The 57,671-nt window shown below is 38.6% G+C and carries 43 protein-coding genes and 1 tRNA gene (1 of these 44 only partly in view); 19 read left to right on the forward strand and 25 right to left on the reverse strand.

Annotated elements, in window-relative coordinates:
- Positions 1-98: 98 nt before the first annotated feature.
- The 3 genes from LC115_10675 to LC115_10685 all read right to left on the reverse strand — a co-directional run bounded on the left by LC115_10675 (position 99) and on the right by LC115_10685 (position 3,054).
- Complete coding sequence (locus tag LC115_10675; GenBank protein MCZ2357127.1) at positions 99-1,208, reverse strand: IS5 family transposase; 1,110 nt, start codon at positions 1,206-1,208, stop codon at positions 99-101.
- A 510-nt stretch (positions 1,209-1,718) separates the two neighbouring features.
- A complete protein-coding gene (locus tag LC115_10680; protein MCZ2357128.1) occupies positions 1,719-2,186 on the reverse strand; it encodes a hypothetical protein in 468 nt (155 codons plus the stop codon).
- A gap of 82 nt (positions 2,187-2,268) precedes the next feature.
- The gene (locus LC115_10685; GenBank protein ID MCZ2357129.1) at positions 2,269-3,054 is read right to left on the reverse strand and encodes a hypothetical protein; all 786 of its coding nucleotides are present in this window, start codon (positions 3,052-3,054) and stop codon (positions 2,269-2,271) included.
- Between the two features lie 257 nt (positions 3,055-3,311).
- Between LC115_10685 and purE the strand changes: the two genes are divergently transcribed.
- The 6 genes from purE (at position 3,312) to LC115_10715 (ending at position 8,268) form a co-directional block, all read left to right on the forward strand.
- Positions 3,312-3,815 carry a 5-(carboxyamino)imidazole ribonucleotide mutase gene (gene purE / locus LC115_10690; GenBank protein ID MCZ2357130.1) on the forward strand — a complete coding sequence of 168 codons (504 nt, stop codon included), beginning with the start codon at positions 3,312-3,314 and terminating at the stop codon, positions 3,813-3,815.
- 38 nt (positions 3,816-3,853) lie between these two features.
- Positions 3,854-4,168: a 50S ribosomal protein L21 gene (rplU, locus tag LC115_10695; protein ID MCZ2357131.1), complete on the forward strand. Its 315-nt coding sequence runs from the start codon at positions 3,854-3,856 to the stop codon at positions 4,166-4,168.
- Positions 4,169-4,171: 3 nt separating this feature from the next.
- Complete coding sequence (gene rpmA, locus LC115_10700) at positions 4,172-4,429, forward strand: 50S ribosomal protein L27 (protein ID MCZ2357132.1); 258 nt, start codon at positions 4,172-4,174, stop codon at positions 4,427-4,429.
- Between the two features lie 254 nt (positions 4,430-4,683).
- Complete coding sequence (gene dnaB, locus LC115_10705; GenBank protein MCZ2357133.1) at positions 4,684-6,249, forward strand: replicative DNA helicase; 1,566 nt, start codon at positions 4,684-4,686, stop codon at positions 6,247-6,249.
- An 11-nt stretch (positions 6,250-6,260) separates the two neighbouring features.
- Entirely contained in the window at positions 6,261-6,527 is a 267-nt protein-coding gene (locus LC115_10710; GenBank protein ID MCZ2357134.1) for a hypothetical protein, read from the forward strand.
- A 4-nt stretch (positions 6,528-6,531) separates the two neighbouring features.
- Complete coding sequence (locus LC115_10715; GenBank protein MCZ2357135.1) at positions 6,532-8,268, forward strand: BamA/TamA family outer membrane protein; 1,737 nt, start codon at positions 6,532-6,534, stop codon at positions 8,266-8,268.
- 45 nt (positions 8,269-8,313) lie between these two features.
- Here the strand turns inward: LC115_10715 and nuoF are convergent, their stop codons facing one another.
- The 12 genes from nuoF to LC115_10775 form a co-directional block, all read right to left on the reverse strand.
- A complete protein-coding gene (gene nuoF, locus LC115_10720; protein MCZ2357136.1) occupies positions 8,314-9,654 on the reverse strand; it encodes an NADH-quinone oxidoreductase subunit NuoF in 1,341 nt (446 codons plus the stop codon).
- 62 nt (positions 9,655-9,716) lie between these two features.
- Complete coding sequence (locus LC115_10725; GenBank protein ID MCZ2357137.1) at positions 9,717-11,705, reverse strand: OmpA family protein; 1,989 nt, start codon at positions 11,703-11,705, stop codon at positions 9,717-9,719.
- A 190-nt stretch (positions 11,706-11,895) separates the two neighbouring features.
- Entirely contained in the window at positions 11,896-13,701 is a 1,806-nt protein-coding gene (gene htpG / locus LC115_10730; GenBank protein ID MCZ2357138.1) for a molecular chaperone HtpG, read from the reverse strand.
- Between the two features lie 76 nt (positions 13,702-13,777).
- A complete protein-coding gene (locus tag LC115_10735) occupies positions 13,778-16,912 on the reverse strand; it encodes an efflux RND transporter permease subunit (GenBank protein MCZ2357139.1) in 3,135 nt (1,044 codons plus the stop codon).
- A gap of 4 nt (positions 16,913-16,916) precedes the next feature.
- Entirely contained in the window at positions 16,917-17,966 is a 1,050-nt protein-coding gene (locus LC115_10740; protein MCZ2357140.1) for an efflux RND transporter periplasmic adaptor subunit, read from the reverse strand.
- Positions 17,967-18,105: 139 nt separating this feature from the next.
- Positions 18,106-19,002, reverse strand: a complete 897-nt coding sequence (locus LC115_10745) for an alpha/beta hydrolase (GenBank protein ID MCZ2357141.1) — start codon at positions 19,000-19,002, stop codon at positions 18,106-18,108.
- 115 nt (positions 19,003-19,117) lie between these two features.
- Positions 19,118-19,459: a 50S ribosomal protein L20 gene (rplT, locus tag LC115_10750; protein ID MCZ2357142.1), complete on the reverse strand. Its 342-nt coding sequence runs from the start codon at positions 19,457-19,459 to the stop codon at positions 19,118-19,120.
- 33 nt (positions 19,460-19,492) lie between these two features.
- On the reverse strand, positions 19,493-19,681 hold the full coding sequence (gene rpmI / locus LC115_10755; GenBank protein ID MCZ2357143.1) for a 50S ribosomal protein L35: 189 nt from the start codon (positions 19,679-19,681) through the stop codon (positions 19,493-19,495).
- A 35-nt stretch (positions 19,682-19,716) separates the two neighbouring features.
- Complete coding sequence (infC, locus tag LC115_10760) at positions 19,717-20,262, reverse strand: translation initiation factor IF-3 (protein MCZ2357144.1); 546 nt, start codon at positions 20,260-20,262, stop codon at positions 19,717-19,719.
- 15 nt (positions 20,263-20,277) lie between these two features.
- On the reverse strand, positions 20,278-22,242 hold the full coding sequence (thrS, locus tag LC115_10765; GenBank protein MCZ2357145.1) for a threonine--tRNA ligase: 1,965 nt from the start codon (positions 22,240-22,242) through the stop codon (positions 20,278-20,280).
- A gap of 229 nt (positions 22,243-22,471) precedes the next feature.
- A complete protein-coding gene (locus tag LC115_10770) occupies positions 22,472-23,938 on the reverse strand; it encodes an outer membrane beta-barrel protein (GenBank protein MCZ2357146.1) in 1,467 nt (488 codons plus the stop codon).
- Between the two features lie 83 nt (positions 23,939-24,021).
- Positions 24,022-25,137, reverse strand: a complete 1,116-nt coding sequence (locus tag LC115_10775; GenBank protein ID MCZ2357147.1) for a hypothetical protein — start codon at positions 25,135-25,137, stop codon at positions 24,022-24,024.
- Positions 25,138-25,483: 346 nt separating this feature from the next.
- Between LC115_10775 and LC115_10780 the strand changes: the two genes are divergently transcribed.
- The 7 genes from LC115_10780 to LC115_10810 all read left to right on the forward strand — a co-directional run bounded on the left by LC115_10780 (position 25,484) and on the right by LC115_10810 (position 32,608).
- Positions 25,484-26,350, forward strand: coding sequence for a hypothetical protein (locus tag LC115_10780; protein ID MCZ2357148.1), 867 nt, complete (start codon positions 25,484-25,486; stop codon positions 26,348-26,350).
- 50 nt (positions 26,351-26,400) lie between these two features.
- Positions 26,401-27,411, forward strand: coding sequence for a GDP-mannose 4,6-dehydratase (gene gmd, locus LC115_10785; GenBank protein ID MCZ2357149.1), 1,011 nt, complete (start codon positions 26,401-26,403; stop codon positions 27,409-27,411).
- 4 nt (positions 27,412-27,415) lie between these two features.
- A complete protein-coding gene (locus LC115_10790; GenBank protein ID MCZ2357150.1) occupies positions 27,416-28,600 on the forward strand; it encodes a CoA transferase in 1,185 nt (394 codons plus the stop codon).
- A 152-nt stretch (positions 28,601-28,752) separates the two neighbouring features.
- The gene (locus LC115_10795; protein ID MCZ2357151.1) at positions 28,753-29,259 is read left to right on the forward strand and encodes a hypothetical protein; all 507 of its coding nucleotides are present in this window, start codon (positions 28,753-28,755) and stop codon (positions 29,257-29,259) included.
- 2 nt (positions 29,260-29,261) lie between these two features.
- Complete coding sequence (locus tag LC115_10800) at positions 29,262-31,916, forward strand: YfhO family protein (GenBank protein ID MCZ2357152.1); 2,655 nt, start codon at positions 29,262-29,264, stop codon at positions 31,914-31,916.
- A gap of 162 nt (positions 31,917-32,078) precedes the next feature.
- A complete protein-coding gene (locus LC115_10805; protein MCZ2357153.1) occupies positions 32,079-32,369 on the forward strand; it encodes a hypothetical protein in 291 nt (96 codons plus the stop codon).
- Between the two features lie 11 nt (positions 32,370-32,380).
- Positions 32,381-32,608, forward strand: coding sequence for a hypothetical protein (locus LC115_10810; protein MCZ2357154.1), 228 nt, complete (start codon positions 32,381-32,383; stop codon positions 32,606-32,608).
- A 652-nt stretch (positions 32,609-33,260) separates the two neighbouring features.
- Here LC115_10810 and rpsB read toward each other — a convergent pair.
- From rpsB to rplM, 3 genes are read right to left on the reverse strand one after another with little or no spacing between them, the layout of a single operon-like run.
- Positions 33,261-33,998, reverse strand: a complete 738-nt coding sequence (gene rpsB / locus LC115_10815) for a 30S ribosomal protein S2 (protein MCZ2357155.1) — start codon at positions 33,996-33,998, stop codon at positions 33,261-33,263.
- 25 nt (positions 33,999-34,023) lie between these two features.
- Positions 34,024-34,416 (reverse strand): 30S ribosomal protein S9, encoded by a 393-nt coding sequence (rpsI, locus tag LC115_10820; GenBank protein MCZ2357156.1) that lies wholly within the window; start codon positions 34,414-34,416, stop codon positions 34,024-34,026.
- A gap of 3 nt (positions 34,417-34,419) precedes the next feature.
- Positions 34,420-34,872, reverse strand: coding sequence for a 50S ribosomal protein L13 (gene rplM, locus LC115_10825; protein ID MCZ2357157.1), 453 nt, complete (start codon positions 34,870-34,872; stop codon positions 34,420-34,422).
- Between the two features lie 141 nt (positions 34,873-35,013).
- Between rplM and LC115_10830 the strand changes: the two genes are divergently transcribed.
- Positions 35,014-37,746 (forward strand): gliding motility-associated C-terminal domain-containing protein, encoded by a 2,733-nt coding sequence (locus tag LC115_10830; protein ID MCZ2357158.1) that lies wholly within the window; start codon positions 35,014-35,016, stop codon positions 37,744-37,746.
- A gap of 105 nt (positions 37,747-37,851) precedes the next feature.
- Here the strand turns inward: LC115_10830 and LC115_10835 are convergent, their stop codons facing one another.
- The 4 genes from LC115_10835 to LC115_10850 form a co-directional block, all read right to left on the reverse strand.
- Positions 37,852-38,331, reverse strand: a complete 480-nt coding sequence (locus tag LC115_10835; protein ID MCZ2357159.1) for a GtrA family protein — start codon at positions 38,329-38,331, stop codon at positions 37,852-37,854.
- On the reverse strand, positions 38,325-40,271 hold the full coding sequence (dxs, locus tag LC115_10840; GenBank protein ID MCZ2357160.1) for a 1-deoxy-D-xylulose-5-phosphate synthase: 1,947 nt from the start codon (positions 40,269-40,271) through the stop codon (positions 38,325-38,327). Before dxs ends, LC115_10835 begins: the two co-directional genes overlap by 7 nt.
- Before the next feature lie 148 nt (positions 40,272-40,419).
- A complete protein-coding gene (locus LC115_10845) occupies positions 40,420-41,850 on the reverse strand; it encodes a nicotinate phosphoribosyltransferase (GenBank protein ID MCZ2357161.1) in 1,431 nt (476 codons plus the stop codon).
- 54 nt (positions 41,851-41,904) lie between these two features.
- A tRNA-Val gene (locus LC115_10850) sits at positions 41,905-41,982 on the reverse strand.
- Between the two features lie 393 nt (positions 41,983-42,375).
- Between LC115_10850 and LC115_10855 the strand changes: the two genes are divergently transcribed.
- The 4 genes from LC115_10855 (at position 42,376) to purS (ending at position 47,918) form a co-directional block, all read left to right on the forward strand.
- Complete coding sequence (locus tag LC115_10855; GenBank protein MCZ2357162.1) at positions 42,376-42,885, forward strand: hypothetical protein; 510 nt, start codon at positions 42,376-42,378, stop codon at positions 42,883-42,885.
- A gap of 99 nt (positions 42,886-42,984) precedes the next feature.
- Positions 42,985-44,208 (forward strand): transcription termination factor NusA, encoded by a 1,224-nt coding sequence (nusA, locus tag LC115_10860; GenBank protein ID MCZ2357163.1) that lies wholly within the window; start codon positions 42,985-42,987, stop codon positions 44,206-44,208.
- Positions 44,209-44,237: 29 nt separating this feature from the next.
- A complete protein-coding gene (gene infB / locus LC115_10865; protein ID MCZ2357164.1) occupies positions 44,238-47,666 on the forward strand; it encodes a translation initiation factor IF-2 in 3,429 nt (1,142 codons plus the stop codon).
- Positions 47,667-47,669: 3 nt separating this feature from the next.
- On the forward strand, positions 47,670-47,918 hold the full coding sequence (purS, locus tag LC115_10870; protein MCZ2357165.1) for a phosphoribosylformylglycinamidine synthase subunit PurS: 249 nt from the start codon (positions 47,670-47,672) through the stop codon (positions 47,916-47,918).
- 112 nt (positions 47,919-48,030) lie between these two features.
- Here the strand turns inward: purS and LC115_10875 are convergent, their stop codons facing one another.
- The 3 genes from LC115_10875 to LC115_10885 are packed head-to-tail and all read right to left on the reverse strand — an operon-like array spanning position 48,031 to position 53,753.
- Positions 48,031-49,245, reverse strand: coding sequence for a DUF1573 domain-containing protein (locus LC115_10875; protein MCZ2357166.1), 1,215 nt, complete (start codon positions 49,243-49,245; stop codon positions 48,031-48,033).
- A 59-nt stretch (positions 49,246-49,304) separates the two neighbouring features.
- Positions 49,305-51,479: a carbohydrate binding family 9 domain-containing protein gene (locus LC115_10880; protein ID MCZ2357167.1), complete on the reverse strand. Its 2,175-nt coding sequence runs from the start codon at positions 51,477-51,479 to the stop codon at positions 49,305-49,307.
- 3 nt (positions 51,480-51,482) lie between these two features.
- Positions 51,483-53,753, reverse strand: a complete 2,271-nt coding sequence (locus tag LC115_10885; protein ID MCZ2357168.1) for a penicillin-binding protein — start codon at positions 53,751-53,753, stop codon at positions 51,483-51,485.
- Positions 53,754-54,473: 720 nt separating this feature from the next.
- On the opposite strand from LC115_10885, the gene LC115_10890 reads away from it, so the two are divergent.
- Positions 54,474-57,671 carry the 5' portion of a gliding motility-associated C-terminal domain-containing protein gene (locus LC115_10890; GenBank protein MCZ2357169.1) on the forward strand. 552 nt of this gene lie beyond the right edge of the window, so only the first 3,198 of its 3,750 coding nucleotides appear in the window; its start codon is at positions 54,474-54,476; its stop codon lies beyond the right edge, outside the window.

The raw sequence follows: 57,671 nt of genomic DNA on the forward strand, positions 1-57,671 counted from the left end.
TTTACGTCTTTTTTTGTGGGTGTGGGGTTTCATTTTTTATGTTTTTGCCCCTTTTTCGCCTCATTTTTACCAATTGGGCGTATTTTGGGCCTACAGGCTTAAAATAGCTGCATTTGAGGTGGTGCCGTTTTTGGTGTTAACATATTGTTTACTAATAGCTTAGGTAACCTATACAGGTTGTATGCAATTGCTTCCAGGGCGTGCTGGGCGTGGGTTTTGGCGATGCCCACATAGCGGGCGGTGCCGCCGCCGAACCAGCTTTTGGTGCCGGCAAAGGTGCGCTCTATTTTGTAGCGGTGTTTGCCGCAGAGTTGGTTGAATTTGAGTTGTAATTTTGTTAAGGGTTTGTTTTTCACTGCTTTATAACACACTCTATCTTTAAGTCCCTTCGCTTTGAGGTAGGTGGTATGGGCTTTGGATTTGTAGGCTTTGTCGGCATAGATGGCGACTTTTGGGGGAACTTGTGCCTTGGTTATCAATGTGTTAAAGTGGTTATGGTCATGGACGTTGGCGGGTGTGGTCTCCAGGGCAAGGACCAATCCGTTGCCGTCGGTAATAACGTGTTTTTTGTAGCCAAAGCGGGTTTCTTTGCCTTTTTTGAGCCAGCGGGCTTCGTCGTCCACGCCAGGTTGATTTACTTTAACAAGCTTTAATTCAGCCGTTTGTGTTTGTATAGCTTCTTCCGTTTGTTCGTTTTCTTTTCTGTCTTCGGCAATTTCGTAGGTGGGTTTTCCGGTGGGTTTGCGGGGGCTGTCGGTAATGGAGGCATCTATTATGCAGCCGGATTTTACCGTAATAGCATGTTTATCAAGCTGTTGGTTAAGTTCTTGCAACAGCAAGTCGTAGGCATTGCTTCCTGCCAGTTCGTTGCGGAAGCGGCACAGGGTGCTGTGGTCGGGTACTTCGTCTTCAAGACTCAGCCCAACGAAGGTCATCCAGCTTAAATCGGTGTTGGTCCTGTCTTCTATGTCTCTGTCGCTCAGGCTTTTATACCAAACGCCGAGCAGTAGCATTTTGAAAAGAATAATGGGGTTGTAGGCGGGTCTGCCGTCCGGTCTAAGCCCTTTTGGGTAGTGTTTTTGAAGTATTTTTACGATTGATTCCCAATCAATTACCTCATTTATTTGCTTTAGAAACGCGTTTTTAGAACTGCGTTTAGAAACGTAGGGCTGGCTAAAACTCATCTGTATTTGGGCGTGCTTTATCACACCACAAAAATAATAAATTATTTAATTAATTCAAAATCAAATAGTTAAATATTTTAATTTTTTTTGTCGTGCAACAGGCTCGTTAAGTATTATATTTTCGCGGTAAGCACCCATTACCACATATTCACTAAAACATTCCTGAAAAATTCGTTATTCTTCAATGGTTACGTAGCTGGAAACTTGTTTACGTGAAGAATTCTGCTTAGTAAAAGAAAAATTGCTCAAAAATAACATTAGACAAATGGCACAATAGCTTATGTTAATAAACATACCTAATAGGGTTAAGTTCTATGTAACATTTACAACGTCCTCTTGGAGATTCACACTCATATTTCTTTTCTACTGGATTGTAAGTTCTAATACACCTCTCGCACCCTGCCGTTTCAGTTGTATTGGTAAAATGCTAAATGCCATCCGGAAACTCTATCATCGCGTATATCTATTGCCTTTCTTTTCTGAACAGTTTAGCATTATGAGCCTATGTGAAAACACAGAAAAATCACTTCCTCATTATTCGTTTTTTTCTAACCATGCGACTAATCGTAAGCTATAATGGGAACAATCTGCCCCCACTACCAAAGAAATTAACCCTTGCTTAGTTAATTCGCATGGACAATACTTTACGATTTTTTTGTCCCGTATTAATTTCTTCAATTCTGCAGAATCCGGTAATTCCATCTTTATTGTATAAGCTCGGCTCGGGTCAAATCTTTGATACAACTTCCATCTTTTATGGGATATTCTTCTTGACCTCCCTAAACAGTTGCTTTCAAATGCAGCATTTTTGAATTTATTTAGCTTTGAAGTTTTGTATTTAATAAAATCAGCAACATCCTGTAAAGGGACAGCATAATTATATTCTATCGGAACTTTATACAAACTATCCCTGAATTTTTCGCTTGTATCTACTTCATGAATCAAATACAAAAAGTATTCAAAATTTGCTACGCAACCACTAATTGATTTTCCGTTATCCATTTTAATGTTATGAATGTATGGTTTTCGGGGTAAGTGCAAGGAGCAACCACACAGACAGTATATTATAAGGATTCTTAAGTTCTTAATAATATGGGATATCATCAGCATAATGTCCTTTTTTACATCTACATCCTTTTCCTGGCCACATACAATCTTCCTCCTTGCGCTCAGAGTGTGTACACCTCCCGCACCCTGCCGCTTCAATTGTATTGGTAAAATACTGGCTGCCATCCGGAAACTCTATCATCGCGGAAATGAGTATTGTGGCTCTGTTATCTATTTCTACGGCAGTAGTAGTGATCGGATTCCATTTTGCTCCGTCAAATTCAAATCCGGGGATGGAATTTTCATTTTGCAATAGTCGAACGGCTACTCTAAGCGGTTTGTCAGTATCTATTCCTGAATAAATACTCTGTGTTTTGTAATACAAAAAGAACTTAGGTTTAATGGTGATATTAACAGGCGCAGTCGGCTTGTATTCTAATTTCAGATTCCGAAATATTTCCAAATCTTCCGAAGTTCCATTTTTAGTAATAGATTCTGTAACTTTCATCATTAATTCCTGAGAGTCCTGAATAACATCTTTGAAAGGGGCGTAAAAGTCCACACCAGTCTCTTGTTCGTATTTAACTGATGCTACATTTATTTTATCTCTTATCTGTTGATTTTCTATCATACTTAAACTTCCTTTCATCCAGATATCCATGTATTTATGGATAAGCTCTCGGTTTTGGTTAAGCCACGTTCCAAGTGCTATAATTTCAGCCGGAGTAGGACCACCATTTTTGGAGGATTTTTTGGTACTTACAGATAGGTTGATGTCCTCGATTTGTTCAAAAACAGCCTCCTTTCCAAAGTTTTTTTTCAAAAACGGTTTCTCGTCTTGCTTGCAAGATACGAATATAAACGTAATAAAAATAACAATCAAAAATCTTTTTGCTAAATTTTTCATATCAATAGTGAAAATTTTCAGCAAAGCAAAGCAAATGAAACTTCAAAATAGTTTCCAAATAAAGTTATCCACAAAAGAATATGCAGTTTTAGGAATATCATTGAGTATTAATTGCATCCTTGCGAGTTAAAAAGATTTGTTTCTTGCGTTTTGGAAAAACGTCTTAATGTTTTATGGATAAAGTTTGGGTAGGGATTGTGATGGGTTCGGATTCTGATTGGTCTATCATGGAGGCGGCATCGTCTATATTGGTAACTTTTGGGGTAAGGCATGAAATTGACATCGTTTCGGCGCATCGTACACCGGAGAAGTTGCATCATTATGCTTGTCATGCGCATTTGCGTGGGTTGCGGGTGCTCATTGCGGGTGCCGGTGGTGCTGCTCATTTACCCGGTATGTTAGCCGCCGCAACTCCGCTGCCGGTCATTGGAGTACCTATTAAATCATCTAATTCTTTGGATGGCTGGGATTCTCTGCTGTCTATTGTTCAAATGCCTAATGGTGTGCCGGTTGCAACGGTAGCTGTAAACGGTGCTTATAATGCTGGAATCTTAGCTACCCAGATATTGAGCATTGGCGAACCAACGCTGATAGAAACTATACTGAAATACAAAACCTCCCTGAAAGACACTGTAGCAGAAAAAGCAGAAAAATTACATTTTCCTATGGTTAGATAATTTTTTTTGTAATTTCGCGCCCTGAAATTCTAAGGATTATGTACGCAATTGTATCCATAGCTGGTCATCAGTACAAAGTTATGAACGACCAAACGATATTTGTAAACCGCCTCCCCAATGAAGAAGGCAGTGAGCTGAAATTTGACCAGGTTTTGTTAGTAGATCAAGAAAATGGAAGTGTTCAAATAGGCGCTCCCACTGTAGCCGGTGCTTCTATTCAAGCTAAGGTAGTGGCTCATGTTAAAGGAGATAAAGTTATCGTTTTTCACAAAAAACGCAGAAAAGGATTTCAAAATAAGCGCGGACACCGCCAGCAGTTTACCAAAATTTTAATTCAATCTATTTCAGCATAAGTTATGGCACACAAAAAAGGAGCCGGGAGTTCCAAAAATGGTAGAGAATCCCACAGTAAACGCTTGGGAGTAAAAAAATATGGCGGAGAATTGGTTATCCCCGGAAACATTATCATTCGCCAAAGAGGAACCCAATATCATCCGGGTAAAAATGTGGGTATTGGCAAAGACCATACTCTATTTGCCTTATCTGAAGGAACTGTCTTATTCAGAACCCTTTACGGAAAAAAAATCGTAGAAGTTACTCCTGCTGAGGCATAAGTAATTATTCAAAAAATACTGTTGATAAAAATCCGTTCTTTTGAGAAAACAGAAGAACGGATTTTTGCTATTAAACCAACGTAATGATTTTTCGATAGATAGGGTTTTTATCGCTTTATTTTTTCAACAAACACCGTAAAGGCACAAAACAGCACTTTACTTTTCCACAAAAGCCTTGTAGTTATACACAAAATCAGGGTATTTTTCACAATACTTTTACAATACTTGAGTATCTCCGAAATTGCACTTTTATTATGGAAAATACTGAATTAGAAAATATCCCAAAGCAAAAGTTATTTGAATCTGTTAATTCGTTAATTAACTCAACTAATTCTTTGCCGGTTAATACTAGCCGGGTTCCTCCTAATTCTGTTGATTTAGAGCGATTTATATTAGGGAGTATTTTGCTTGAGTCTGAGGCTTTAGCTAGGATTATAGATATTCTCAAGCCGGAAATGTTTTATGATCCTAAAAATCAGTTTATTTTTGAAGCCGCCACAGCCTTATTTACCCGTTCAAATCCCGTTGATTTACTGGCCGTTGTTCAGTACCTCCGCAGCACCGGAAAGTTAGAAAAAGCAGGCGGAACAAGCTACATCAATGAACTTACGTTTAGTATTGGTTCATCTTCCAACATTGAATATCACGCCAGAATTGTTGTAGAGAAGTTTATTCAGCGGAAACTGATAAGCATTACTGCCGAACTCAATCAGTTAGCATATCAAGAGCAGTTAGATATTTTTGAGTTATTAGATAAGTCTGAACAAAAGCTGTTTGAGCTATCCGAAACCAATTTGCGGCGAGATTATCTGCCTATGCAAGATTTAGTAGGCCGTGTATTAAGTCGTTTGGAGCAGCTAAAAGACCAAAAAGAGGGTTTAACGGGGATTACTTCCGGTTTTCCAGCATTAGACAGCTACACGTCCGGCTGGCAAAATTCGGATTTAATCATTATTGCGGCAAGGCCAGGTATGGGAAAAACCGCTTTTGTACTTTCGGTAGCCCGCAATGCTGCCTTTCAACAAAATGCCGCCGTAGCTATATTCTCCCTTGAAATGTCTGCTACCCAGTTAGTTCAAAGATTGATGTTTGCAGAAGCCGAAATTGATGCCAATAAAGGACGAACCGGAAAACTTGAACCCCACGAATGGATTCAACTAAACGAAAGGCTAAATACCTTAGCTAAAACCAAAATCTTCATTGACGATACCCCCGGACTCTCTATTTTGGAGCTTAGAGCTAAATGCCGAAGACTTAAAGTAGAGCATAATATACAAATGATTATCATTGATTATCTGCAACTTATGAATAGCGATGCTTTTAAACGCTTTAGTAGGGAGCAGGAAATCGCCGGTATTTCCAGAGCATTGAAAGAATTGGCCAAAGAATTAGACGTTCCTGTTATCGCTTTGAGCCAGCTAAGCCGTGAAGTAGAAAAAAGAGGTTCTGATAAACGCCCTATGCTCAGTGATTTACGGGAATCAGGCTCCATAGAGCAAGACGCTGATATGGTTATGTTTCTCTACAGACCGGAATATTATGGTTTGCAGACCTTTGAAGACGGAAGCCCAACCGCCGGAGTCGGTGAAGTGATAATCGGAAAACAACGTAGCGGCCCCTTAGCAACCGTAAAACTATCTTTCATCGCCAAATTTGCCAAATTTGATAACCTAAACGAATATTTCACCCTCCAAGCTGACCCACAGTTTAACAACCCGTTCCCAATCCAACCTAAAAATAACCCCGCAAACCGTGAATTCCCCTCAAAAATAAATAACGCAGAAGAAATTAGCGGATACTTTGAAGAACCCCCATTCTAATTTCCATTACCATGAAAATCAATATTTTATCCTCAACCCAGAAAAAAATACTTTCTTGTCTATACTTTATTGAACCTTTTGAGCAGTTGTTATCCGAAACTCAACTTCCCAAACCAATACTCTGCGATGAAATTAAAACCCTTTTAGCTCATAGATTAATTGCTATTTTTCAGTTTAACCAGACACTCAAGGACTGGCAAGAAACTACCTTGTTTGATTCTGATAATTTGGATAACTATGCATTTTGCATAACTCAGGCTGGCTTAGCCAAGCATTAATTAAATGCATCTTTGCTGTTCTTGGTGGATAATATTTTTAGGAATTTACCTGACAGTAAACGGGCAAAAATTGCATATTGAGGTGCATAGCATTCCGCCAAATCCCAATATCAGTATTAAAGAGATTTCAGACAGCTCTGATATTCAAAAAGTTATTAAAAAATTAACTATCCAAGCAGCGCAGCGCGGCCAAATTGCTTTTTCTGTTGATTCTATTGTTTTTTCTCCTGATATATGCAAAATTTATGTCTATGAAGGAGATATTTTTCGCTGGGATACTCTGGATATTAGTTTATTAGAACCTGTATCTGAAATTTTAAAACTCAGAGATAATGCAGCTAAACATCTACTATTTAAACCTCCCGAACTTTATCAGGCTATTCAGAAACAAGTAACTTATTGGAAATCAATTGGATATTTACAAGCAAAGGTTTCTTTTCAATCATTAGTTTATCGAAAAAGAGAGGATACGCAATGGGTTTCTGCCAGTTTGCTGGGTGAGTTAGGAGCTAAAACAAAGATAGATAGCATTATTCTGCCGGCTTCACTTCGGGAACGCCCAAATTTTATCTATTCTTTGCTTCGTATGCGTCCGGGTGAGGTATTTAATCCGCTGCTATTACCTAAGATTCCGAATATTTTAAACAATTCTTTATATTATCAACAAGCGGATACTCCTCGATACCGTTTAACCAATCGGGGTGCCGTTATTCATCTGAATATGCAGCCACGCAAAAATTCTCGTTTTGATTTCTTAGCAGGCTTGCTCCCGCCGGTTAATAATACTGCAAAATTTCAATTTACAATAACAGCCGACTTAATGCTTATTAGTGCTTTTAGAACCGGCGAAGCCATGACTTTGCAGTATAATAAACTCCCTGATGCCTCTCAAAAATTGTATATTCGTTACAAACAGCCCTTTATCTTCAAAACATTATTTTCTCCTGCCGTTTTATTTGAATTGCAAAAACAAGATACTACGTTTTTACGCCGAAAATTTGAACCCAGTATCGCCTATGACCTCGCACCTGGCCTCCAACTTCAGCTGTTTTATAGAAATATCACTTCAAATTTACTTCAAGTAGGGCAATATAAAACCGTAAAATGGCCACCACCGCCATTTTTAGATACCAAAACAAACGGTTTTGGGGTCGGAATTAACTATGAAAAAGTAGATTACAAGCCAAGCCCGTCTCATGGAAAAATTATTTCCGGAGATATATGCTATGGACAAAAAAAGGTATTTAAAACCACTGGGTTAGATTCTTTGGATTATTCTAAAATCCCCTTACAGCAACCCCGTATAGATGTTTCTGCCGATATTCAGCTATACTTTAAATTAGCGCAAAAACGGCATATCCTGAAAACCCAACTACGAGGCAGTTGGATATACATGAAGAGTTATTTCTTAAACGAACTGCCTCAATATGGAGGTGCAAAGTCTTTGCGTGGGTTTAACGAAAACTTATTTACTGCCTCTGCTGCTGCTATCAGCACAGTAGAATACCGCTACTTATTAGAGAAAAACTCATTTTTTGCAGCTTTTGTTGATTACGGAATGTTGTTATTACCAAGCTATACCGAAACGGCTCGGGTAAGCCCGTTAGGTATTGGGGTTGGCTTACAGTTAGAAACCGGAGCTGGGTTACTAAACATTAGCTACGCCGCAGGCAAATGGGGGGAATTTCCATTAAACCCTCTGCGAGGAAAAATACATCTTGGGTTCGTCAGCCTATTCTGAAAAACTATCGTCTAAGCCATATAACAAACGCCTGACTATCAGCGATTACTTAGAAGAAATGAGAACGGAGTGATTGAATTTTACTCGTTTTTCAAAGTCTTCACGGAATCGGGTAATTGTATTTCGAACTGGCCAAGCGGCTGCATCAGCTAAAGCACAGATTGTGCGCCCTTCCATATTGTCGCAAATATCTATCAATAATTCAAAATCACGTATATCGGCTTCATTATGATAAAAGCGGGTTATTATTTTTTCTAACCAGCCGGTTCCTTCTCTGCAAGGTGTGCATTGTCCGCAAGATTCGTGGTGATAAAAGCGAGTTATTCGGTACAAAAACTTTACCATATCGGTGTCTTCGTCTAAGAAGAGCATACCGGCAGTTCCCATATAAGTTCCTACGGTGCGTAAGGAATCTGCATCCATCGTTATTCCTTCGATTTGTTCTGCTCTAAGTACTGGTACGGAAGAGCCTCCGGGTATCAATGCTTTTAGTTTTTTTCCGTTTCTCATACCGCCGGCTACGTGGTTTAGTAGGTCTGTAATAAGCATTCCTGTTGGGTATTCATAAACGCCGGGTCTATTTACATGACCGGAGATACCATATAAAACGGGGCCGGGGTGCGTAGGGCTGCCAATATTGCGATACCAAGCTGCTCCATTTTTAATCACTAAGGGAGCATTCGCTAAGGTCTCTATATTGTTGATGGTCGTTGGTTTTCCCCACAATCCGGCTTGTGCCGGAAAAGGTGGCTTTGCTCGGGGATACGCTCTCTTCCCTTCCAAGGACTCCATAAGAGAGGTTTCTTCGCCGCAGATATAAGCTCCTGCTCCTCTGTGCAAGTAGATGTCTATCGAAATGCCGGTATTAAAAATATTCTTTCCGACAAATCCTTTGGCATAGGCTTCATCAACGGCTTTTTGGAGCATATCAATCCAATCAACGTATTCGCCACGGATATAAACATAGGCGGCATCCATCTCCATAGCATAGCAGGCGATGAGTACTCCTTCAATAAATTGATGCGGATTGTATTCAAAGATACGGTGGTCTTTGATAGTACCGGGTTCTGATTCGTCTCCGTTACAAGCTAAATAACGAGGGACTCCGGGTACTTTTGGCGGCATAAATGACCATTTTAAGCCGGCATTAAAGCCAGCCCCGCCTCGTCCGCGAATATTAGCTGCCTTTACTTCGTCAATGACTTTTTTTCTATCCCAACGCAATGTGCTGGGGTCATTGTCTATACCATACAACTTATTACGTGGTGAAGCATTGGTTATCACTTCTTTAGAGGCTTCATAGCCTCCGTGTGCAACATAAACATCAAGTTGGTGATAGTTCGGAATATCCGGCAAAATCAACTTTTGATACTCTCTCCAATTCATTATACAAAAATTGAACTTTTTTTAAACCAAATAACAATAATAATAAAAAAATCTCTGGGTTGTTAATTTGCTAAAATCTCAAATTCGGTGCGGCGATTGTTTTGCCGGCCTTCTTCCGTGTCATTGGTATCTATGGGCTTAGACTCTCCATAACCTTGATATTCCAAACGTTTGGTATCTATTCCTTTTGAAAGTAGGAAATCTACAACTGCTTTGGCGCGGCTTTCGGATAGTTTTTGGTTGTATTCATCAGAACCCTTGTTGTCTGTATGGCCGCCAATTTTTACACGAATAGACGAATTTGAAGCCAGAAACTTGTATAAACGATCTAATTCTGCTTCGGATTCCGGGCGTAGAGTGGATTTATCAAAGTCAAAAAAGATATTTTTTAGGATAACTTTTGAGCCAGTAATGATTTTATCTAACTCAATATTTTTTACTACTTCTTGATAATCTTGAGAAATCGGAATATTAAAATTTTCAGAATAGAATAAATAATCTGGTGCTTGAACGATAATTCCATAGTTTTTGCCGGAAGGCAGTGTTACTAAATATTTTCCGGTGGCTATATTGGAAATATTTTCAGATATAGTATCATTTAGCTCATTATCAATTACATGGATTGTAGCTTCGAGGGGTTGTTTGGTTTTTTTGTCGGTAATAATTCCCTTCAATAAAGTTACCGGATTGTTTAGCATCGGAACAGGGATTTCTATTTTGGCATCATTTTTTAGGTTAATATCTTCTGTTTTCGCTACTACGCTTGTTACTTCCGGTTTTCGGATGGTGATTCGATAAATATCTTTTTCACCCAAGCCTCCGTCTTTGACACTGGCATAGTATCCGTGCTCTCCACTGGCAGAAAGAACAAAGTAGATGTCATCATCGGGAGTGTTGATTGGATAACCGATATTTACCGGTACTGACCATGTACTGTCTTTTTGGAGTTCTGTTCTAAAAATATCGTATCCCCCCATTGAGTTGTGGCCTTTGGATGAAAAGTAAAGAGTTTTTCCGTTTGGGTGAAAGAAAGGAGCATCGTCATCATAAGGAGTGTTGATTTTACGAAGATTGATAGGTTCTGACCATTTGTTATTTCTTAGTTTTTTGCAGTAATAAATGTCTCTTTTGCCTACGCCGCCGTCTCTATTGGAAACAAAGAATATCAATTTTCCGTCTGCTGATATAGAGACTGAGGGTTCGTAGAATCTGGAGTTGATTGGTTTTCCTATATTTTCTGGTGCTCCCCATGTTTTTCCTTTTAGCTTACAGGTGAAAATATCGCCGCCATTATCGTCTTTGTAGATGTATAATGTTTGGCCGTCCGGTGAAAGGGCGATACTGGCGTCGTGTCCGCGGGTGTTAATTGGCGGGCCGATATTGATTGCCGGCAGCCAGTCTCCGTTATCTTCTCTGTAAGAGATATAAATATCTTCGTACGGAAATTCATTACCCGGAGGGGGGCCTCCTAAATTTCCTTTTCTTCGTGAGGTAAAGAGCATCATAGACTCATCGGCAGATATTACTGGAGCAAAATCAGGATATTCCGAATTAACCGTAGGGCCAACGTTTTCTATTAAGGCATTAACCGGCTGCTTTACCAAAATCCGCGCATTTTCGCATTGATTAATAGCCATCTTGATGTCTTCCATCGTATATGGCTCCATAAGGTTTTTTTCTTTAATCTTTTTATAGTTCTCTATTGCTGCATCTATCTGTAAATCAAAGTGTAAACACATTGCATACATCATCAATAGGTGCGGATTGGGATAATTTGGATTTAGCTCGTATAATTTCTTAAAGCATCCTAATGCTTTTTTCTTGCTTCCGTTTAAGAAATAAGCCTTTCCCAAAACATATTGTGTTTCAGGGTTATCTGGATTTGCTTTGGCAGCAGAAACCAAATGCGGAATAGCCATTCTATACTCATCATATTTTAAAAACTCTTCTGCGGCTTTTAAATATTTTTTTTCAGCTTTATAGTCCGGTTGTGCCAGCAATGCCAAAGTAGGTATTAGCCAACAAATAGTAACGATGATCCTTCGTAACATAATTTTCAAAGTACGGCAAATTTCGTATCTTTCAGAAATCAAAAATATATTTTGTAAAAGAATATTTGGTTGTGGTTCAGAAAATCTGATAAAAAAATTGATAAAAAATGATAATTTTTGGGTTACTGAAGAATAAATTATTCTTCAATAACCCAAAAAAACAACATTTATACTTTCTGAACCGAAATCTTTACTTTTCCTGACTAATATTTACCACAGCTCGGCGGATAAAGTCCGTTAAGTTAGAGCCTGTTAGCATTCCTTGTGATAATAACGCTAATTCGTAACTGTAGGTTATCAGATTTTTGCGTTCTGTTTCATCTTTTGTAGCCAAAATTTTGCTACTTAATGGGTGGTTTGTGTTGATAACCACATTGTACAAATCTGGAAGGTCTCTGGAAAACATCCCCATATTTGCTGATTCTGTGATGCGTCTTTGATATTCAGAGCGGGTTATCATTACCGGTAAATCTTGATTGCTTGCCGGTTTACATTGAATAGCTGCTTCTGTTTTATTAAGCGTTTTTTCAAAAAGATTTTTAAGTTCTTCTGTTTCAGCATCCGTTAATACAGAAATAGAATCTTCTCCTTTGTCTATTAGTTTCTCTGGTGTATCTGCATCTACTCGTAAAATCATCACATTCTCTTCGTGCATTTCTAAAAACTGAACGAAGTGTATGTCTAAAATTCCGTCAAACAGTAACACATCATAGCCGTGATTTTTTACTATTTCTATGTAAGTATGCTGCGTTTCTGCATTTGTAGTGTATAAAACTACTAATTTACCATCTTTATTCGTTTGGTTTATTTGGATAAGTTTGCGGTATTCCTCAAAGGTAAAGAACTTTTTATCAACGTTTTGGTATAAGCAAAATTCTTTAGCACGCTCATGAAATTTGTTATCGCGAAGGATACCATATTTTACAAATAGTCCGATACTTTCCCATTTTTGAGTGTATGCTTCTCGGTCATTTGTAAATAGTTCATGTAATTTGTCGGCTACTTTTTTAGAAACGTGCTGACTTATTTTTTTTACGTTAGTGTCTGTTTGTAAGTAACTTCTGGATACATTTAACGGAATATCCGGTGAATCTAACACGCCTTGTAACAGGGCTAAGTAATCCGGAACTACGTCCTCAACAGAGTCTGTGATAAATACCTGATTAGAATATAGCTGTATTTTATTTTTCTGGATTTCGACATTAGGGCGAATTTTTGGAAAATATAAAACTCCGGTTAAAGTAAAAGGATAATCTACGTTTAGATGAATCCAAAATAACGGTTTTTCTTGAAACGGATATAACTCTTCGTAGAATTTCAGATAATCCTCTTCTTGTAAGGAAGCGGGCGTTTTTTGCCAAATAGGAGCTATATTGTTGATTATTTTTTCGTTAAACTCAACGGAAATTGGCAGAAAGCGGCAGTATTTTTTTAAAATTTCCTCGATGCGGTAGTTTTCGAGATATTCTAAGGCATCATCATTTAGGTGCAATATTACGTCTGTTCCACGCTCTGTTTTATCGGCTTCTGAGATAGTAAACTGGGTAGAACCATCACATGACCACTTAGCTGCCGGAGCATCTTTATAGCTTTTAGTGATGATTTCAACTTGTTTTGAAACCATAAAAGCCGAGTAAAAACCCAATCCAAAAAAACCAATTATCTGATTTTCAGTGTCTTTATATTTTGCCAAAAACTCCTGCGCTCCCGAAAAAGCAATTTGATTGATGTATTTATCAATTTCTTCGGCAGTCATCCCGATGCCGTTATCGTGGATTGTGATTGTTTTTTCTGATGAATTTATGGATATTTTAACTTTTAGTTCTCCCAATTCACCAGAAACTTCTCCTAAAGAAGATAATGTTTTTAACTTTTGGGAAGCATCTACGGCGTTAGAAATAAGTTCTCGTAGGAAAATTTCTTGGTTAGAATACAAAAACTTTTTGATAATCGGAAAGATATTTTCCGTATTAATTGAAATGGTTCCTGTTTTCATTTTTTATAATTTCAATTTTAGGCCGCAAAGTTATGCTTTTTTTGAATACAAAGTACGTTTGGTTATGTTCTATGGGTTAAGCGTCAGCTTTACCAAAGTCTTCCGGAGCGGGTTCTTCTTTGATTCCCAATAGTTTATTAAATCTTTCTTTGATACCGTCTATCCAGTTGTAAACTACAGGAACGAGTACCAAAGTTAATAGTAATGAACTTGTTAAGCCGCCTATTAACGCCCAAGCTAAGGGAGATTTTGTTCCCGAACCTGCCGAAGTAGAGAGTGCGATGGGCAACATCCCGATAATCATAGAAATAGTTGTCATTAAGATTGGGCGTAACCTTTCTTGGCCGGCTGCTAATAATGCTTCATAGCGAGAAAGCCCTTGCTGCCTTAGCTGATTGGTGAAATCTACTAATAAAATGGCATTTTTGGCAACTAAACCAACCAACATAATCATTCCCAGCAAGGAGAAAATATTTAAGGTCTTCATAGCTAAGGCTAAAGCTAATAAAGCTCCAATGACAGCAAGTGGTATGGAAAAAAGCACCACAAACGGATATACATAAGAATCATACAGGGCAACCATAATCATGTAAACAAATATGATTGAAGCCATCAAAGCTATTCCCATACTTCCAAAAGATTCTTCTTGGTTTTTCAGGTCTCCCCAGTAGTTGATATTTGTTCCTTCTGGAAATTTAGTTTTAGCAATTTGGGTTTTTAAGTCTTTTCCGATGTCTCCACTTGCTCTGCCCATTACTTGGGAGAGTACTATTATAGAAGAATTTCGGTTAAATCGCTGTAGTTTTGTTGGTCCATTAGAGATATAGATATTAGCAAACTGTTTTAGTTCAACGAGTTGCCCAAGTGGATTTCTAAATGTGATGTTACCGAGGGTTTGTATTTTGGATCGGTCATAGCCGTCTAATTGCACACGGATGGTATAGTCATCGTTTCCTTCTCTAAATTTAGATTGGTCATCTCCGGTAAGGGCTATTTGCAGGGCAGTACCTATTTCGGCTATTGAAAGGCCAAAATTAGCCATTTTTTCGCGGTCAATATCTATTTGGGTTTCCGGTTTTCCGTCTTCGGAGGATAGGCGAACGTCCGTAGTTCCGGGAATCTTTTGGACAATATCTGCAATAATATCTGCTGATTTTTTGACATCTTCACGGCTATTTCCATTCACTATAATCTGAATTGGGGTCTGGTCTGCACCCCCAAAAATACCAATCGGGTTTACGCGAACTTTGATACCGGGTATATCTAAAATCTTAGTTTTCAGCTCCATATAGATTTCATAAGTTGCCCTTTTACGTTCTTCTTTAGGAACTAAGGTTACAATAACTTCGGCAATATTGTTTGAATTTTGCCCGATAAATCCATCATTAGAAACGCCAACGTTTGTATATACTTTTTTTACCTCCGGAATATTGGTTATCAAAGATTCCACTTGTTGGGTAACTTTATTGGTATTTATCAATGAGGACCCGGCAGGTAATTCTAAAGAAACCGAAAATTCTCCTTTGTCATCTTTGGGAATAAATTCTGCTCCAATAAACCCTAATGGAACTAAGGCAAAAGAAGCAAAAAATAGAATCGTAGATATTAATGCAATTAGCCAACCTCTTTTTAGGCTAAAAATCAATAGCTTATTATATTTTGCTTTTAAGCGTTCAAAGTAGTTTTCAAATCCAATGGAGATGCTTCCCAGTAAACTCTTAGGATTAGGGTGCTCTAAACGAGAAAAACGGGAAGCCAGCATTGGCGTAATTGTAAATGAAACAAACAAGCTCATTAAGGTAGAGAATACCACCACTAATGAAAATTCCCGCATAATATTTCCAATCATCCCCTCTACCAATGCTAAAGGCAAAAACACCACAACGTCCACTAACGTAATAGACATTGCCGTAAAGCCTATTTCGTTTCGCCCTCTCAATGCCGCAACCCAAGGGTGCTTTTTCATCTCTAAATGGCGGTGAATATTTTCTAAAACCACAATAGAATCATCCACCAAAATACCAACTACTAATGAAAGTGCTAATAACGTCATTAGATTTAAGCTGAAACCCAAAAAGTACATGATGATGAAAGTAGATAATAGCGATGACGGAATAGCGACCATCACAATGAGGGAGTTCCGTAAACTGTGTAAAAACAACATCATTACCAGAGCTACCAAGATAGTTGCAAACATTAAGTCCACTTTTACGGCATTAGCCGAAGACATTGTGTAAAGGGACGAATCCTGCGCAATATCAAAGTTGATTCCAATAGATTGATAATCAGCAGTAATTTTATCAATTTCTTTTCTTGCAAGTTTACTTACTTCTACTGCATTGGCATCATTTTGTTTTTGAACGTAGATAATTACAGAAGATTTTCCATTAATTCTACTAATTTGCTTATACTCAGTGCCTCCGTCTTGTATTTCGGCAATATCTTTTAGGAAAATATCGCCTCCTGTTTTGGTTTTTCCAACTACTAAGTTTCTTAAAGCATTTAATGAAGCAATTTTGCCGGCTATACGAACCGTGAATTGGTCTGTTTCACTTTTTATGTTTCCGGTGGGGAAGTCAAGGTTAGAAGCCCTAATAATCTGCATCACCTGAACAATGGGTATGTTAAAAGCTCTGAGTCTATCAGAGTCTAAATTGACTTTTATTTCCCGATCTTCACCACCAACGATTGTTACTTGGGCTACCCCCGGTATTTTAGCAATTCTGGGTTTAACCTTGTCATTCAGCAACTTATAGAATGCGCGCGCTTCTAAGTTGCTGGTTATACCAATCTGCAAAACAGGAAGTTCGTTCAGCGCAAAGTTTGAAATAACTGGTGATTTAACCGTTAGCGGAAAGGTAGGCTGAACGGCATTTACTTTTCGCTGAACGTTCTGGAGTGCTTCGTCAATATCTGCATTTTGGTTAAACTCGATGATAACAAAAGATACCCCCTCCTGAGAGGTGCAATTTACAGTTGAAATTTCATCTACACCCGAAACGGCTTCCTCGATAGGTTTGGTAACGGAACTTTCTACTTCCGAAGGAGAAGCTCCGGGATATATAGTCGTAACCGAAATTACCGGAGGGGTAATATCCGGTAAGAGTTCATACTTTAACCGATTGTAGGAAAACCACCCTATTAGCCCCAAAGCAACAAAAACAATCACCACCAAAGATGACCGCTTGATGGATAACTCTGTGATAGACATCTTTTTATGGAATAATCGTTACTTTCGTACCTGTTTTTAGATTATGGTTTCCATTAACGACCACAAATTCATTTTTGTTGAGGCCGCTTACTACTTCAATTTTATCTTCGTAGGTATTTCCAACAATAATTGACTTCTCTTGTGCCGTTTTATTTTCAATCACAAAAACCTTAGGGTCTTTATAGCTCCCTAATAAAGCCGATCTGGGTATCGTGAGTACTTCGTTTTTGGTTATAGAAGCGAACTTAACCTTTACAAACATACCGGCTTTAAGAGGCTTTTCTTTTTGGTTAGTTAATTCAATCTCAATGGGATAAGTATGCCCTTCGTCTCCTTTTTCACTGATAAAAGAAATGATTCCAAAATAAGGCGTTCCGGGAAAAACATCTGTTAATACTTCCACTTTTTCTCCTTTTTTTAGCTGAAAGACATCATTTTCACCTACATTTAGGCGAACTTTCAGGGTTGAAACATCCACAATCTGGGCAATTGGTGTGTTATTAGAAGCCATTGAGCCTATTTCTATGTTTTTCATGGTGATTACGCCGGCAAAAGGAGCTGTAATATTGGTATTTTTAAGTTGCCTCTTGGCTACTGTTAATTGAGCTTCTGCATTTTTAAAGCCTAAGCGGGCGTTTTCAACAATAACTTCGGTGGAAGCTCCTTCTTTGTATAAAGCCTCAAAGCGTTCATAGTCTTTTTGGCATTTATCATAATTCGCTTGCGCTGTAACCAATTGTGCTTGAAGTAGTTCATCATCAATTTTGGCCAATAACTCGCCACTTTTTTTACTTTCTCCTATTTTAAAGAAAACCTGAGTAACCCTCCCCTGCCCTTCTGGAATCACAAATACTTCATGCTGGGGAAAAAGGGTACCGGTTATAGTAAGTTGGTCAGCAATTTTTTGGTAACTAATAGTATCCACCTTAACCGCAACATCTTTATTAACAGGAAGTTGAAGTTTTTCTTTGCTTTTAGCTTTATTCTGCATTAATAGCCAACCTGTTCCGGCAATTAGCACAACGATAATCAGAAAATAACTTAGTTTTCGCATATACATTCTGGAGCGCAAAAGTAGTAAAATTTAATTTCACGGAAACTTAAATTCTAATAAAAGTTTCCGTGGTTTCTACGAAACGAATTTACCTGAAAAATAGTTGCAGCTCGGAATGGATTTTATAACAAAATCCAGCTTAGGCTGTACGTTTTGAAATCGGAGAAGATTCTTTATTGAGGAAGTTAATTACTGCTTGGTTGAATATAGCCGGATGTTCCATATTCGCTAAATGCCCTGCTTTAGGAATCATAAGTAGTTCAGCATTAGGTATTTTATCAATTCCTGTACGCATAATGGAGTTTGTACTAACCCGCCTGAATAACCGGTTGGGAATATACCTATCCTCTTCGCCGGCGATTATCAATGTAGGTTGAGTAATTTTAAATAATAGATGATGAACCGGCTCATTCAGCATTGCAGCTACTGAATCTCCAAAAACCTGCATTAATTGATGCCTCTTTTTATGCTCCATCTGATGTTCATAGTAACGTAATATCCAATTATAGTCATCCGTCCATTGATAAAAATTATCTTGAATAAACGTTTTTAAGGATGTTCCGGATAAATAACGCAAAAAAGAGGGGATTATAAACGTTCGTAATGTAAGCGACTGCATCGTATTAAATATCTCAAAACCTGCGGGAGAGCATAATAATAGATGTGATACTTTATTTAGATGCTTCAGTGCGTAGTGAATAGCTATTTGTGCCCCCATAGAATGGCCTACTAAGGCCACTTTTTTAATCCCAAGTGCTTGTATTAAGCTATCAAGTGTTTTAGCATAAGCTTCAAGGGAATAACTATCTGCTGTAAATGGTGCAGACTGTCCGTGTCCCGGTAAATCTACGGCAATCACCCGAAATCCGGAATCTGAAATTTCATGGATGGAACTCCTCCATAGCAATTTATTACCGGCAAGGCCGTGTATCAAAATAACAGAAATCTCTCCGGTGCCAAAATCCAAATAACTCAGCTCTGTATTTCCAAGATGAATTTTTTGCGATTCTCGTAGTAATGCGATAGAACTTACCATACACAAAAGGTAAAAAAGTAAATTTATTTTAGGGAAATCAAATAAGATTTTTATTCAAAAAACTACACCAACTTTATGGGGATAAAGTTGGTGTAGAGAAAGTTATGGTTGCAAATTATCTTACTTGGCTAACGACTTTTTCAAAAGCCTGCGGGTGGTTCATGGCTAAATCTGCCAGTACCTTTCTGTTTAAGGTAACTCCTGCTTTATTGAGTAGGTTAATAAGTTGGGAGTAGCTTAGTCCGTGCTGGCGTGCGGCGGCGTTAATACGCATAATCCAGAGGGAACGAAACTCACGTTTACGGACACGTCTATCTCGGTAAGCGTATAACCAACCTTTTTCTACTTGGTTTTTAGCAACTGTCCAGACATTTTTTTTACGGCCAAAATAGCCTTTGGCAAACTTTAATATTTTCTTGCGGCGTGCACGGGACGCTACCGAATTTACTGATCTCATCTCTTTTTAATAAGTATTTTGTTAGGCAAAAGATTAAAGTAAAGCTAATACGCGCTTGTGGTCACTTGGGTGAATTGTAGAAAACTTCCCTAAGGCGCGTTTTCTCTGGGTAGATTTTTTGGTTAAGATGTGCCGCATATAAGCATGCTTACGCTTGATTTTTCCTGACGCGGTTAGTTTAAAACGCTTAGAGGCGCCAGAATTGGTTTTTCCTTTTGGCATATAATTTTATGTAAAACAGGGCGCAAAATTACAAATTATTTCTTAGGTGAAAGAATAAGATGCATTCTTTTTCCTTCCATTTTTGGGGGAAATTCTACTTTGGCAATATCTTCCAAGGCACTGGCAAATTGATTCAGCATTTCTTCGCCGCGGTGTCTATACACAATACTTCGTCCCATAAAAACAACCATAGCTTTTACTTTGTTTCCTTCCGCAAAAAACTTACGGGCGTGAGACAATTTAAAGTTAAAATCATGCTCATCGGTATTTGGGCTAAAACGAATTTCTTTCAGGATAACCTCATGCTGTTTTGATTTATTTTCTTTTTCTCGCTTTTTAAGATCATACTTAAACTTTGAGTAGTCAATAATTCTACAAACGGGAGGGTTTGCATTTGCCGTAATTTCTACTAAGTCGCTATCGGCTTCTTCTGCCCAAGCTAATGCTTGTTTAATGGGGAAAATCCCATTTTGGTCAGGGTTTGTACTTCCGACAATACGCACCATATCAGATAAGATTCCATCATTAATCCGGTGCTTAATCGTTTCTTCTACTTTTCTTTTGTTGTTATTAGGTTGCATTCAACGCAGTGTGGTTCAGATTATTGTTTGTTGTATTTGTATGTTCATTGATTCGTGTACCCATGCAGTAAATTGTTGTAAAAATTCGGCTATAGAGAGTGTTCCAAGGTCTCCGGTGCCACGTTTTCTGACACTAATGGTGTTAGATTCTAATTCTTTTTCGCCTAAAATAATCATTATTGGGTATTTAGATAATTCTGCATCTCGTATTTTCCGCCCGATTTTTTCGCTTCGGGGATCCACTGTTGCGCGAATATCTTGTAGGGATAGTTTTTTTTGTATTTCATCGGCGTAGTCATTAAATTTATCGCTGATGGGCAGTATTGCTACTTGGTCTGGTGTGAGCCATAGGGGAAAATTTCCGGCACAGTGTTCTATCAAAACGGCGATAAATCGTTCCATAGAGCCGAATGGTGCTCGGTGAAGCATTACCGGACGGTGCTTTTTGTTGTCGGCTCCGGTATATTCGAGGTCAAAGCGTTCCGGTAGGTTGTAATCTACTTGAATGGTGCCTAATTGCCATTTTCTGCCAAGTGCATCTCGCACCATAAAGTCTAATTTTGGGCCATAAAAAGCAGCTTCTCCAACTTCAATGGTTGTAATGAGTCCTTTTTCCTGAGCAGACTCTATGATTGCTTGTCCGGCTAAGTTCCAGTTTTCTTCGCTACCGATATATTTTTCGGTATTATTTGGGTCTCTTAGGGAGATTTGGGCAACATAATCTTGAAAGTTTAAGGATTTAAAGACATATAGTACCAAATCTATGACTTTGCAAAATTCTTCCTTAACTTGGTCAGGCCGGCAAAAGATATGTGCATCATCTTGGGTAAAGCCCCTTACTCTGGTTAGGCCGTGCAATTCGCCACTTTGCTCATAGCGATAAACGGTTCCAAATTCAGCTAATCGAAGGGGTAAGTCTTTGTAGGAACGGGGTTGGGCTTTGTAGATTTCGCAGTGGTGCGGGCAATTCATGGGTTTTAGGAAAAACTCCTCTCCCTCTTGTGGTGTTCGGATAGGCTGAAAAGAATCTTTTCCGTATTTTTCGTAGTGCCCGGAAACGATATACAGTTTTTTATTTCCGATGTGCGGTGTTATCACAGGTAGATAACCGGCTTTTTGTTGTGCTTGGCGCATGAATTGCTCCAATCTTTCACGCAATTGGGCTCCTTTGGGTAACCATAATGGTAAACCTAAGCCAACATTTTCAGAAAAGTAGAATAAGCCAAGTTCTTTTCCCAGTTTACGGTGGTCGCGTTTTTTGGCTTCTTCAAAGCGGGTTATGAACTCTGTTAGTTCTTTTTTTTGTGGAAAAGAAATCGCATAAACACGGGTCATCATGTTGTTTTTTTCGTTTCCACGCCAATAAGCGCCTGCAACATTCAGTAGCTTTACAGCTTTAATAATCTGAGAATTAGGAAGATGTGGCCCTCTACAAAGGTCAGTAAAATGTCCTGACTCATAAAAGGTGATTTGGCCGTCTTCAAGCCCGTCAATAAGTTCTAATTTGTAAGGGTCTTCTTTTTGGGTAAAGTATTCAATAGCCTCTCTTTTAGAAACACTTTTTCTGGTAAATACCTCATTACTTGAAGCTAATTCTAAAAATAACTGTTCTACTTTGGGAAAGTCTTCTTGAGAAAAGGAATGGTTTTTAAAGTCAATATCGTAGTAAAAGCCTTGCTCTATGGAGGGTCCAATCCCTAATTTAATTCCGGGGTATAATTTTTCGAGTGCTTCTGCCATGATGTGGGCTGAAGAGTGCCAAAAGGTTGATTTACCTCCGGTGTCGTTCCAAGTAAGTAATTTTAAAGAACCATTTTGGGTCAGGGGTAAAGAGGCATCAATAACGGTATTGTTATATTCAGCGGCTAATACATTTCTGGCTAATCCTTCGCTAATGCTTTTTGCTATTTCCAACGAAGTAATGCCTTTGGGGTATTGTTTTACGGTGTTGTCCGGTAAAGTTATGGAGATTTGAATCATTCAATCATTCAAGCCACAAATATACAAAACTCAATGATAACTACGAATATATTTGTAGGTAGTAATATTTTTTCAAGATATTAGCTTAATTTTATTTTGGCTTATACCTTTTACTTCGTAGGTGTTTTTCTTTACAAGAGAAAGGGCAGAACATCTAAAATATAAAAAGCTAAGAGCCTTTATGTGATTTTAAAGGCTCTTAGTTGCAGTTATATTTTAGTGTTGAATCTTAGTGGGCAAAAAGCCATGCGTCGTTATCTACTGTTTCTCTGATTTTCTTGAGTTCTTCAAGGCATTTTTCACGTGAACGATATTCGTGGAAAGTAACGCGGTATAGACCTGCTGCTTCAAAATAAAGTACTTTTGAAGATAATCCTAATTTATTGACTTTTTTGCTGAATCTAACGGCATTGTATTTTTTGACAAAAGATCCGCCGATTATGTAAAACGTTGAGTCATTGGGGCCAACGGTTTCGTTTAAATCTATTTTGTAGATTGGGTAGTTGTCAAGGTCTGCGTTACCGGAATCTTCTTTACGGTTCTTTTTGTGTTTATCTTTTATTTTCTCTGTGGTATTTGAGGGATTGTTTTTGTACTTAGCGTTTTTGGGGTCGTTGATGATGTTACGGGTGGTAGAAACTTCATCAGGGTTTAAGCGGCTTTCATCTGAGTCTTTAACATACTTTCCATCTAAATTTGGGGTTTCATTATTTTTTTCGTAAGGGCAGCCGTTATTTTCAATTGGGCCGGGTATTCCGGGGCATTTATCTACATCATCTTTGAGGCCGTCATAGTCTGTGTCCATAGTTACTCCTTTGGTATCTACCCGAACTCCCTCCGGTGTATTTGGCTCTTGGTCTAACTCGTCAATAACACCGTCTCTATCAGAATCCAACAAACGAGTTTCCATAGACAATAACTTTGACTCTGATGATTTTATTTTATCTTTGAGAACTTGCTCATAATCATACCATTCTAAATTTTCACTTCCTTTACCAAACTTATAAGATAGACCAACTAATACTGTTAAAAATCTATCCTGAAAGAAATTGCCATTTACATCTGGCTGAAATCCATCTAAAATATCATTTTTGGTTAGGTAATAATCTCCTTGTAATGAAAGGTCGAAATGGCTACCTAAGAAAAATTTGATTCCGGCTCCAATGGGTAAAGCTAAAACAGTGGACTTGTTTGGCTGCGGATTTCTTACATTTGAAGTGCCTGTTTTTACGTCTGAAACATCATTAAACATTTGGCCTATACCCACCGAGATATACGGGCTAAAGCCCGGCAGAAATTGACGAAATCCGCCAACATTGTAGAATGAATAGACAACTCTTCCTGAATAAGCTATAAAGCTATTCTTAAACTCTCGTTTATACTTATCGCTATTAGATGAGTTCATCCAACTTTTTATACCCTCTAATTCGAGGCTAACGGCGTGGGTTAGTGCAAAACGAAGTGATAAGCCAAATGCCGGACTAATGGAGGATTTCACATCTAAAAATGGAATAGTAGCTCCTACCTTAGGTGTTAAAGTCCAACGCTGAAATGTTGAGGACTTAGTTTCTTTGGCGGGAGTATCAACTGTCTTTGTTTCACCCCCCGTTTGTGCAAAACCGGAAGCACCCAAAAATAAGCCGGTTACCAACCAAGCTAATCTAATTCTGAAAAATCTGTTATAGTTGCTATACATAATTCTACTAAAAAAAATCCGTCTGCAAGTTACTGGTAGTTTTTGGTTCTGTTTCCACAACAATTCAACAAAATTCCCACACATTAATGTTTCTTAAAAAACAAGAAATATACTATAATAGCGAGGATTATGACAAAAATTACCGTAATCGTTATTTTTATCCAAGATAATGGTTTTTCTCCGGTTATTTTTCCGGTTTGGCCATTTACCACAACTTGAAAGACCTTATCATTATAGCGATATGCTGAAACATATATGGGGAGTAAGATGTGTTTAAAGGTAATACTGTGTTTATGGGTTTGGACGTTAAGGTCTTTGTGGGTATCTCCGGGTACTTGAGTTGCGCATTGCTGATAAATATAATCGTTCATGATTTTCTCTGCTCTTTCAAACCCTTGTTTTACATCAACAGAATATAGTTCTGATTCCCAACCTGTTATGAATTTTGGATCATAATCTACTACTTTTTTTAAATCAAACGGATAGATGTTTTGAACACGGGCTTGGGTGATTCCTTTGGAGGCGATTACGGTTACATCATCAAAGAAGTGGTCAAAATAGCCGGAAGCCGGTACCCAACGTATTTTTTGTACCTGCTGCTGTACTTTATTACCGTTTGCATCTGTTGTGGTTATCGTTTCATAATAATAATATCCGGCAAGGGCAGTCCAAGAAGACTCTGTTTGTGCGTCATAAGTCCAAAAAGGGATATAAACTCCGGATATTTTTTCGGCTTGCGCTAAGTGTTGTAAATCATTGGGGTGAAACCAGCCTGTGCCAATCCATTCTTTAAATGCGGTGGCAGCACGGTCTTTGGTAATTGAAAAAGGTAAGATTCCAAAAGGTCTGATAACACGGTGCTCTTGTGCCTCCTCATTAACTTGGTGAGAACCACAGAATTTACAGTAAAAGGCTACCGTAGTTACATCTACTGCTGTTACGGAACCGCAACCTTTACAGGTAAAGTTCTTTTGGGCAATTCCAAAGTCCATTTCTGACGAGGAGAAATTAAGGGCTTCAGAAAAAGAACGCTCAACTACTTTATGTTGAGTTGTTTCAACAATCTTTTCGTTCCCACAATGCCCGCAAACTAACTTGCCTTCTTTAGCGGAATATACCATCTGCGCCCCACAAGCTTCACACAGTATCTTTAATGTATTCTGTAGCTGATCCAATTTTCCTACATTTATCGCAGCCAAAATTACACTTTTTTACTTAATTCAATAGATATATTATGCAGGACAATGGCGTTTCTGGTGGCTATTGTTAAAATATTTAGCGCTAATCATAAATATATAGTAGTTTTCTTTGGGTAAATATTTTCAGCATTTATTCAGAATTTAAGCTATATTTTTAAATCATAACTATCTTATTATTAAAATATTAATTTTTATTGTCTTTATTTTAAAAGTCTATTTAAGTAGTATTTTGCTATTGATTAAATTACAAACGATCTAATTTTATTGTATATGGTATAATTTTCAGCTAAAAGATACGGGTATTAATTAGAATTTACACTATTTTAGCGGCCAAAAATAATAACGCATGAATTTTCGCTCGCGAGCCTTTTTGTTTTCAGTAGGGTTGATGTTAATTGTTTTAAGTTCTTGCAAAAAAGAGCAGGAATTTTTACCGCCACCACCCGATACGCCTCCAAGTATTGAGCGGATTGCGCCAAGCCAACGTTCTCAGGCAGATACCGCCGGAAGCATCATAAAATTGAGCTACCAACTCTCTGATAATGAACAGATGAAAAAATGGTATATAACCGAATACATTGATGGTCAGATGCCAAATACTATCTTGGAAGAACCCTTAGCCGGAACCAACACTGTTCGTTCTTTTGATTATACTATTCCGGCCACCGTCCCAGATTTAACCATCATCCGATTGGTAGCATATTTAGAAGACACTAAGAACCAGATAGATAGCGTTGAGTTTTATGCTATTAAAGATATGACACGAGATACGACTCAGCCTTTTCGGTTACTTTCCTATACTGACCAGCGTATCTATAATAAGCTAAGTACCACTAACCGCAGTGCATATAATCTGCTTACTCGTACCAACATCGTAACCCAAAATCAAGCCAAAGACATCCAAGAAATAACTGATATTTCAGGAGAGTTTTTAGCAGCATTACGTTCACCTAATAACGGGCAGGATTCCGTATTTGTGGTTAGAACGGGAGCTACACTAAACTTTGATGACATAACCCACACCATTATGGCAGAAACTTATGCTGCCGGGCCGCACACCCAAGTAACACCTACACTACAGCCGGGAGATGTTATCGTGATGAAAATGTTCTATCAAGGAAAATATGCAGCTATTCGTATTAAAGAAATCGTAAATACCGGAACTGCTGATAATGAGGATTATATCGTTTTTGATTACAAACGAACAGAATAGCCTGTTTTTTTCAACCTTAGGGTGAAAAAAATTTTCGCTTATAACCATTTATGAAAAAAGCACTTATCACCGGTATTACTGGTCAAGACGGCTCTTTTTTAACAGAATTATTATTAGAAAAAGGTTATGAGGTTCATGGTATTATTCGCCGAGCCAGTAACTTTAATACAGACAGGATAGATCATCTTTTTGGGAATCCACAACTTCAGTTGCACCATGGGGACATTACAGATAGCTCCAACCTAAATAAACTCATGGTGCGGATTAAGCCTGATGAAATCTATAACTTGGCAGCCCAAAGTCATGTGCAGGTTAGTTTTGAAGTTCCTGAATACACAGCTCAAGTGGACGCATTAGGTACACTCCGAATTGTGGATGCCCTGTTAAATCATGCTCCTCAAGCCAAATTTTATCAAGCCTCCACATCAGAGTTATATGGAAAAGTACAAGCTGTTCCCCAAAATGAAGATACCCCATTTTATCCCAGAAGTCCCTACGGCGTAGCTAAAATCTATGGCTTCTGGATAGTAAAAAACTATCGAGAAGCATATAACCTATTTGCCTGCAACGGAATATTATTTAACCATGAATCTGAAAGACGTGGCAAAACGTTTGTTACCCGAAAAATCACTACTAATTTAGCAGAAATCGTTCATGGGAAAAGAGATACCGTAAAGTTAGGAAACCTAAATGCACAACGAGATTGGGGGTATGCCAAAGAATATGTAGCAGCTATGTGGTTAATGCTCCAGCAAGATACCCCGCAAGACCTCGTTATCGCTACCGGAAAAACCTATACAATTCGTACTTTTTGCGAAAAAGCTGCTGCTTTTTGTGGATTTGATATTGTCTGGGAAGGAGAAGGAATCCATGAAAAAGGAATAGACAAAAAAACAAACCGCATCATTTTTGAAGTAAGTCCCAAATATTTTCGCCCTACCGAAGTTGATTTATTAGTAGGCGATGCCAGCCGTGCTAAAAAAGCTCTGGGCTGGGAAGCAACCACAAATATAGACCAACTGGTAGAAATTATGATGCGATATGATTTAGAAAACAGTTAAAGTAGTGGAAAACAAACTCTTATCCGGTGTTAGAGTATTAGATTTAAGCCGTTTATTTCCCGGCCCTTTGTGTACATTGCATTTGGCGGATATGGGAGCTGATGTTATCAAAATAGAAGACACCCGTGGCGGAGATTATGCCCGCTGGATTCCCCCACTGAAGCGAACTTATTCAGAACTTTTTCTGGCCATTAATAGAAACAAACGTTCTGTTCGTTTAGATTATACTCAAGAAGCCGGAAAAACCATTTTGTTATCACTGGTAAAAACAGCTGACGTTTTGATAGAGAGCTTTAGACCGGGCTTAATGGCTTCTTGGGGACTTGATTACCAAACGCTTAGCAATATAAATCCGCGATTAATTTACTGCTCTATTTCTGGATACGGCCAAACCGGTTCCTTAGCCCAACGCCCTGGGCATGATCTCAATTTTATCAGCTATGCCGGAATTTTAGCCCAAAATGGAATTTCTGCGGAAAACCCACCGGCTATCCCTAACTACCAATTAGGAGATATTGTGGGCGGTAGCCTAATGGGGGTTATGGGCGTGTTAGCTGCATTACTCCACCAACGAAGCACCGGAAAAGGCCAGTATGTAGATGTCAGTATGTTAGACGGAGTTTTGGCTCATGCCGCTATACTTTTGAGTACCTATCAAATGCTGGGACATTTACTCCCGCGTGGAGGCGATTTATTATCCGGAATGATGCCTTTTTATCGCCTCTACAAAACCCAAGATGACCGCTATATCGCCTTAGCAGCCCTCGAACATAAGTTCTGGAAAAGATTCTGTACCTGCATTGAGAAACCAGAACTTATTGACAAACATTATGTTTTTGGAGAAGAAGCACAAACAGTGGTATCAATAGTGCAGCAAATTATGCTGCAAAAAACACTTTCAGAATGGACACCAATCCTGGAACAAGCAGATTGCTGCGCTTCACCGGTCTTAGACCTTCCAGAAACACTCAATCACCCGCAGATTGCTGCAAGGAATATGTTCATTCAATCAGAGCACCCTACCGAAGGCACAATTTCCCAATTTAGACTTCCCATTCATTTTTCAAATATGCCTTTTGAAATTTCGCGAAATACTCCCCATTACGGAGAACACACGCAAGAAATTCTACAAGAACTTGGTTATCAGGAAGATGAAATTAAATTATTTTCTGAACAAGGGATAATTTAAAAACTATCCGCAGAAATTGTACTTAATACATAATCTTGGGGGTGTGTTTTTCACCGAATAAAATTAATTATGTATAAGTTATTGAAACGAAGTAGTGATTACGGCCTTCGCCCAACAAATTGTGTACTTTTGCACACAATTCTTTTTGAATAATGAGATTTCTGTTCTATAGTATTTTATTCGGGATTTTTTTCCCACGATTTGTGGCTGGCCAACCTACTCTAAAAAAAATCACTTTCCCCAACGATACCACCAAAATAGAGTATGAATATTATACTTTAGACGGCCAAAAACACGGGCTCTATAAATGGTATTATGATAATAAGCAACTTAGAGCTGTTGGTTTTTTTAAGCATGACAAAACAGACAGTTTATTTGTTTCTTATTTTAGAAACGGGCACAAAAAATCAGAGGTAATGTTTCACGAAGGAGCTATGCACGGTAGTTATAAAACATATTTTCCTACAGGAAAGCCGGAAATACGAGGCCAATACGACCATAATCAAAAACAGGGAAAGTGGGTTTATTTAACCGATAACGGACAAATTGAGCGTACCGAAGTTTATGAAAATGGCAAGTTAATCAGCCCAAAACCCAAAAAAGAACCAACAGTATCCCAAGATTCTACTGATAATCAGAACAATATAGAAAGTAAGTAACTATGATAAAGCCGTTTTGGAAACAAGAAACCTTCGTTTCTACTATTATTTGCTTAACCGTGATGCTGCTGCTCTCGGTACTCTATTTTCAGCCGCTACTTAAACATAAAGTCTTACAACAATCTGACCTGCTGCAAGTTGCCGGTATGGACCAAGATGCTAAGCTGTATCGAGAAAGCCACCCGGGAGAGCAAGCCTATTGGATAAAAACCATGTTTAGCGGGATGCCCACCTATACCATTTTCTTAGAATTTAAAGGTAATATTCTATCTGCCTTACATTCTTTGTTCTTATTAGGGATGCCTTTCCCAATTGGGATTTTATTTTTTGGAATGGCTTTTATGTTTGCACTGATGCGAACTATTGGGGTAAGCTCGTGGCTGGCATTAGCTATAGGAATTGCGTATGGCTTTTCTTCTTACAATATCATTATTGTAGAAGCTGGGCATTACAGTAAGTTTTTTGCTATCATGCATGCACCGGGGTTATTATTAGCTGCTGTTTTGGCCTACCGAAACAAGCCTATTTTAGGCGGAGCCTTGATGGCTTTTTTTATGGGGCTACAAGTCGCTGATAATCACGTACAAATGACCTATTATTTTGGACTTGTGTTAGCTTGTTATGTTTTGTATGAACTTGTTCGGCATATTCATGAGCGAAAAATAGTTTCTTATTTACTCACAACTTTATTATTAGGCGTTGGGATAGCAATTGGTGTAGCTGTAAATGCAACTAATATGCTTCCGGTCTATGAATATTCTAAGTTTTCCATTCGTGGCCCAAGCGAACTCAGCACTTCTTCTGATGACCAAAAAGCCGGAGGTCTTGATAGAGATTACGCCTTTCAATGGTCTTACGGGCGTGAAGAACTACTAACTTTATTGATACCCAATGCATTAGGGGGAAGTTCAAATGGAAAACTTGGGAAATCATCCGAAACCTATAAGGCTTTAACTGAATACGGAGTGGGAACCGAAGAGGCAGAAAACTACATCCGTACATGGCCTCTTTATTGGGGCGACCAGCCATTCACATCCGGCCCCACATATTTCGGTGCCCTAATTTGTTTTGGCTTCATTTTAGGGCTAATCTTAGTGGATTCAGGACTTAAATGGGCATTATTGTATGCAACATTACTTTCTTGCCTGCTGTCATTAGGTAGGCATAGTTTAAATGTTCCGGAAGCTATTGTAGTCTTAGCTTTACCCATAATTTTTTACTTTACCAAAAATCGAGTAAAACTACCGGCACCCGGATATGCTTTATTATTAGCCGGAATTGCTTGGATAGGATTATATATGTTTGGCTCAGACCCAGCCTCAAGTTATCGCTTTACGGACTTGTTTTTTGATTATGTACCATTTTACAGCAAGTTTAGAGCAGTTGCCTCTATGTTGGTAATGGCTTCTTTAACAATGCCTATACTGGCCGGCTTAGGTTTTCAGGAAGTTATACAAAACAAAAAAGATTCAAAAGAAATACAGCTTGCTGTATTTTGGGCAGCAGGTATTACTGCCGGTTTAGCTTTAATATTAGCTGTATTAGGCTCTACATTCTTTTCTTTTCAGGGACCAAATGATGCTAACTTAGGATTTCCAGAACAGCTAAAAAAGCAATTAATGACCGCTTTATATGCAGACAGAGCAGATATACTTCGCAATGATGCTATTCAGGCAGTAATTTTTATCGCGTTAGCTGCCGGTTTACTCTGGTTATTTATTAAGAAAACCATTTCCAATCCAATCATTATTGGTATTGGAGTTTCGGTTATTATGTTATTTAACCTATGGCTTGTTGATAAACGTTTTGTTAATACTTCCGATTTTCGCGATAAAGAAGATAATGAGCAGTTTTTTGCGATGAAAGAGACAGAGCAGTTTTTGCTTGAAAAGGACAAGACGTATTATCGGGTATTTCCGATGAACCGAAATCCATTTAATGACGGCCGTACTCCCTATTACCTAAACTCCATAGGCGGCTACAATGCAGCCAAAATTAGACGCTATCAACAGCTCATAGATGCCCACATATCCAAAATGAACCCCAACGTTTTGAATATGCTAAATACAAAGTATATAATTCACAATCAGAAACTTAGTTTCCCTCAATGGCCGGAGTTATTGGCTACTAAAGACGGAGAATATCTCTACCAAAACTTAAATGCTTATGGAAATGCTTGGATATGCGAAAAGGTAATTATAGTGCCAACGCCTGACGCAGCCTTAGATACCTTAGACGGTGTAAACTCCATGTTTACTGCCATAGTCGAACAAAAAGATGCCGCTATTACCCAACATTTTTCCCAAGATACCGTTGACTACAATAACGAATACATAAAAATACAAAACCATGATAATCATAAACTTACGTATTTATATCACTCGCCAAAGACTCGTTTTGTAACATTTAGTGAAGTATATTACCCGAAAGGTTGGAAAGCCTTTATAGATGAAAAAGAAGTGCCGATTATCCATACAAACTTTGTATTAAGGGGCTTAGTAATTCCGGCAGGCGACCATAAAATCGAAATGCGTTTTCATCCCGAAATAATTGATACTACCGAAACCTACTCACGTATAGCCTCTGTAATCTTAATTATATTCATTGGTTTTGCCGGTTTTTGGGAATGGCGAAACTACCGAAAAAATCAAGCATAACTTAGAGTTGTTTCTCGTTTAATTACCCCCCCAATTAAAGACTCATATTAAGTCTTTAATTGGGGGGGTAATGTCTCGTCCTAAAATAGGTTTACACAAGAACCCTTTTCAACTTTTTTAAAAAAAAGTTGAAAAGGGTTCTTTAAATTTGTGTTACAAAACATGATTATTTCAGAACAAACCCTTATGTACAAAGTACTTAGTAAAAATATAATAAAAAACGAAATAGTTGTTCACTTACCTTCACCCAAACGAGGATTTCTGCCAACAGTTGCTTTGGAAGAAATAGTTAACGCTATTCTTTACAAATTAAAAACAGGAGTTCACTGGGGGTTATACCCATTTCGAGTTTGTTTACAGAAAAAATATAAGTTGGCAGTCCATTTATTATCATTACGGGTGCTTACAGCCACAAGGATAGGTGTGAAACCCTATCCGCAAAAGAACCATTAAAAGCCCTGAAAATGGCCTTAACGGGAAATCCTAATTGCAAAGATATAATACACCACAGCGATAGAGGCGTGCAGTATTGTTGTGATGGATCTGTAAAGTTATTGCAGGATAAGGGCATTAAAACCTCCATGACCGAAAATGGCGACCCTTTGGAAAATCCTTTGGTAGAGCGAGTAACCGGTATTTTGAAGTCAGAGCTTTTAGAAGCAGTATTTACTGATTTCAAAACGGCAGAATAGGCGGTGACTTACAGCACCTATAATTACCTAAGACCGTATGGAAGTATTGATAATCTCAAGCCTTTTGAAGCACCTTAAAAGAGCGGAGAACCTCGTAAACGGTGGAAAAACTATTACCCAAATCAACAAACAAGAAAAGGAGGTGTAAACGATGGCGTAAGTTTTTTTAGGAATAGGTAGATCGAGTAATGTAAAGAAATCCGCTATAATATTTACATATTACAACGGATTATTACGCTATCTGAGCGGATTATTCCTATCGAGTTGCTTCTCAGCAGAGCTCGTTTCCAATTCATCCGATAAAACAACTGTAAATGGTATGCAGGATTTTTTAAAAAAATGTAACCTTGTAATAGGATTATTAACCAAAAAGTGTAAACTTTTTTCAGGACGAAACAATATACTGAACGAAATAAAATCCAGCAAAACTAAACTTGACAAGGAAGCTACTTTCCTCCCACTACATAAATACAGAGAACCAGAACAAAAAATAGCAAGACAGTAGTTTAAACAGAGGTTTGGCGTAATGATGGAAAGGTTCTATATTGAACAGTTATTTTTCAAATCAACATTTATACTTAGTTGGCTGTCCTTCTAAATCCACCGCTACGCCAAGTCGCAAGCTATTCCGTTAATGAAAACTTACTGCGTTTTAGTCTTTTGTATTAGCTGTTTCCTTTTCTTCTTCGGTTTCTTTATCTGTTTTTCTTTCAGCGTTTCCTTCTTTAATTGCCTCAACTAAGCATTTTGTAATAAATTCTATTGATTTTGTAGAATCATCATTAGCTGGTATTGGGAAGTCCACTGAATTTGGGTTGCTATTAGTATCTACAATAGCGATAGTAGGGATATTTAATCTTTTGGCTTCTGCTATTGCAATATGTTCTTTGAGTGCGTCCACGATAAAGAGAGCTGCTGGCAGTTTTGCCATATCTGCAATTCCTCCGAATACACGGTCTAATTTTCCCCAGTTCCGGCTAATCATTAATTTTTCTTTTTTGGAAATATTAACAGCATTATCACCGGTAACGAGTTTATCGAGGTTAGACATTTTGCGCACACTTTTTCTTACTGTTGCAAAATTGGTAAGCATGCCTCCAAGCCATCTTTCTGTAATGAAAGGCATTCCTACTGAGCGGGCATATTCTTCTAAAATTTCACGTGCTTGCTTTTTGGTGCCCACAAATAATATCTTTCTGCCGGATTTTGAAAGTTGCTTCACTACTCGCTGGGCTTCTTCCAACATTTTTTGTGTTTTAAGGACATCTATAATATGGATGCCATCTTTTTTCATAAAAATATAAGGAGCCATTGCCGGATTCCATTTGTGGGTCATGTGCCCAAAGTGTACACCGGCATCTAACAGTTCCTCATGAGTTATTGTATTCATTCTGATAAATTCTGACTGTAAAATATTAACGTTTTGAGAATTGGAAGTTTTTGCGAGCTTTCTTATGGCCATATTTTTTACGCTCTACAGAACGGGCATCTCTGGTTAAAAATCCTGCCTTTTTTAAGGGGGGACGATATTCTTCTGGGTTAGACAACGCAAAGGCACGAGAAATAGCTAAGCGGATAGCTTCGGCTTGTCCGGTAGTTCCACCACCGTAAACGTTTACATAGATATCGAAAGAAGCTGGATCTAAACTTAAAACCTGAAATGGCTGAAGCACTTTTAAGCGTAATAAATCTGTATTAACATAATCTTTAAAATCAACACCGTTAATTTTAAAACTACCTGCTCCGGGTTTTATGTAGAGCCTCGCAACTGCTGTTTTTCGCTTACCAACTCGATTGATAACGTCCATATATTATTTTGTTTTAATTGTATAAGGCTGTGGGTTTTGTGCTGTATGTGGGTGGTTTTCACCTGCATACACATATAAATTACCATACATTTTATCTCCCAACTTAGTCTTTGGTAACATTCCTTTAATGGCATATTCCATGATCCTGCAAGGGTGTTTAGCCAACAGTGCTTTTGGCGTTGTTACTCGTTGCCCCCCCGGATAACCGGTGTGGTGAATATACTCTTTTTCGACTAATTTTCTACCTGTAAAGCGAACTTTATCTGCATTGATGATAATAACACTGTCTCCGCAAAGTGCATGAGGAGTGTAATATGGCTTATGCTTCCCTCTAAGTAATTTAGCGATCTCCGAGGCTAACCGACCAACGATTAAGTCGCGGGCATCTATTACCCACCAAGCACGCTGATTATCAGACGATTTCGCTGATTTTGTTTTGTAACTTAACGTATCCATGAAAGAATTCTATTCTTCTTCAAAAAGGGCTGCAAGTAAGCACTTTTTTTTAAACTACGCAAGTTTTTTTGCTATTTTTTTTACTGTATATTTGCGGTAAAATTAACTGAAAACGGCTTCAACTATAACCGGGCCGAATCCATGCAAATCTTATCTAATAATTATCTCCGGTATCTTTATACAATATTTCTCATTGTATTTCTTCCAAACTGGGCTACTGCTTCGCACAACCTCGCAGGGCAAATTACCTACAAAAAAGTAGGGATGAATACATTTGAAATCCTTTTAACTACCTATACTGACCCCATTGCACAAGGCGTTGATAGATGCTCTGCTGATCTTGAAATATGGGGATTTATGAACGGCCAATATATAAAATTTGATGTAATTAAAGATATTCCTCGCGAAAATGGCCCCACCGGTTCTAACTGCTCTCCCCCGCAAAGAATGGGAATCTTTGTACGCTCTAACATCAAAAAAAACTACTACAGAACAACTTATACTTTTAACGGGCCGGGTAAGTTTTCCGTCAGATATTTTGATTTAGCCCGAAAAGATAATATTATCAATATGGATAGATCCGGTTCTACGGCTTTTTATCTTGAAACAATTTTGTATAATCCTATTTCCGGAGACAATAATTCGCCCATTTTGCTCAATGACCCGTTAGATGATGCTTGTACTGGCCGCCGGTGGACACATAACCCGGGTGCCTATGACCCAGACGGAGATTCTCTCGCTTTCAGCTTGATTCCTTGTCAGCAATATGATCCCGATAACGGCATTAACACACCTATACAGGTCGCAAATTATCGCTACCCAAATGCCTTTGGCGGTACTTTTACTATTGACCCCTATTCAGGATTAATTACATGGAACACTCCTGTACAAGTAGGACTATACAATATCTCAATACTAATTGAAGAGTTTAGAAATGGCCGACTTGTAGGGCACATCATAAGAGATATGGGGATTATCGTTGGCCCCTGTAATAACGATCCACCTATTATCAATGCACCTACCGAACTTTGCTCTAAACCCGGACAGTCTTTAGTGTTTAATATAACAACTAATGATATTAACCTCGGAGATAGTGTTTATCTATATCTCAATAACGGTGATATGGGAAATAACGGCCCTTTTCAGGTTCCGATAGGAAAGCCAACCATGTCTCCACCATTAGAACAATTTCCGGTAAAAGGTTTTCCAGTTATTGCTGCTACTTTTCGCTGGGATATATTTTGCGAACATATTCAAATAAGCCCTTATCAATTAGATTTTTATGCCCATGATAATTTATTAAACCATTATACCTTAGCAGATAATAAAGTTACCCGAATTAGGATTGTTCCACCAAGTACCCAACTGATACAAGCTACTACTCAGCCCGGACACAAGATTAAAATAGTCTGGAAACCCAATCCTTGTTCTAATGCTATTGGTTACGATATTTATCGCTCTACGGGAATTTCTGGCCATATTGATACGACCTGCTGCACTAATACCGCATTATCCGGGTACGAAAAAGTTGGCCAAACAGATAGCTGGGCAGATACTTCTTTGGTAGATGACAATAATGGTAATGGCTTAGATTATGTAGGCAGTTATTGTTATAGAGTTGTTTCTATTTTTCCCCAGAACCAGCCAAGCTGTGCATCTGAGCCTATCTGCGTAGAATTACAAAGAGATGCTCCAATATTGGTTACTAACTCGGTAATCTCTACCGATGAATCAATCGGTAGTATCCAAGTAGCGTGGGCAAGACCGGATACTACCATTATTGATTCTATATTTTTCCCAAAACCCTATTATTATCAACTATTTCGCGCAAACGGTATCACCGGCGGTACACTTTTTCCAATAACTTCACCCATTATTAATTGGGCAGATACGGTATTTTTTGACCCTAATTTAAACACTAAGGATAGTGCCTATAAATATCAAGTAAAACTATTTGATTCAAATAACAATCTAATAGCAAACAGTAATCAAGCTTCTTCGGTTTATTTAAAAATAGCTCCTGCGGATAAGTCTTTGGTTTTAGAATGGAATTTTCACACACCTTGGGCTGAAGATTCTTTTCAAATTTGGCGAAAAGCTCCCGGCGAGGTCAATTTTAGTCTTATTCAGACTGTTGATGCAACCCGAAACCGGTGGTTAGATAGCGGCCTTATGAATGGAGCTACTTACTGCTATTTCATAAAAAGCTATGGTAAATACGGGGTATCCAGTATTCGTCAGCCACTTATCAATGATTCTAACGAAACCTGCGGAGTACCTATTGACCTAACTCCTCCTTGCTTACCAGTTCGAGATTCTTTTAATATGGAACCAAACTGTACTGATTTCACGGTGGATTTTTGGTGGCCAAACTCAGATTCAAGTTGTGCTAGTGATTTGGATTTTTACTCAATCTATTTTAGCAGAAATTCCGGTGGCCCCTATACTTTTCTAAAAAGAGTTACAGAACCCAAATATCTATTTTCCGACCCTGAACTATATTCAATTGCTGGATGCTTTGTAATCACGGCTACTGATACCGTTGGAAATGAAAGTCCCTATTCTGCCGAATTTTGTGTAGATAATTGCCCCGATATTATCTTTCCAAACGTATTTACACCTAATGGAGACGGACGTAATGACTACTTTATTCCAATTAAAGCACGGTCAGTAAAAAGTATCCGATTACAAATCTTTGATAGATGGGGCGTTTGGTTATCTTCCTCAAATAATATTAACAACCTCTGGGATGGTACTTATCACGGAAAAGATGTTCCAGAAGGAGTGTATTACTGGATAGCAGACGTAGAATTTGAGCACTTAGAAACCCAAAAACCAAATAGCTATCGCGGAGTTATCACTTTGCTGCGCTAAATGAAGTAGCACAAAACTCGACCTGATTTAGGGATTGTGGTTCAGAAAATATGAAAGTTATAATTTCTAAGCCACAACCCAAAAGACAAACTGATTTCTACGTAATCATGTAGTATTTGGCTTATGTGCTTCAAAGGAGAAAAATTTATGGCTAAAAAAACTGATGCTTGCAATAATAATTGCAGAAGTTCCTCGAGCTACGAAAGCCAATGAAGGAGTGTGTGATGTAAATAACTCCGTCAGTTTCAGTGTCATAAAGTTTGTCATGTACCAGTTTGCAACAAATACGATTCCTGCAACCATCAAAAAACGGCTAAGTTGAGTGCGTGTCCTGAGTTGTGATTCTCCAAAAACAATCTTTTTAGAGAGCCAAAAATTGGTGAGTAACCCAACCGTAAAACTTATGGTTATAGAAAAAAGGTGTGGTCCAATGGCGAAACCGGCTAAGTGGACAATTTTTTTTTCAAAAACACCATAAAAAAGCCATGCATATATGCTGGCATCCACCAAAGTAGCGGTACTTGCAGAAACCAGATAGCGAAACATAGGCTGTTTCCACGCTCCTATCAGTAGTTTTTTCAGCATACAATATTTACTTTCAGATAATTAAGTACCGTTTTTTGGATAGCTTCATAACCATAACCACATTCAGCATATAACTGAGGTTGAGTCCCGTGCTCAACAACTCTATCGGGAACTCCCAAACGTTTGATAGGTAAGAAGTAGTTGTGTTCTGAGAACCATTCTAATATGGCACTACCTGCGCCTCCCATCAAACAGCCATCTTCTACTGTGATAACAAATTGATAATTAGACGCTACTTCGTGCAATAAGGCTTCGTCAAGGGGTTTTATGAAACGTAAATCATAAATAGCGGGAGTAATTCCTTGCTGCATTAAATTTTTTCGGGCAGTGATGGCTTCTTCGGCCATTGTTCCGATTGTTAGAATAGCGATATTTTGTCCGTCGCATATTTTCTCACCAGTTCCAATTGTTATTTCTTGAAATGGCGTTTTCCAGCCAATCATCGTGCCTTCGCCTCTGGGGTATCTAATGGTGAATGGGCCTTTTGTTTTGGATAGCGAAGCGGTGTACATCAGATTTCTGAGCTGCTGTTCATTTCTGGGGGCGGAAACGACAATGTTAGGAATACAACGCATATAGGCTAAGTCGTATGCACCGTGATGTGTAGCTCCGTCAGCACCGACTAAGCCTCCTCTGTCTAAACAAAATACTACCGGTAATTCTTGAATAGCAACATCATGAATAACTTGATCATAAGCACGTTGCATAAATGACGAGTAAATATTGCAAAATGGTACTAACCCTTGGGTAGCTAAGCCGGCTGAAAAAGTAACGGCATGCTGCTCTGCTATCCCCACGTCAAAGGTTCTTTGCGGCATCTTTTCCATCATTAGATTTAGGCTACAGCCGGAAGGCATCGCCGGAGTTATGCCCATGATTTTATCATTTTGCTCGGCTAACTCTACAATTGTATATCCAAAAACATCTTGAAACTTTGGTGGGCTTGGAATATTAGTAGGTACAGAAAAGGATTTTCCGGTAATTTTGTCAAAGTTAAAACTCGGTGCGTGCCATTTGGTTTGGTCAGCTTCGGCAGGGGCAAAACCTTTACCCTTAACGGTAACACAATGAAGCAACTTAGGGCCTTGAATCTTTTTTAAATCCTGCAATACATGAGCTAAGTGGGTAACATCATGGCCATCAATAGGTCCAAAGTAACGGAACTTTAAGGCTTCAAACAGCATTCCCGGTTTAGATAAGTTTGCCGTTAATAAGTCTTCTAACTTACTGGCTACAAATCGGGCTTTAGAGCTTAATCTGTCAATTTTTCCAAGTAATTTCCATGCTTCGTCACGGATGTAATTGTATGTTCTTGATGTAGTTATGTCTGTTAGATAGTCTTTTAGTGCTCCCACATTAGGGTCAATAGACATACAGTTATCGTTTAAGATGACTAAGATATTGGAGTTTTCTACTCCGGCGTGGTTTAGGGCTTCAAAGGCTAGTCCGGCTGTCATGGCTCCGTCACCGATTACCGCAATATGCTGTCGGGTGTGATTTCCGGCATATTGAGCCGCAACAGCCATCCCTAATACTGCTGAAATTGATGTTGAAGAATGCCCTACACCAAAGGCATCATAAATGGATTCCGAACGCTTAGGAAAGCCAGAAATACCTTGATATAAACGATTTGTATGAAATTTTTCTCTTCTTCCGGTGATGATTTTGTGCCCATACGCTTGGTGGCCAACATCCCAAACAACTAAGTCTTCGGGTGTGTTAAACACATAATGAAGAGCCGTTGTTAGCTCCACAACCCCCAAACTCGCTGCAAAATGCCCCCCATGAATAGAGCAGTGTTCTATAATATAGTTTCTCAATTCTTGGGAAAATTCAAATAATTTTCCTTCCGGTAATTGTCTTAAATCTTCAGGGTAAATAACCTTGGCTAATAAATCGCCCACAGAAATTGCTTCTTTTCCAACAGGATTAGTGTTCATCTAAACAAAACTAAGGTAGGAGCAAAATTTTTTGCTCAAAATTTTGCAAATGTACGTTTTTTGGGCTTACAAATGATAATTGAACCCTTTGATTAAAGGTTATCGTGTAATCCAGCTTAGCATAACAGCCTTTGCAAGAAAGCTACGCTTAGCTATGTTTCTGATTGATAGCTTCTTTTTTTAGTTTAAATAAATTTTCATCTATCAAAACAGGATATTTTTGTGGGTTTTCTATTTTAAATAATGCTGGATCAAATTTAGAGCGAAGCTCAAAATGATTTTTACGGATTTCTCGAAGGGTAAGTTCTGGGTAAATTCTTTTTCCTGACTGCATTACCGGAACCAGCAAGTTTTGTGCATTGCTTGGAATGGTTTCTAAAAACGCTCCTGTTTCTGGGTGCACAAGTTGCTTATTTGACTCCGTAAAAGTATCTTGAATAAAATCAAACTGATTAAGATTATTGTTGCTAACTCGGAATACCGATAAATTTCCCGGTGTAGAAATCTTGATAACGTCTTCGGAAAGTTTAACGCGATAATGCCATTTTTCGTTTTGGTAAATTGCCGCTAATTTGTAAACGCCTCCTAAAGCCGGTTGGCCGTTGGCAGTTATGAGGTTAGTACCAACGCCCCAGACACCGATGGGGGCACCGTTTTTCTTTAGTGTAGCGATACTTTGCTCGTCTAAATCATTGGTAGCAACAACCTGGGTTTGGTGAAATCCGGCTTCATCTAACAATTTTCTGGCTAATTTACTGAGTAGTAATAAGTCTCCGGAGTCTAAGCGAATTGCATAAAAGGGAAAACCTGCTTGCTGTAGCTGTTTACCAACGGTAATTGCATTTAAGATGCCTTGCTCTGTGCTGTAAGTATCTACTAAGAAAGTGCAGTTATTGGGGAGGGCTTCAGCATAGGCACGAAATGCTGATAGTTCGTCAGGGAAGGTCATTACCCAGCTGTGAGCATGTGTGCCACGAACCGGAATTCCAAATAATTTACCGGCTAAGACATTGGAGGTTGCGTGGCAGCCGCCAATATAAGCGGCTCTGGTGGCACTTATCCCCCCGTCAAGTCCCTGTGCGCGTCTTAGCCCAAACTCTAATACCGGATCTCCACCAGTAACGGTAATAATTCGGCTCGCCTTTGTGGCAATTAAAGTCTGAAAATTGATAATGGTAAGTAATGCTGTTTCTACTAATTGACATTGATACAATGGCCCGGTAATCTTCATCAAAGGTTGATTGGGAAAAACAATTTCGCCTTCCGGAATAGCCTCAATATCAAGTTCTAACTCAAAGGTTCTTAAAAAATCCAAAAACTCCTTACTGAATAACGGTTTATCATCATAGCCTGTAAGTGTTGAAAGAAATTCCAAATCACTTTCGGAAGGCCGGTAGTCTTTTAAAAACTGTAATGCTGTTTCTAACCCGGCACAAACCGCATACGCACCGTTAAAGGGGGGCTTGCGGAAATACAAGTTAAAAATAGCCCGTTGCTGGTGTATCCCATTTTTCCAATATCCATAAATCATGGAAATCTGATATAAGTCCGTTAGTAAAAACTTATCTGTTAGCACCATATTCAGGAAAATAAACTGTTGTTAAATAAAAAAAGCACTCTATAAGGAGTGCTTTGGTGGGAATTGAGGGATTCGAACCCCCGACCCTCTGCTTGTAAGGCAGATGCTCTGAACCAACTGAGCTAAATTCCCTAAAAACGAAGCGCAAAATTACAATAACTAAGATTAAGCGCAACTACTTTTTTACAAAAAAATAGTAATCATTTGATAATTAGCAAGAAAAATATTATTGATAGTTAGTTTAAAAGAAAATTTAACCGTACAACAGTTGTTTATTGGAGGCATTTAAAGGTAGAAAGTTATTAACACAGCAAGTATTACCTACAAATAGCCACGTTTTAGAAGTCAGAATAAGTTTAATCTAAAAAAGTTATTTGGAAATACAAAAAAAGGTTGTAGCTTTGCAGCCGGATCTTGGTTTAACGTGCTAAATAGAACTTTTGTTAAAATATCATTTGGTTTGTAGAAAAAGGGGGGGTGGAAACTTCCCTTTTCTATTTAAAAAAAGGTCTCAAAAGATTAACTATGAAGAATCTGATTTCTTCTACATTACGGGAAAGTATTGAGTTGATAGTTCAAACAGAGCTGCCAGAGGGTTTTTTAGTGGATATTTTGCTATCCCGCGGGCCACAATCTCTGTTAGAAATACTTGTAGATACCGAACAAGGAGTTTGTTTGGAAGATTGTGTCCGTATAAGTAGAGCACTAAACCCGATATTAGAGCAGGATTTAACATTAGACTTTCCCTATAATTTAATTGTATCTTCTCCCGGCTTAGATAGACCCCTGAGCCACGAAAGACAATTTAAGCGCTATACAGATAAGTTAGTGGAAGTCAAGTATATAGACGGTAACAAAAATACCGGGATATTGCGAAAAATGACCCCCGAATCTTATTACATATCACTGACACCCCCTAAAAGTAATAAAAAAAACATCAATCCGATAGATACGGTAATTCCCAAAGAGCAAGTATCTGGAATTTATCCCGGAATATCTTTTAAAGAAAACTATGATAGAAAAACAAATGATTAACCCAATTCAATTTGGAAAAAGATGAAAAAGAGTGCGGCTAACCCTAAGAGTGCAAAAATGGCGGCGCAACTTACCCCCAAAGATGAGCGCAATGAGCTAATGGACTCTATGCGTGAATTTGCTATGTCCAAACAAATTTCTAATGAGGACTTTATGCAAATTATGGAAGAAGTTTTTCGGTTTATGGTTAAGAAAAAATATGGTACTGACGAAAACTTTCAATTTATCGTAAACCCTGATAAAGGCGACATACAGGCTTTTCGAGAGCGCGAAATCGTAGAAGACGGCGAAGTAGAAGACGGCTCACTGCAAATCGCAATCTCTGACGCTCTAAAAGTGGACTCAGATTATACCACAGGCGAATTTTTTCCCGAAGAAATAGACCTAAGAGAACTGGGCAGGCGGCTTGTACTCACCGCAAAACAAACCCTCAACACCAAAATTAAAGACCTTGAACGAGCCCAAATCCTAAAACAATATAAAGATTTAGAGGGAACAATTGTAAATGGCGAAGTGTATCAAGTTTGGCGTAATGAAATGCTCGTTTTACACGATAATAACGAACTAATTTTACCCAAAACCGAACAAATCCCCAAAGACCACTTCAAAAAAGGCGATATGATTAAAGCCGTAATTAAAGAAGTGGTACTCAAGCAAAATGCCAATACGCCCAGAATTATCATTTCCCGAACAGACCCGTTGTTTTTAGAACGTTTATTTGAAGAAGAAGTTCCTGAAATAGCAGACGGCTTAATTACGGTCAAAAAAGTTGTTCGAGACCCCGGAGAACGCGCCAAAGTAGCCGTAGAAAGTTATGACGACCGCATAGACCCCGTAGGCGCTTGCGTAGGCGTAAAAGGATCCCGTATCCACGGAATTATTAAAGAACTGCGCGGAGAAAATATTGACGTTATCAACTATTCATCAAACCCTGCAATATTTATTTCCCGAGCACTTGCCCCAGCTAAAATATCTACTATAAAAGTAGATGAAAAGAAAAAACGCGCAAACGTCTATATGCAGTCTGACCAAATTTCAATGGCAATCGGAAAAGGCGGCCAAAATATTAAATTAGCAATTGCACTAACAGCCTATGAAATAGACGTTTATAGCGAAGTTGATCCCAATGAGGAGGACGTTGATTTAGATGAATTCAGAGACGAAATTGATGACTGGATTATTGACAGCCTACGCGAAATCGGCCTCGATTCTGCCAAATCAGTCTTAAAACTCACCATAGATGAACTCGCCCACAGAACAGACTTAGACCGCGAAACCTTACATGACGTTTTCGCAATATTAAAATCAGAATTTGAAAATTAACTTTAATAGTAACTCCCCGAACCGACTATATGTCCGAAGAAAACAAAACTAAAACGATATTACGACTTAGCAGCATTGCAAAAGAGTTGAACATCAGCACTACAACTGCTTGTGAAGAATTGGGAAAAGCCGGCTTCTCAGTAGAAAATACTATTCATCAGAAACTTACCCAAGAAATGTATGAAGTGCTACTAAAGCGGTTCGGGGAAACCAAAACCAATACAGACAAAATAACCAAAACCAAAAAAGATACACCGATAATAATCCCGAAGCCAATACTATTACCCTTTGGAAATGAGGATATTGGAGAAAATGAGCTAATCTCCCCACAAGAATTAAAGGCTTCTATGCAAAAAAAAGTAGAAGCCCTAAAAACAATGGATGCCCTAACCGAAAATGTGCCGGCTAAAATTGAAACTGTTATCCCCCCAACAATAGAGGAAAACACCCCAATAAAACAAGATACAGAAACCGTAAAACTATCTGAACAAACAACAGACAGCCATATAGAAATAACGGACAGCTACATAAAAACAAAAGAAGAAGTAACCGAAATAAAAGAAGAAGTAAAAGAAACACCAATACTTTCTCAAGAGAATATAACACCTTCGGATACACTCTCTACTTCAAATGCAGTAGATGAGAAAAACGCAACAAACACCGACACACCCAATAAGGTTGGGCTAACTATTGTAGGAAAAATTGACTTAGAAGCTCGAAAGGAAAGTACAAAAGATAAAAAAAGTAAACCTAAAAAACAACCTAAGATAGAAACACCATCCCTTTTTGACCAATCTCAAAAATCCCAAGAAGTTATAGATGAAACTCTTACTAAAGAACCTCTTGTAGATGACCCTACATTAGAAATCCAACAACCGCACTTCGAGGAAGTATCCATAGAAAACATAACGACTACACAACCTACTACCCCCGAACCCTTAACCATAGAAACGGATAACCAACATTCTTTGGAAAAAAATAAAGAAGAAACCCCTGAAACCAAGCACGAAGAGATAGTTTTGCCTGAAACAATAATAACCCAAGATATTGAGAAAGAGCATTATCTGGAAACTTCTGCTGAAGACAACTCTATCTCCGCTAAAACTGAACCCGAAATAGTTGATATAGAAACCAATACCAATCTTCCGGAAAGCAAGACAGAACCAGACACTGAAACCGAAATCCAAACTATCCGCGCAAAAGACCATACTCCCAAATTGGAAGGTTTAACTATCATCGGAAAAATAGACCTTAAAGACCCTAAGGCGAAAAAATCAGAACGCGAAAAAACAAAACTTGCTGAATCCAAAGAAAAACTCAGACAAGCCAAAGAAGAAAAAACAACCAAAGAAACCAAAGCATCCCTCGAAGCCGATAAAAAGAAACGAAAACGTAGGCTATCTACCAACACACCCCCATCTCAACAAAAAAATACAGGAACACAGAACCCCCAATTTAACAGACAAAATCGCGATAATAATAACAACAACCGAAATAAAGGCCAAACAAATCAGCCTAATAATCAAGGTAATCGAACTAACACCAATAATAATAATAATAATAATAATAATAATAATTCCCGCCCGAACACACAAGCACCTAATAATAACTTTTTTGGGAACTTTAGACCCAGAAGAGGAAAAAAACCCATCAAAAAAGATAAACGCAAAAATCTGCAAGAACAAAATCTACAACTGGAATCAAACAATATCTTAGAAGTAACAGAATATCTATCTGCCAATGAATTGGCTAATTTGATGGAAGTATCTGTGAATGAAGTTATTGCAAAATGTTTACAATTAGGATTGTTTGTGTCTATCAATCAGCGTATTAATGCAGATGTTATCCAATTGGTTGCAGAAGAATTTGGATACGAAGTTCGATTTATTACCTTAGAAGAATCTGAAGAGCAAGAAGAGGAAGAAACAGATCAAGAATTGTTGGAGCCCAGACCCCCAATCGTTACCGTTATGGGGCACGTTGACCACGGTAAAACTTCTTTATTAGACTACATCAGAAAAACAAATGTTATTGCCGGAGAGTCAGGCGGAATTACCCAACATATTGGAGCTTACGAAGTTGAGTTAGAAAACAATCGAAGAATTACCTTTTTGGATACGCCTGGCCACGAAGCATTTACTGCTATGCGCGCACGAGGTGCCCAAATAACAGATATTGCTATCATCGTGATTGCCGCAGACGACCAAATTATGCCCCAAACCCGTGAAGCTATTAACCACGCACAAGCAGCCGGAGTACCTATGGTATTTGCTATCAACAAAATAGACAAAGACGGAGCTAACCCCGAAAAAATTAAAGAACAACTTGCGGGAATGAACCTTCTGGTAGAAGACTGGGGCGGAAAATACCAATCCCAAGAAATATCCGCCAAAGCCGGAATAAATATCAATCTACTTCTTGAAAAAGTATTACTCGAAGCTGACCTCCTCAACCTAAAAGCTAATCCAGATAGGTTAGCAAAAGGAACCGTTATAGAATCCCAATTAGATAAAGGAAAAGGTATCGTTACAACCGTTTTGGTACAAACCGGAACATTATCTATTGGAGATGTCATCGTAGCTGGATCTTACTTTGGGAAAGTAAAAGCATTGATGAATGAGCGTGGTGTTAGGGTCAAAACCGCCGGCCCTTCAACGCCGGTTCAAATACTTGGCTTAAACGGGTCATCAAGCGCGGGTGATAAAATTCAGGTCTATGAATCTGAAAGAGAAGCCCGCGAAATAGCTACCCGCCGCCAACAACTGCTGCGTGAACAAAATATCCGCCAGCAAAAACACATTACATTAGAAGAAATTGCCAGACGTAAAGCCATAGGCACTTTCCGTGAACTGAATATCATTGTTAAAGGCGATGTGGACGGATCCGTAGAGGCTCTCTCTGACTCCCTATTAAAATTAACGACAGGTGAAGTATCCGTAAACATTGTCCACAAAGGCGTAGGACAAATCTCCGAATCTGATGTGATGCTCGCTACCGCCTCTGATGCTATTATCATCGGATTCAACGTTAGACCAAGCCAAGGAGCCAGAAAAGTAGCTGAAACAGAGCAAATTGACATCCGGATTTACTCCATCATCTATGCTGCCATAGATGAAGTTAAAGATGCTCTTGAAGGTATGCTCGCCCCAAGTATCGAAGAAGAAATACTTGGCGTAGTTGAAATCAGAGAGGTATTCAAAATATCCAAAATTGGAACTATCGCCGGATGTATGGTTACAGAAGGAAAGATATCCAGACAAAACCAAATTCGATTAATCCGTGAAGGAGTAGTTATCTACAGCTCTCGTTTAGCCTCCCTAAAACGATTCAAAGATGATGTTAAAGAAGTTTCCGCCGGGTTTGACTGCGGCCTATCCGTTGAAAACTTCAATGATATAAAAATTGGAGATATAATTGAGTCTTACGCTACAAAAGAAGTTAAACGAAAACTTATCTAATTTATGACTTTTTTGATTGACGTTCTCATTTTGCCACACCAGCAACTACTTGACCCTCAGGGAAAAGCTACTCTACATGGGCTAAAACAACTTGGTTTGCAGGCAGTAACAGATGTAAGAGTTGGTAAAAGAATACAACTTTCGGTGCAATCTGAAACTGCCGAAGAGGCACTTAGTTTTGCAACGCAAGCTGCCCAAAAACTATTAGCAAATCCAATAACGGAAACTTTTGAAATACAACTTGTTTCTTAAAAAGTGATTAGTCTTAGGGAATATATTTTTTGAATTATAACTAAATAGCTAAAATATAAGGGCTGACTAAATAAAATAGTCAGCCCTTATATTATTGGTTAAACTTGTAAAACTATTCTTGTGGTTGCGGGTTAGGCGCACCGGCATTGGGGCGAAACGGGTTTTCGATAATATTACACTTTAAGATTAAGGTTACCGCAGGGTTTGTCGGGTCATTAGAAAGAACTGTAATCGTTTTCATCTGCGGGCCAACCCTTCCCGTTGAGTTAAAAGAAGCTTTAATAGTAGAATTTTGGCCGGGCTTTACAATTTTATCTTCGGGAGCAGAGGCCGTACAACCGCAGGACGGCTTGGCACTTTCTATGATTAAGTCAGATTTTCCGGTATTGGTAAAAGTATAAGTATAATTTAAAATTTCTCCCTGAATAACATCTCCTCCGTTAAATTCTTTTTTTGAAAATGTAATCGCAGGTGCTATCGCTTTTTCAGCTTCGGTGTATGCTCGCTCATAAGATGCTTCAATTGTAAAAGTCTTCTTAGCATTTGTTTTTTCAGTAGTGTAATAAGTTACTGCATCTCGAATAACCGTAGCAGTCTTATCTACTTTCTGACCTAACAATTCTATGGTTACAGTTGCTTTTTCACCGGGCTTAAGTGTTTGGGCAGAAATAGTAAAGTTTACATAATCTTTTTTATCAACTTGATTGGTAAAGTTAATTGTTTGTTTACCAATATTTTGAACCGTAAAAGAAAGTTCTTTCCCTTCTGTGGTTCGTAAGATTCCAAAGTTTTCATGTGTTTTTTCGATAGCTAAGAACCCGATTGTATCACTATAAGTTACGTTTGGTGGATTACTGGTTGGGGTGTCGTGGTGGTCATGTGCGGTGTGGTCGTGGGTGTCATTTGCATGGTCGTTAGTGGCAGTTGTTTTTTCTTTGGGGATAACGTTCCCTTTAATGGTTAAAATTATCGGGGACTGTGTGGTGTCATAGATAACGGTAACTGTTTTGGTAAACTCTCCTGGGCGGCCTAATGAGTTGTAATTCACTTCGATTTTGCTTTTGGAACCGGGTAAAATGGGGTCTTTTTCCCATTGTGGAGTTGTGCAGCCACACGAAGCTCTCACAGATTTTAGAGTAACCGGCTCTTTACCAATATTTGTAAATACAAAGCTGTATTTGGCAATATCACCTTCTTGAATTTTGCCAAATTCGTGGCTTGTTTCCCGAAAGTTTATTTTTTTCTGGGCAACCTTTTCTTGGGCTAATAAGAAATTCATCTGTAGGCCGAAGCCTATCAGTATTAGTGAAAATATTTTGCGTAACATTTTTTTGGTTTCCGCAAATTTACGAAATAATCAGAAATGCAATAAAAAACAAATTTTGGTTACAAACCTAACCACCAAACCAATTTGGCCGTTAAAGTTCGTTGTTTGGGAAGCCAACTGATAGAGTAGGTGTCTGAATAAACGATAAACAGGTCAGACATGGGCAAAAATCGCCATTGAAATCTAACATTGGTATTAAAATAGTCGTTTTGGGAATTTCGTTGTGCAAAAACAGTCAGGAAGAATTTTCGGTTAAAGGTAAACTCCGTCCTGATCCCCAATAGCGTTATCTGCTCTGAATAGCCACTGGGGAAGCGAAAGTAGTTAAGCTCAATTTGTGGCGTAATATTAAAGTATGGTTGAACCCTCACGCTGCCATAAAGGGCAATTCGATATTGCCGAGAAGCAAAAAAATCACCCGCTGAAATCTCTATATTGTAGCTACCCACCTTTCTTGGATTAGAAGTATATGAAACCGAATAACTATTATAGTTATACCAACCGGGCCTTAGTTCACCTTCTTTGGATGCTGAAAAATAGGTTAAAAAGTACAGGTTTGTATATTGATAATTTGCGTTAAAGTTTAGGCTTGCCGAATTTTGAAAGTTGATAGATAATTGCGGATTGAACCACGCATCGTTTACAGAAATGGTGGAGTCGTAGTATATGTCTGCATAGATACCGTAAGCTATTGAATTAATATATTTTGATTTTGGATAGCTAAAGTAATGAAATTCAGGCTCTAATCTCCAGTAAGTAAATCTATGTAGGATTCCTGTTTGGGCTTCGTAGTTAAAGATTCGCGGCGTAAAGCCTGTTTGGGCATCGTAATTTTTATTTACATATTCATGATTCCACATCACAAAGAGTTTTTTATCTGAATACATCAAGAAAGAAGCATGGGCGAAAGCATCTTTGGGTTGGTTAGATGAAAAAGAATGATGGAAAAAGCCTTTTCCGCGCCATCTATTGTTTTTGCTAAGCAAGTTAAAGTCTATTCCGGCTACTCTGTTAAATAGTTGTGGTTGTTTTAGGTTTTGGCGGTTTACGAATACTGCGCCGAAGTTAGAAGCCCCCCAAATACGCCGTTGAACTGCCGTAATGGTGAAGTTTTCCAATAAATCTTCCTCAAAGTCTTTGGTCAAAATTGTCATAAGGCCTGTACGCCAATTCTGATTTATTTTTCCGGTAAGCCTAGCTCCTGCTATGATTGGGATGAGCCGTCCATCTTTTAAGCCGATTTTTCGGGAAAAAAAAGGACGGATTTTACTGAACCCAAACTGGGCAAAAATATCGCTGTTTTCCAAAAAGAAGGTTCTCTTTTCCGGAAAAAAGAGACTAAACCGCGTTAAGTTAATCTGTTGCTGATCTACATCAACTTGGGAAAAATCAGGGTTAATTGTTAAGTCTAAATTCAAGGAGGGTGTAACTCCATATTTTGAGTCTAAACCGGCTGATATTTTACTATTGACTGGGTTTGAAGGAACTTGATTCATAGAGGAGGCTAAATATGGAATTAACGATAGGTTTCTGCCGGGTTTGGGCAGGGAGTCTTTCCAAATTAGTTTCCCGGTATAGATTAATGAAGTTGTGTTGAAGTTTCTGGGTATGTGTGTCCATACGGATATTTCGTTTCGTTTAAGGTCTTGTCTGGCGAAGTTTATCCCCCAGGTAGTTATATCCGTACGGTAACGTAGGGTTTTGAAGGGTATCGCGATTTCAACAGACCAAAAGTTTGTGTCTCTGTGGGTTTCTGCATACCATTTATTGTCCCATTCTACTTGTCTGCTCCAGTTTCCGCCATTAATCAGTAGAGCTTCTCGCTGAGACCCCATAGGAGTTACAGCAAAAGAAAACCCATTTGTTTGGTCTTTAAAGGGATCTAAAAATACTTCAAAGAAATCGTTATTATCTCCGAAATCTCTTCTAAGGCTTTGAACAACAAATTGTTTTTGAATACTTTCTCGGCAAATGGCAGCTATGTATAGATTTTTTTCATCAAATAATACCTTAACTGTAGTTTGGCTAAGGGCGTATGAGGTATCGTAGGGAAATATTTGCCAGAATGGAGTGATTGTGGAGTCCGTATTTTGCCAACAAGGTTCGTTTAGTTTTCCATCTAAAACAACTACTTCGGTTGTTTTTTGAACCAAAAGCTGCAGTTCATTTTGTGGATATAGGTACAAAGGCCACCAAAATGCCCATAAGAGTATTTTGTAGAGAGTTCTAACCATTGATTAATCATCAAAATCTAAGGTAGATTTATTGTCTTTTGTTCCCTGTTTTTTCTTATCTTGTTCTTTTTTAGGGTCTCCCGAGGCATCGGGTTCATCTTCATAGGTAGAGTTTCCTTTCAGGCGTTTGTATTCGTTACAGTTTAATGTTTCGGATAGGTTTTTGGGTCTTTCAAAGTAGGCGTTTTTGGTTACTCTAAAAGAGATAGCATCGTCTTCTTCGATTTTTTTGAAGAGTTTTCCGAATATAGGCATCGCCATTCTGCCGCCTTGGCCGTAGTCGAGAGATGGAAAATGAACGTTTCTATCGGCGCAGCCCACCCATATTCCGCATGCCAGAAACGGGGTGATTCCTACAAACCAGCCGTCAGAGTGGTTTTGGGTAGTTCCGGTTTTGCCGCCTATATCCATATTGTAGATTTTATACATCCAGCGTAGGCCGCCTGCGGTGCCTTCGTTTACCACGCCGCGTAACATATCTACCATGAGATAAGCCGTCCTTTCTGAAATAGCATCTCTGGTATCAGGTGTAAATTCTTCTAAAACGTTGCCAAACTTGTCTTCAATTCGAGTTACGAATGTTGGCTCTATCCAACGGCCTTTGTTGGCAATGGTAGAGTAGGCAGAGGTAAGTTCTGTAACGTTTAAGTCGGTAGTACCTAAAGCTAATGAGGGCACTGCTTTTAGCGGGGTTTGGATTCCCATATTTCGGGCATATTCAGTAACTACCTGTGGGCCAATAACTTTAATTACTCTTGCGGTAATGATATTAACAGAATTTGCCAATGCTTTTCGGAGTGTCATTTTTCCGCCTACTGATCCGTCTGCATTTTTAGGTATCCAAAGCCCTTCAGGCGTAGGAATTTCTACCGGTTGGTTTAGCTCTTCGGAGCACGGTTCATAGTTGTTGTCAAAAGCGGCAGTATAAACGAAGGGTTTAAAGGTAGAGCCTACTTGCCGTTTTCCTTTTTGAACGTGGTCATATTGAAAAAACTTATGGTCAATACCGCCCACCCAAGCTCGAATTTGTCCGGTACTGGGGTCTATGGCTACTATACCGGTTTCTAAAAAGCGGTTGTAATACTGTAACGAATCCCAGGGTGTCATCATGGTATCAACCATATTATTATCCCTGCTCCATGCAAAGACGCGCATCTTTACACGTTTTTCCTGAAAATTATCTAAAATTTGGTTTTCCGTCCATCTTTGTTGTTTTAGCGTAGCATAACGGCTGCTTTGGCGCATTGCTCGGATGAGTATCATGGAATCTTTATCCCAAGGCTTCTTATCTTTAATAATGTTATCAAAAACAGGTTGTAACTCGGAGAGATGTTCCTGCATAGCTTCTTCAGCATGACGCTGTATTTTTGCGTGGATGGTGGTGTAAACCCTCAACCCTTCGGTGTACATATTGTGGTTATTTTTTTTGCACCATTTAGAAAGCCATTCACGCAGGTGCTCTCTAAAATATGGAGCTAAACCGGTATTATGTGATTCTCTATGGCTGTTTAAAACGACCAAGTCTGTTTTTTGTAGGCTATCAGCTTCTTTTTGGCCGATAAAGCCGTATTTCTGCATTTGGGAGATGACCGTATTCCTTCTGTTTCTGGCTCTATCGGGATATTTAACGGGATTGTAATAGCCGGGGCCTTTTAGTAACCCGACCATGAGAGCGGATTCCTGCATCGTAAGTTCACGGCAGTTTTTGGAAAAATACATAAAACTACCGGCTTGCAGCCCGTAGGAATCACCACCAAAAGAAACGGTATTAAAATATGCCGTCATAATTTCTTCTTTGGTATAACGGCTTTCTAAAATTATGGCAACGATAGCTTCTTTTACTTTTCGGATAAAGGTTCTCTCTCTCCCTACTTCGTCATATAAATTTCTGGCTAACTGCTGGGTTATGGTGCTGCCGCCTCTATCTGTAAAACCCGGTATTAAACGGGAATATAGAATACTGAGAACTCCTCGAAAATCTACGCCTGAGTGCTGATAAAAGCGAATATCTTCCGTAGCCACTAATGCTAACCGAATATTAGCCGGAATCTCATTGATATTTACATTAACACGATGTTCTTTATGATAAATATTTCCTAAAACCTCCCCATCTATGGAAATAACTTGTGTGGATAGGTTTGTTTGTGGGTTTTCTAAGGTGTTTAAGGGCGGCATCTCGATATAGACATACAGCACAAATAAAAAGAACAATCCGGTAATGGCACTTATTCCGTATAAAACTATGGTATTCCAACTTTGCCTATCTCGTTTCATTAAAATATTTTGGAGGTATTTTTTCTTCTGCGTAAAACGCAAAGTTAGGTTTTATGCGTTGAGTAAAAAAAAGATTCGCTAAGATGTTTGATTTTTTTTAAAAATACCGCAATCAATGCTTCGGTAGTTTTAAACTTAAATATATAATTATCAATAAATTAAGTATTTGTAAGTTGGATAAGATGTTGGTTTTAGTATATTTATCTGTGAAAACAATAAACAAAAACCTACATTTATCCGAGGTTAAAAGTAGTCTAATATCGGTGATTTCACAAATGAATGTGCCAATTGGTAAATCAAGGGCAAAATTCATTGTTTCCATCTTTTATCTTTTCCTTGGGGTAAAAAGTAGCTAATAGTGATGATTGTAAAGAGTTAATATTCAGTGGAATTGATTATAGTAAATCATTAAAGAGAATAGTAACTGTAGTGGTCGTTTACACGAAAGGCAAAGATGATAAAATACAGCCATAAGATTTATTTTAGCACAGATTTGAAGCAGTCTTAGTCAAGAATTTGGGAGATTTACCGTCTTCGGCTTCTCAGATTGAGTTTCTGTATAGGGATGCTAAACAGCATTTAGGTCTTAACCACTGTGAAGCAATCAGTTGTTGATAACTTCACACACTAATTGTAACAATATTTTGCCAAAGAAACAACGCTTACTGTTTTCTAAACTACAAACTAAGTATTGATTATTAAAAACCATAATTTTGTGCAATGGTTAGAAAGTTGGCTTACACAATAAGAATATTGTTGGTAGTAGGATTGTTTTTCTCTATAAAGACTGAAATCAATGCACAATCTATTTTTAAAGGTATAACAGATATTCACGGAGGGTGCGGAGTTCGTTCCCTTGACGGTAAATATGTAGTTATGTTGCCATATTCGGCGAACGGTAATATTGTGTTTGCCGTATTAGATTCCACAGGAGATGTTTTAACATCTCCTACCTACCCAATGTGTTCTTGGCCGGCACTTTCTAATAGCCACCGCGAACCCAGAAGAATTATTGCCTTATCAGATACCAGCTTTGTTGGCTTATACTACGATACCGGCATTCGCTGTTTTGGAATTATGCGATTTAAGCCGGGAAATGGAATTTTATATGATATACAAATAGACACAGCCAAAACCTATTACCCCAGCCAAACACAAAATGGCGAAAAAATGCTGATTGATGATAATGGAGATTTATTGGTATTGCTGCCATTAGAAAAATCCATTCTAAGTACTTCCACTGGAGCGCATTTTACTTTGTGCCGCTTTAACCCAAATACCGGAAGTTTAATATCTTCTCGTTGTTATGGGGGCTTAAAGCAAGATCATCCTGCGTCTATGATTCACACACAAGGCAACGGTCTCTTATTAATCGGCTCAACATCACTAGGAATGGTTCCCGGAACGTCAATTGCGCCACAGGGAAGAATTGTTAAATTAGACGCACAAGATTCGGTTCAATGGACACTTATTTTTGTTGATACGAACGCTATAGCAGGAACTTACCCGCAAGCTGCTACTGAATTAGCAAATGGAGATTTTTTGGTGATTGGAAACGCCTATAGTAATCATAGCTTTCTATGCCGAATTTCTAATTCAGGGAATATTATTTGGAGTAAAACCATATCGGGAACGTCTTCCTCGTGGTCAGAAATAGAATTAATTGCTCCTGATAAAATTGTGCTTACCGGAGTTTCTCAGCCAAATGGCTGGGATCCCACAACTACAATAGCTGAATTGGATACTGCCGGTAATTTTATTCGAGGTATGGCCTATGGTACCCAGCAATTTGATTACGGAAAAATCGTTTATAGAAATACCGCTACCGGAACTTATACCTTAATCGGTTATTCTCAGAATGTATTTAGCTCCGGCTTAGATGGAGTTACATTTATTCAAACGGATGCTAACCTTAGTGCCGGATGCCATTCTATCCCGATAACTGTTTCGTCTTCTACTTCCTATACCAAGCAAATGATGAACCCTCAAATGGCACGAATAGAAACAGCGAATACTACCAATATACCGTATCAACGAAGTATCGTTACGTTAACGACCGAAGTGGTATGTGCCGTCTGCATAGCAAATGCAGGGCAAGACCAAAATACTTGCCTGAGTACCGCAACACTTACCGGAAATCAACCAAATGGAAACTCCGGAATATGGACACAAGTAAGTGGCCCCATTACAGTAACAATTCAAAGCCCAAGTGCCGCTACTACCACAATAACCGGAATGACCCAAGCCGGAAACTATGCTTTTGCATGGCATCTGAACGGAACCGGTTGCCAGCAACCTAACGATACAGTTGTTATTCATGTTTCTCCAGTACCCAAACCTTTCATCGGAAATGACACTACGGTTTGTGCCGGCAGCTCTTTTTTGATAGGTGCTCAAACTCTCCCCCCAAATTTAACAATTCGCTGGAAACCAGCAATATACCTAAGTGATTCAACCATTGCTCGCCCAACCTTTACAGGAATAACTCCGCAGCAGTCCTCAATCACACAAACTTATATTATGACTGTTAGTAGCGGTACAAACTGTTTCGCCTCAGATACAATTCAAATCACAATAAATCCGGCAGATAGTGTGTTTTTGCTACAAAAGACTAACCCTAATTGTAATGGAGCGCAAAATGGAGAGTTAGAAGTTAAATTCAATTCTGGAACTATTCCAATTCAATACCAGTGGTCATCCGGTCAAATTGGATCCCATATTACCGGATTACAAGCTGGTAACTATCAAGTTACAGCTACAGATGCAAATGGATGTGTGGCCAAAGCAAGATTTATTTTATCAAACCCACCAAGCATTTCTGCACAAATCCAAGGATTAGCACCCAGTTGCAATCAAAATAACGGTTGGCTAAAAATAGCTTCATTACAAAATGCTACCTTACCTGTTACATATTCATGGAATACCGGCTCAACTGCCGATTCTGTAATGGGGCTAAATGCCGGCTATTACAAAGTAACAATACAAGACATTAAAGGATGTACTTTAACTTGGGATACCACCTTAACGGTGATTTCGCCGTTTAATGTTCAGGTTAATATACGGGAAATTAGTTGCATAGGTGATTCAAATGGGCAAATTTCGCTGAATATCACTCAAGGATTGCCGCCATATACAGTTCAATGGAATAACGGCACAAGCGGAACAGTGCTTTCTAACTTAGCATCAGGTAGTTATAGCTGCACTATTTCAGATGCTACGGGTTGTACTATAAACCGGCAATTCACCTTAAACCCTCCTCCCAAAATAGATACTACCTTTTCCCGCATTATAGCACCAGCTTGTTTTGGTGAGGCAACGGGTAGTATTCGGATAGGCGTAACTGCCGGAACTCGCTCTTTTACAGTAAGATGGCAAGATGGGCAAACAGGACTCTCTCGGCAAAATATACCCGCCGGCACTTATATAGCTACTGTTACCGATACAATGGGATGTCAAAAACGCTTTACCTTTGTAGTCCCTAATGGCGCAAATTTAACCTACACTACTTCTGTTAATCAAATTTCATGCATCGGAGTAAATGATGGTTCTATCACAATTTCGCCTCATGGCGGAACGCCCCCGTATTCATTCCTTTGGAGCAACGGCAGCACACAACCAAGTATTTCTAACCTAAACCAAGGAATATATCGCATAACAATTACCGAAAGTGGGGGATGTTCTAAAAGAGATTCTTTTACTATAAATAACCCAACTCCTTTAATATCCAATGCACAAGTAGTTCCGGTACATTGTACCGAAATTACCAATAATGGATCTATCCATTTATATCCAAGTGGTGCAAATCCACCCATTCGTGTTGTTTGGGAAAATGGGGATACTAATCAGCTTAGGGAGAATTTAACCAACGGCTGGTATCGTTTTACCCTAAGCAACACTCGCGGCTGCACCACCAGAGAT

It is taken from the genome of Bacteroidia bacterium, from assembly GCA_026932145.1.
In the GTDB taxonomy this organism is placed as follows: domain Bacteria; phylum Bacteroidota; class Bacteroidia; order J057; family JAIXKT01; genus JAIXKT01.

What these genes read in the sequence shown, in the direction of transcription:
- LC115_10830 (MCZ2357158.1), top strand. Translation starts at nt 35,014, where the DNA reads ATGCAAATCTTATCTAATAATTATCTCCGGTATCTTTATACAATATTT.
- nuoF (MCZ2357136.1), bottom strand. Translation starts at nt 9,654, where the DNA reads ATGAATTGGAGAGAGTATCAAAAGTTGATTTTGCCGGATATTCCGAAC.
- LC115_10680 (MCZ2357128.1), bottom strand. Translation starts at nt 2,186, where the DNA reads ATGGATAACGGAAAATCAATTAGTGGTTGCGTAGCAAATTTTGAATAC.
- LC115_10725 (MCZ2357137.1), bottom strand. Translation starts at nt 11,705, where the DNA reads ATGTTACGAAGGATCATCGTTACTATTTGTTGGCTAATACCTACTTTG.
- rpmA (MCZ2357132.1), top strand. Translation starts at nt 4,172, where the DNA reads ATGGCACACAAAAAAGGAGCCGGGAGTTCCAAAAATGGTAGAGAATCC.
- htpG (MCZ2357138.1), bottom strand. Translation starts at nt 13,701, where the DNA reads ATGAAAACAGGAACCATTTCAATTAATACGGAAAATATCTTTCCGATT.
- LC115_10880 (MCZ2357167.1), bottom strand. Translation starts at nt 51,479, where the DNA reads ATGGTTAGAACTCTCTACAAAATACTCTTATGGGCATTTTGGTGGCCT.
- LC115_10875 (MCZ2357166.1), bottom strand. Translation starts at nt 49,245, where the DNA reads ATGTTACGCAAAATATTTTCACTAATACTGATAGGCTTCGGCCTACAG.
- rpsB (MCZ2357155.1), bottom strand. Translation starts at nt 33,998, where the DNA reads ATGAATACAATAACTCATGAGGAACTGTTAGATGCCGGTGTACACTTT.
- rplU (MCZ2357131.1), top strand. Translation starts at nt 3,854, where the DNA reads ATGTACGCAATTGTATCCATAGCTGGTCATCAGTACAAAGTTATGAAC.
- LC115_10885 (MCZ2357168.1), bottom strand. Translation starts at nt 53,753, where the DNA reads ATGAAACGAGATAGGCAAAGTTGGAATACCATAGTTTTATACGGAATA.
- purS (MCZ2357165.1), top strand. Translation starts at nt 47,670, where the DNA reads ATGACTTTTTTGATTGACGTTCTCATTTTGCCACACCAGCAACTACTT.
- nusA (MCZ2357163.1), top strand. Translation starts at nt 42,985, where the DNA reads ATGGACTCTATGCGTGAATTTGCTATGTCCAAACAAATTTCTAATGAG.
- LC115_10740 (MCZ2357140.1), bottom strand. Translation starts at nt 17,966, where the DNA reads ATGCGAAAACTAAGTTATTTTCTGATTATCGTTGTGCTAATTGCCGGA.
- rplT (MCZ2357142.1), bottom strand. Translation starts at nt 19,459, where the DNA reads ATGAGATCAGTAAATTCGGTAGCGTCCCGTGCACGCCGCAAGAAAATA.
- LC115_10745 (MCZ2357141.1), bottom strand. Translation starts at nt 19,002, where the DNA reads ATGGTAAGTTCTATCGCATTACTACGAGAATCGCAAAAAATTCATCTT.
- purE (MCZ2357130.1), top strand. Translation starts at nt 3,312, where the DNA reads ATGGATAAAGTTTGGGTAGGGATTGTGATGGGTTCGGATTCTGATTGG.
- infB (MCZ2357164.1), top strand. Translation starts at nt 44,238, where the DNA reads ATGTCCGAAGAAAACAAAACTAAAACGATATTACGACTTAGCAGCATT.
- LC115_10855 (MCZ2357162.1), top strand. Translation starts at nt 42,376, where the DNA reads ATGAAGAATCTGATTTCTTCTACATTACGGGAAAGTATTGAGTTGATA.
- thrS (MCZ2357145.1), bottom strand. Translation starts at nt 22,242, where the DNA reads ATGATTCAAATCTCCATAACTTTACCGGACAACACCGTAAAACAATAC.
- LC115_10735 (MCZ2357139.1), bottom strand. Translation starts at nt 16,912, where the DNA reads ATGTCTATCACAGAGTTATCCATCAAGCGGTCATCTTTGGTGGTGATT.
- LC115_10835 (MCZ2357159.1), bottom strand. Translation starts at nt 38,331, where the DNA reads ATGCTGAAAAAACTACTGATAGGAGCGTGGAAACAGCCTATGTTTCGC.
- LC115_10800 (MCZ2357152.1), top strand. Translation starts at nt 29,262, where the DNA reads ATGATAAAGCCGTTTTGGAAACAAGAAACCTTCGTTTCTACTATTATT.
- LC115_10810 (MCZ2357154.1), top strand. Translation starts at nt 32,381, where the DNA reads ATGGCCTTAACGGGAAATCCTAATTGCAAAGATATAATACACCACAGC.
- LC115_10770 (MCZ2357146.1), bottom strand. Translation starts at nt 23,938, where the DNA reads ATGTATAGCAACTATAACAGATTTTTCAGAATTAGATTAGCTTGGTTG.
- infC (MCZ2357144.1), bottom strand. Translation starts at nt 20,262, where the DNA reads ATGCAACCTAATAACAACAAAAGAAAAGTAGAAGAAACGATTAAGCAC.
- LC115_10795 (MCZ2357151.1), top strand. Translation starts at nt 28,753, where the DNA reads ATGAGATTTCTGTTCTATAGTATTTTATTCGGGATTTTTTTCCCACGA.
- gmd (MCZ2357149.1), top strand. Translation starts at nt 26,401, where the DNA reads ATGAAAAAAGCACTTATCACCGGTATTACTGGTCAAGACGGCTCTTTT.
- LC115_10710 (MCZ2357134.1), top strand. Translation starts at nt 6,261, where the DNA reads ATGAAAATCAATATTTTATCCTCAACCCAGAAAAAAATACTTTCTTGT.
- dxs (MCZ2357160.1), bottom strand. Translation starts at nt 40,271, where the DNA reads ATGAACACTAATCCTGTTGGAAAAGAAGCAATTTCTGTGGGCGATTTA.
- LC115_10845 (MCZ2357161.1), bottom strand. Translation starts at nt 41,850, where the DNA reads ATGGTGCTAACAGATAAGTTTTTACTAACGGACTTATATCAGATTTCC.
- rplM (MCZ2357157.1), bottom strand. Translation starts at nt 34,872, where the DNA reads ATGGATACGTTAAGTTACAAAACAAAATCAGCGAAATCGTCTGATAAT.
- dnaB (MCZ2357133.1), top strand. Translation starts at nt 4,684, where the DNA reads ATGGAAAATACTGAATTAGAAAATATCCCAAAGCAAAAGTTATTTGAA.
- rpsI (MCZ2357156.1), bottom strand. Translation starts at nt 34,416, where the DNA reads ATGGACGTTATCAATCGAGTTGGTAAGCGAAAAACAGCAGTTGCGAGG.
- LC115_10805 (MCZ2357153.1), top strand. Translation starts at nt 32,079, where the DNA reads ATGATTATTTCAGAACAAACCCTTATGTACAAAGTACTTAGTAAAAAT.
- rpmI (MCZ2357143.1), bottom strand. Translation starts at nt 19,681, where the DNA reads ATGCCAAAAGGAAAAACCAATTCTGGCGCCTCTAAGCGTTTTAAACTA.
- LC115_10780 (MCZ2357148.1), top strand. Translation starts at nt 25,484, where the DNA reads ATGAATTTTCGCTCGCGAGCCTTTTTGTTTTCAGTAGGGTTGATGTTA.
- LC115_10715 (MCZ2357135.1), top strand. Translation starts at nt 6,532, where the DNA reads ATGCATCTTTGCTGTTCTTGGTGGATAATATTTTTAGGAATTTACCTG.